The sequence below is a fragment of the Streptomyces sp. NPDC020192 genome (genome assembly GCF_044388685.1).
GTDB lineage: Bacteria > Actinomycetota > Actinomycetes > Streptomycetales > Streptomycetaceae > Streptomyces.
On the sequence record NZ_JBIRXG010000020.1, the window covers coordinates 110272 to 165405 of the forward strand.

A 55134-nucleotide genomic window follows, 5' to 3' on the forward strand; every position below is an offset into this window, starting at 1 on the left:
GACATCACGAACGGCTCCCGCCGGGCGATGCACCTGGACCACTGGACGCTGTCCGACGCCGAAGGCCGCACGTACACCTTCCGGCACGTGCGGCTCGACGGCCGCGCCACCGTCCGCGTCCACACCGGCGTCGGCCGCAACACCAAGACCGACCTGTACCAGGACCGCCGCACGCGCGTGTGGGACACCAACACCGACACCGCGACCCTGTGCGACGCCCGCGGTCGGGTGATCGACACCGTGTCCTGGGGGCACGATCAACGGCGTGACGCCGCCGGCCGCCGCCACCACGGCGACCACGCCGTCGGTCACCGTCACTGACCTTGGACGCCCCCTCTCACGACACCAGCCCCGGACGGCGTTCTCGCCGACCGGGGCTGTCTCTTCGGCCGATCGCCGTGTCGGCACTTCCCGCCGAGTAGTACGCGGTGAGTAATACGTGATGTGTACCATCCCTGGGAGTTGTCACCTTCGGTATGTCGCCGCATCGCCGACGAAAGGACTGAACAGTGCCACTCACCGGACCCCTCTACGCCCTCTACGCCCGCCGCCTGCGCCGCCAGGTCAAGGGCGGGCCGCTGCCCGAGCACGTGGGGCTGATCATGGACGGCAACCGCCGTTGGGCCCGCCAGATGGGCATGACCAACCCGAGCCTCGGCCACAAGTTCGGCGCCGAGCGGGTGGACGACGTGCTGTCCTGGTGCGAGACGCTGGGCATCCGGCACGTCACGGTCTTCGTCTGCTCCACCGAGAACCTGGCCCGCCGTGACGACGGCGAAGTCGCCTTCCTCATGGAGCTGATCGAGCGGGTCGTGACGACCAAGCTCGCACGGCCGGAAGCCCGCTGGCAGGTACACATCGCCGGCACCGTCGACGGCCTCCCCACCTCCACCGCCCACGCCCTGAAGAACGCGGTGGAAGCGACGCGGGGCTGTACCACCGGAGCACATGTCACCCTCGCCATCGGCTACGGCGGCCGGCAGGAGGTCATCGACGCCATGCGCGAGCTGTTGACCGAACGCGCGGAGGCGGGGCAGTCGCTGGCCGACCTGGCGGAGAGCCTGACGGTGGACGACATCGCCCGGCACCTGTACACGGCGGGCCGGCCGGACCCCGACCTGCTCATCCGCACCAGCGGAGAACAGCGGCTGTCGAACTTCCTGCTCTGGCAGAGCGCCTACGCCGAGCTCTACTTCTGCGAGGCCTACTGGCCCGCCTTCCGCGAGGTCGACTTCCTGCGGGCCCTGCGCAGCTACGGCGCCCGGGAGCGCCGGTACGGGAAGTGACAATCCTCCTCCGCCACGGCTCCAGCGGCTCGTAGCAGATTGGCCTGTGCCCCAGCGAGCGGGGAGAAGCGGGTGACCCGGTCCGCGAGCGGTCCGCGGCGCGGGCTCACACGCGCCTCCCCGCCCCTGTGCGGCGGGCGTAACCCCTGATGATCAGGTGCGGAGACACCGGCGTAATGAGCGGTTCGTACCGTCACGAAGGGTGGGAACAGGTCGAGCAGTGGACAAGGAGGCGCCCGTGGCCGCGCCGGGCTCGCGGAGCGAGGGCACGACGAAGGTGCGGACGGTCTGCTCGTACTGCGGGGTGGGCTGCGGCCTGGTCCTCGACATCGGGAGGGGACCGGACGGACGTCGTACGGTGCTGAAGGCGAGCGGGGACAAGGAGCACCCGGCGAACTTCGGCCGGCTGTGCACCAAGGGCGCGACCACCGCGGACATGCTCGCCGCCCCGGGGCGGCTGACCACCGCCCTCGTCCGGACGGACCGCGGCGAGGAGCCGCAGCCCGCGCCCGTGGCGGCCGCCGTGGCCGAGACCGCCCGCCGGCTGCGCGCGATCATCGACGAGCACGGCCCCGACGCGGTCGCCCTCTACGTCTCCGGACAGATGAGCCTGGAGGCGCAGTACCTGGCGAACAAGCTGGCCAAGGGTTTCCTGCGGACCAACCAGATCGAGTCGAACTCCCGGCTGTGCATGGCCAGCGCGGGAACCGGTTACAAGCTGTCGCTGGGCGCGGACGGGCCGCCCGGGTCGTACCAGGACCTCGACAAGGCCGACGTCTTCTTCGTCATCGGTTCCAACATGGCCGACTGCCATCCCATCCTCTTCCTGCGGATGATGGACCGGGTGAAGTCGGCGGGGGCCAAGCTCATCGTCGTGGACCCGCGGCGCACCGCCACCGCCGCCAAGGCCGACCTGTTCCTGCAGATCAAGCCGGGCACGGACCTCGCGCTGCTCAACGGGCTGCTGCACCTGCTGCACGCGAACGGCCACACCGACCCCGACTTCATCGCCGCGCACACCGAGGGCTGGGAGGCGATGCCCGGCTTCCTCGCCGACTACCCGCCCGCCGCCGTGGCCGAGATCACCGGCATACCCGAGGACGACATCCGCGAGGCCGCCCGGCTGATCGGTGAGGCGGGGGAGTGGACGAGCTGCTGGACGATGGGCCTGAACCAGTCCACGCACGGCACCTGGAACACCAACGCCCTGGTCAACCTGCACCTCGCCACCGGCGCCGTCTGCCGGCCCGGCAGCGGCCCCTTCTCCCTCACCGGCCAGCCCAACGCCATGGGCGGCCGGGAGATGGGCTACATGGGCCCGGGGCTGCCCGGCCAGCGGTCCGTGCTCGCCGACGCCGACCGGGCCTTCGTCGAGGAGCTGTGGGAGCTGGATCCGGGCACCCTGCGCGCCGACGGGGTCGGCAAGGGCACCATCGAGATGTTCCGGAAGATGGCCGACGGGGACATCAAGGCGTGCTGGATCATCTGCACCAACCCGGTCGCCTCCGTCGCGAACCGCAGGACGGTCATCGAGGGCCTGGAGGCCGCCGAGTTCGTGGTCACCCAGGACGTGTTCGCCGAGACGGAGACCAACGCCTACGCCGACGTCGTCCTGCCCGGCGCGCTGTGGACCGAGACCGAGGGCGTCCTGATCAACAGCGAACGCAACCTCACCCTCGCCCGGCCCGCCGCCGACCCGCCAGGCGAGGCGACCGCGGACTGGCGCATCATCGCCGCCGTGGCCCGTGAGATGGGCTACGAGAAGGCCTTCGCGTACGACAGCGCCGAGGAGGTCTTCGAGGAGATCAAGCGCGCCTGGAACCCGGTGACCGGCTGGGACCTGCGCGGGGTGAGCTACGAGCGGCTGCGCACCACCCCGGTGCAGTGGCCAGCGGCGAGCGCCGACGGTCCCGACCGCAATCCGATCCGGTACGTCGGAGAGGACGGAACAGCCAGCGCGCCGAGGTTCCCGACCGCGAGCGGCCGCGCCGTCTTCCATGCCCGTCCGCACATCCCCGCGGCGGAGATGCCCGACGACGACTACCCGTTCGTGCTCAACACCGGCCGGGTCCAGCACCAGTGGCACACGCTGACCAAGACGGCCAAGGTGGCCAAGCTGAACAAGCTCGACCCCGGCCCCTTCGTGGAGGTGCACCCGCAGGACGCGGCCCGACTCGGCCTCACAGACGGGGATTCGGTGGAGGTCGCCTCGCGGCGCGGGCGGGCCGTGCTGCCCGCGGTCGTCACCGACCGGGTGCGGCCGGGCTGCTGTTTCGCGCCGTTCCACTGGAACGACCTGTTCGGCGAGTACCTGAGCGTCAACGCCGTGACCAGCGACGCCGTCGACCCGCTGTCGTTCCAGCCCGAGTTCAAGGTCGCCGCGGTGTCGCTGACCAAGGTGGCCACCCCGGTGACCGTGCGGCCTCCGGTGCCGGCGGCCCCGCAGGCCGCGACCCCGGTACCCGTCGCGGCTGTCCCGGCGCTCGCCGCGCTTCCTCCGGCGTCCGTGCCCGACCCGTTCGGACTGGAACCCGGGCCGCCGCCCGTCCTCGCCGAACACGAACGCCGCTATCTGGCGGGCTTCCTGGCCGGTATCCCGCTGGGCACGCCGGGCGTACCGGTCCTGCCGTCGAACGCCCCGTTCACCCCGGAGCACGCCCTGTGGATCAACGGCGTACTCGCCGGAATGTACTCCCGGTCCGAGGCGGCGCCCGCGCACCGGACCGGCGGCTCCGCACAGCCGCCCGCCCCGGCCTCCGGCACCCTCCGCCGCCAGGTCGTGATCCTGTGGGCCTCGCAGACCGGCAACGCCGAGGAGTTCGCGACCGCCACGGCCGAGCGGCTCACCGCCGACGGCCACGCCGCCTCCCTCGTGCCCATGGCGGACGCGGACCCCACCGCGCTGCCGTCCGACGCCGACCTGCTGCTGATCACGAGCACCTTCGGTGACGGCGACGCCCCGGACAACGGCGCCAGCTTCTGGGACGCCCTCGCCGCGCCCGACGCCCCGCGCCTGATAGGCAGGCGTTACGCCGTCCTGGCCTTCGGCGACTCCTCCTACGACGACTTCTGCGGTCACGGCCGCCGCATCGACCGGCGCCTGGCGGAGCTGGACGCGACACCGCTGGCCCCGCGCACCGACTGCGAACCGGACTACGAGACCGCGGCCGGAGCCTGGCTCGACCAGGTGCGCTCCGTACTGAAGCCCGCCGAGCAGCAGGCCGTCACCGCCCCGGCGCCCCCGCGACCGACCCGGCCCACCCCCGTCACCGCCCGCCTCACCGGCAACCGCCTGCTCAGTCTGCCCGGCGCGGGCAAGGAGGTCCGGCGGTTCACCTTCGACACCCGGGACAACGACACCCCGCTCGGCTACGAGGCCGGGGACGCCCTGTCCGTACATCCCGTCAACCGGCCCGAGCTGGTGACGGAATGGCTCGCCGTCACCGGACTCGACGCCGACGCGGCCGTAGCACTCAGGACCGCCGGAGAGGTGCCGTTCGGCGAAGCCCTGCTGCGGCACCTGGACATCACCCGCGTCACCCCCGACCTGCTGCGCTTCGCCGCCGACCGCGCCCGGGACCCGCGCGAGCTGCGCAAGCTGCTCCGGCCCGACAACAAGGGCGAGCTGGCGCAGTGGTCCTGGGGGCGGCAGGCCGTCGACGTCGTCGCCGAGTTCGGCATCCGGGCCGGGGCGCAGGAGTGGGCCGACGCGCTGGGGCGGCTGCAACCCCGGCTGTACTCCATATCGTCCAGCCCACTGACCGACCCCCACCTGGTGTCGCTGACCGTCTCCGTCGTCCGCTACGAGAACCTGGGCGGCCGCCTCCGCCAGGGCGTGTGCTCCCCGTTCCTCGCCGACGCCGAGCCCGGCACCCCGGTGCCGGTCCGTGTCCAGCGGGCGCCGCACTTCCGGCCGCCCGCCGACCCCGCCACCCCGGCGGTGATGGTGGGCCCCGGCACGGGCGTCGCACCCTTCATCGGCTTCCTGGAGGAACGCCGGGCCCGCGGCCACCGCGCCCCGAACTGGCTGTTCTTCGGCGAACAGCACCGGGCGACGGACTTCTACTACGAGGAGGAGCTGACCGGGTTCCTCGCCGACGGCACGCTCACCCGCCTGGACACCGCCTTCTCCCGCGACCAGCGCGCCAAGGTCTACGTCCAGGACCGCATGCGCGAACACGGCCCGCTGCTGTGGTCCTGGCTCCAGGACGGCGCCCACTTCTACGTCTGCGGCGACGCCTCCCGCATGGCCAAGGACGTCGACCGGGCCCTGCGGCAGATCGCCGTCGTGCACGGCGGCCTGGACGAGACGGAGGCGGCGGTCTACGTCAAGCAACTCGGCGCCGACAAGCGCTATGTGCGGGACGTGTACTGACGGGAGCGCCGGTTACGGCTTGCGCGCGAGGCCGCCGTGCTCGGCGACGACCTGCGGGGCGGGCGAACCGGGTTCCGGACGCCACTCGGTGACCGGCACGACGCCGGGCTCGATGAGCTCCAGGCCGTCGATATAGGCGGTCGCGCCCTCGGGGGAGGAGCAGAGCAGCGCGCGGGCATGGGCCAGGACCATCGGGTCGTTGTCGACGTAGACGATCCGCGTCTCGGGAGCGATGCCCTGGGCGACCTCATGAGTGTTCTGCGCGGTCGGCAGACCCGTGCCGACGTCCAGGAACTGCCGGATGCCCGCCTCGGCCACCAGATACGTGATGGTACGGCGCAGGAAGGCGCGGCTGCTGCGGGCGATGGTGACGATGCCCGGGAAGACGGCGGTGTACGCGTCGCCCGCCTGCTCGTCGACCGGGTAGTTGTCCTTGCCGCCGAGCCAGTAGTTCCAGATACGGGCGGAGTGCGGCACCGACGTGTCGATCTTCTGACGGAGCGCTGCTTCGGACGTCGACGCGGAGTCGGTCATGAGTCGAATCCGTCTTTCGGCCAAGGCGTGGATCGGTCACGGCACAACCTACGTCCGAACACCCGTGTCCCACCAAGCAGTTCGCGTCTCCGGCCGGTCGGATGACGTCGGGGAGAGAGGCCGCACGGGGAGCCGGATCCCTGTCCTGGCTCGGTCTCCGTTCCGTAGTGCGCAGGTCAAGGGCCGGTCATGGGTGCGAAAGGCGGGTTGCGGCGGGCGTATCGTTGACGCGGTTTCATTGCCACAGGACCGCGACACTCTCTGCGCGGCCGTGACCGGGAGGAGGCGACATGGACAGTAGTCCGGGCCATAGTCGGCCCCTCTTCGCGTTGTCCGCGCCGTCCTTCCGCGGCCCGGAGCAGCCTCTTCTTCCCTGATTCCCATCCGGCCCACCAGCTGGCAGGCCGGTTGGCGCCGTGCGCTCGTGCGTCCGGGCCCGGGGAGGTGGTGCGCTGCCGTGGGCCGCCCGCCGCCCCGTCATACCGGGGCAAGGGGGTGTTCACCTTGGCTACCCATACTCTGCTCATGTCCACTTCGGCGCGTCTGCGCGACCGCCGGGTCCATCTGGAGCGCCGTGCCACCGCGTCCAAGGCGGTCCGCATGTCGCTGGTCTCTCTCGCGGGACTGATCGGCGGGCCGGCCACCAACCAGTCCGGCGACGAGGTCGGCCGCGTCGTCGACGTCGTCGCACGGCTCTACGGCACCGACTCCTACCCGCCGGTCACCGGTCTCATCCTGCGCATCGGCCGGCGCCGCACCTTCCTGCCGGCCGACGCCCTCGGCAAGGTGCACGCCGGACACGTCCGGCTGCGCACCGCCCGCGTCGACCTGCGGGACTTCGTGCGCCGCCCCGGTGAGGTGCTGCTGGCCAAGGACGTCCTCGACCACCAGCTGGTCGACGTCGACGGCGTTCAGGTCACCCGGGCCGCCGACCTGTATCTGGCACCCCTGGTGGACCAGGTCGTGCTGGTCGGCGTCGACGTCTCCCTGCCCACCCTGCTGCGCCGGCTCGGCCCGCGCCGCTGGCAGGCCCGCCCCACCCCGGAGCGGGTCCTGGACTGGCAGGCCGTCGCCCCGTTCGCCGAGCAGGCCACCGAGGGCCCGCCCGAGGTACGGCTGCGCGCCTCCCGCACGGCGCTGCACCGGCTGCGCCCGGCCGACCTCGCCGACATCCTCGAGGACCTCGGCCGCGCCGAACGCCAGCAGCTGCTCGACTGGCTGGAACCGGAGCAGGCCGCCGACGCGCTGGAGGAGATGGAACCGGCCGAGCTGCAGAACCTGCTGCGCGAGGCCCAGCCGGAACACGCCGCCCGCCTGGTCGACGAGATGGAGCCCGACGAGGCCACCGACGCCCTGCGCGACCTCACCCGCGAGGAGCGCGAGGCCCTGCTGACCCGGATGCCGAAGGACGAGGCGGCGGAACTGCGCCGGCTGCTGACCCACCGGGAGGGCACGGCGGGCGGTGCCATGACCACGCTGTTGATCACCGCCCGGCAGGACGAGACCGTCGCCGAGGTGCGGGGCCGGCTCGCCGAGCAGCACGAGCACCGCACCGAGATCGACGCGGTCGCCGTCGTCGACGGCACGGACCGGCTGCTGTCGGACATCCCGCTGTTCGACCTGGCGGTGGCCGAGGACACGACCCCGATCGCCGACCTGGTCACCTGGCGGACCCAGTTCGGCCCGCCGGACACCGTCCACGCCGACACCTCCCTGGCCGAGGCCGCCGACCAGCTCGTCGCGGCCCGTGCCTCCTCACTCCTGGTGGTCGACGACTCCGGCCGCCCGCTCGGCCGGATCCTGGCCGACGACCTGCTCGACGCCCTGCTGCCCGAACGCGGCCGGCTGCACTTCCGGAGGTTCCTCCAGTGACCCGCGACCTCGACACCGCCACCGCGGCACCGCAGGCCCCCACGCCCGCGCGCCGGACCGGCTGGCGGCGCCTCACCATGATCGCGGCCGTCGCCGGACCCGGACTGGTCGCCGCGAACGCCGGCAACGACGCCGCCGGCATCGCCACGTACGCCTCGGCGGGCTCCCAGTTCACCTACGGCACCCTGTTCTTCATGGTGCTCGTCACCATCGCCCTGGTCATGGTGCAGGAGATGGCCGTACGCCTCGGCGCCCACACCGGCAAGGGCCTGGGTGCCCTGATCCGTGAACAGTTCAGCCTGCGCCTGACCGCGCTCGCCGTCTCCTGCCTGCTGCTCGCCAACACGGGCCTGGTCGTGTCCGAGTTCGCCGGCATCGGCGCCGCGTTCGAACTGCTCGGCGTACCGAAGTGGGCGGTGATCCCGCCGGCGGCGGTCCTGCTGTGGGCGCTGGTGCTGTTCGGCTCCTACCACTGGGCCGAGCGCATCTTCCTGATCATGTCGCTGGCCTTCTTCGCGTACCCGATCGCGATGATCCTCGGCCACCCCGACTGGGGCGCGGTCGGCCACCACCTGGTCGTCCCGCACATGGAGCCGAGCAAGAGCTTCATCCTGCTGGCGGTCGCGCTGATCGGTACGACCGTCAGCCCGTACATGCAGTTCTACGCGGCCGCCGGCGTCGTGGACCGGGGCGCCAAGCCCGCCGACTACCCGCTGATCCGCGCCGACGCCATCCTCGGTGCCGTCTTCGCCTGCGTCATCAGCCTGACCATCATCATCGCCACGGCGTCCGCCATCGGCGGCACCGGCCCGCTGGACTCCGCCGCCCAGGCCGCCGAGGCACTGAAGCCGGTCGCGGGCCGCAACGCGGAGCTGCTGTTCGCGCTCGGCCTGCTCGGCGCCTCCGCTCTGGCCGGCGCCGTCGTCCCGCTCTCGGCGAGCTACGCCATAGGAGAGGCGGCCGGGGTAGAGCGCTCCGTCTCCCGCAGCTTCCGCGACGCCCCGCTCTTCCTCGGCCTGTTCACCGCCCAGATCGTGCTCGGCGCCACGGTGGCCATGACCCCGGTCGACGTCATCCAGCTGCTGATCGGCACCCAGGTCCTCCAGGGCCTGATCAGCCCCGTCGTCCTGGTCTACCTCCTGGTCCTGACCAACCGCCGCTCGGTCCTCGGCCCGGCCGCCAACGGCCCGCGCTACCGCATCGCCGCCACCACGGTCGTCGTGGGCGTCGCCGCCATGTCGACGATCCTCCTCGTCCAGACGGTCCTGGGCTGGTTCGGTCTTGCCTGATCCCCGCTTTTCACCCCGGCGTGCGGCACCCCGATGCCGGGCCTCGGCCCGCCGGGGACTACCGTCCCGTGGTGGACCCGAGCCGGACTCTTCCGTGCCGAGCCCCCCGAACCGAGCCAAAGGAGGACGATCCGCATGGATGGTCACGCGATGACCGCGCTGTCGGCCGGTCAGCTCCCCGAGCTGACCACGGGACGACTGCTGTCCACATGGCAGCTCGACATCCCCGCGCTGCTGCTGGTCATCGTCCTGGGCGCGCTCTACGGCCGGGGCGTCGCCCGGCTGCGCGAGCGGGGCGAGCCCTGGCCGCCGGGCCGCGTGGCCGCCTTCGTGCTGCTCGGCCTGGGCACGCTGGTCGTGGCCACGATGTCCGCGCTCGCCGTCTACGACCATGTGCTGTTCTGGCCGGCCGCCGTGCAGAACATCCTCCTGGACCTCGTCGCCCCCCTGGGCCTGGCCCTCGGCGACCCGCTCCGGCTCGCCGCCCGGGCCCTGCCGGAGAACGCCGCCGGGCGCGTACGCCGGGTGATGTCCGGCCGCCTGGTACGAGTCCTGACGTTCCCCCTGGTCAGCACGGCCCTGGTGCTGGCCACGGAACTCACGGTGTACTTCACGCCGTACTTCGAGACAGCCCTGCGCGTGGGCTGGCTGCACGAGCTGATGTATCTGCACCTGCTCGTGGCCGGCTCCCTGTTCGTCGTGCCGGTGCTGACCCACGAGGAGACACTGCCCAGCTGGTGCACCCACCCGGTACGGGCGGGACTGGTCTTCCTGGACGGCGTCGTCGACGCGGTCCCCGGCGTGGTGGTGATGACGCACAGCACCCTCATCGCGGGCGCCTGGTACCTGCACCACGCGCCGACCTGGTCCCCGGACGTCCAACACGACCAGCAGATCGGCGGCGGCGCGATGCTCAGCATCGCCGAACTGGTCGCGCTGCCCTTCCTGCTGGCCCTGCTGTACCAGTGGGCCCGCGCGGAACGGGTCCAGAACGCCGCCCTGGACCGCCGCCTGGACGCGGAACTCGCGCCCGCCGTCGTAGCCGCGCCCGCCGCGGACCCCGACGCCTCGGGACACGGCCAGGAGGCCCCGTCCCGGGCTGAGGAGCGGGTACGCCCCTGGTGGGAGACCGAACAGAACGAGGTGGCCGCGCGGATCCGGGGCCAGCACCGGGAGAGGTGACGGCGACCGAGCTGATCACTGGACTACCGTGACGTGGCATGAACACGAGCAACTGGGTGGCCGACACCCGGACCTCCTACGACACGGTGGCGGTCAGCTACGCCGGTCACATGCGCGAGGTGCTGGCCGGGGCGCCGTATCTCCGAGCCGCCCTGGCGCTGTTCACCGATCTGGTGCACTCCGCCGGCGGCGGGCCGGTGGCCGACGTGGGCTGCGGACCGGGGCATGTCACCGCGCATCTCCGCGAGCTGGGTGTGGACGCCTTCGGCATCGACCTTTCACCGGCGATGATCGACGTGGCCCGGCGTGACCACCCCGGCCTCCGGTTCGAGGTGGGGTCGATGGCGGACCTCGACCTCGCCGACGCCTCGGTCGTCGGCCTCCTCGCCTTCTGGTCGCTGATCCACGTTCCCGACGACGCCGTCCCCACGGTCCTCGGCCACTTCCGGCGCGTGCTGCGCCCCGGCGGCCCCCTCCTGCTCGGCTTCCACGTCGGCGACGAGTCGGTGCTGAAGACCCAGGGCTACGGCGGTCACCCGATGAACGTCCACGTCCACCGCCGCCGGCCCGACCGCGTGGCGGACTGGCTGCGCGATGCCGGCTTCACCGTCGAGGCTCATCTGGCGCTCGACCTCGACAAGAGCACTCCGGGCGCGGTCCTCTTCGCGCGCCGTCAGAGTTAGTCCGGTGTCCGGCCCGCGCGAGGCGGGCCGGACGGGTGGGATCAGCCGCCGAGCGCGTCGAGTACGGCGTTCGCCATGACGCGTTCACCCATGGCGTTCGGATGGAGCGGCAGGGCGGGCGAGGCGGGGAGCAGTCCCTCGATCCAGGGCGACGAGGAGCAGCTGTCATGGCCCAGGGTGGGGGTGAGCGTGTCCACGTAGGTGGCGTCCTCGGCTCGGGCGGTGGTGGCGACCGTGTCGTTGAGCTCGCCCAGCACGGAACGCAGGAACGCGATGTCCCCCGGCGTGACCGGCATCTTGCCCAGGCACTGCTCGGGGCTGTCGGGCAGCACCGCCGGATAGCCGACGACGAGCACCCTGGCCTGCGGGGCATGCGCATGGATCAGCCGGAGGGCGCTGTCGAGCTGTGCCGCGGCGGAGTCGAGCCGCTCGGTGAGGGTGTTCTTGTAGGAGTCACGGCAGGGCGTACCGAGGGGATCGGTCACGGAGAGGGCGGAGCAGGTGGCGGCGACGTCGCCGAACCCGAAGTCGGACGTGCCGAGGTTGTCGCCCGCGACGGTGAGCGTGACCAGAGTGGTGTCCGGTGTGACGGCGTCGAGCTGAGGGCCGTTCACGACGGCTCCGGCGTCCGTCTGGGCCGTGGTGAGCGCGCTGACCTTCGCACCGGCGCAGGTCACGTCCCGGTACGTGCCCGGGGCCAGGGACTCGGCGACGAGGTGGCCGTAGTCATGGTCGGAGCGCATGCACAGGCCCGCGGACTGGGCGGGGATGCCGGCCCCGGCGGCGTACGAGTCCCCGAGCGCCACGTAGGCGCCGCTCCCGCTGGAGCCCGAGGCCGTCGCGTGGGCGGTGGTGGAGGCGGTCGCCAGCAGCATGCTGCCGGCGAGAACGGATGACCATGTACCGAGTCGGTGGCTGCGGTGCGTGCTCGTGGATGCGGCTCTGGGCACGGTTGCTCCTGGGGAGGTGCGACGACGGAAGACGAACTCCGGTACCGGCCGGTAACGTTGCCGTCATCGTCGTAGCCGCCCGCGCGACGGGCCATGTACCCGCACACAGCAGAGCACCGGCCTCCTTGTCCCCGTGCACAAGCGACTCGTGCGCCGGGCGCCTCTTTGTAGCCTGCCGGTCATGAGCCGCACACCGCCGCCGCCCGCCGCGATCGCCCCCATCGCGGCCGTACTGCTCGGCCGCGCCCACGAGTTGGGCACCCGGATGGCCCGCCGCATCCGCGCCGAGGTCACCTACTACGGCGGCGAAGGGCCCGTCACGCTCGAGGAGCTGACCGCCAGCTGCCGGCGCAACACCGAGCTGGTCTTCGGGCAGTTGGCCGACGGCTGTACGGCCGGCATGGAACCGGCCGAGGAGACGGGCCGCAGAGCGGCACGCGAGGGGGCGCCGCTGGGGGAGCTGCTGCACGCCTATCGCGTCGGCTCGGAGTTCCTGTGGTCCGAGCTGGCGGCCGCGGCCCGTGCCGCCGACGCCGTCACCGCCGACACCATCGTGGCCCTGGCGGCGTGGTGGGTGAACGAGGGCCTCGCGGCGGCGGCCAGCGACGCCTACCGCGCAACCGCTTCGGAACTGCTGCTCCAACGCGACCGTGAACGGTCCGTACTGGTCGAGGCCCTGTTCACGGGCGTGCTCACCGACCGCACCACCCTCTGGGAAGCCGCCGACGCGCTCGGGCTGCCGGCCGAGGGGCCCTTCGTGGTGGTGGCCGCCGGTGTCCCCGCACCGGGGCGGGAGGCGCTGCCCGGCATCGAGCCCCGGCTGCTGGCCGACCGGATCCGCTCGGCCTGGCGGCTGCTGCCCGACCTTCAGGTCGGCGTCATCGCGGCCCGCGGCCCGGACAGCGAGGCCGCCGCCCTGCGCGTCCTCGGCGGTTTCGCCGAGGCCCGGGTGGGGGTCAGCCCCGCGTATCCGGCCCTGCGGGACACCCCGAGAGCCCTGCGGCTGGCCCGCCTCGCGCTGGACCGGGTGCCGACGGAGGCGACAGGCATCGTACGGTTCGACGACGGTCCGGTCGCCGCACTGGTGGCCGCGTCCGTGGACGAGGCCGGCAGAATCGCGCGCACCGTCTTCGCGCGCGTACTGGAACTGCCCCGCGAGGAACGAGCCCGGCTGCTGGAGACCTTGGAGCAGTGGTACGCGGCCGGGGGCGCGGCGGCCGAAGCGGCGCGGCGGCTGTACTGCCATCGCAACACCGTCCGCTACCGCCTGCGCCGGCTCGAGGAACTGACCGGCCGCTCCCTCCAGGACCCCCGCGCCGTCGCCGATCTCTCGGTGGCCCTGCACGCACTACGGCTGCTTCCGCCCGGAGGGGCGTGAACCACCGCTGACCGCCTGACGCGTCGCCAGTTTCGCGTGGTCGGTGTCGGGGAGCCAGTCGCGCTGCGGGGAGTACTCGAGCCAGCGGCGGGCGCGGCCGGTTGCGGAGAAGCCGCGCAGCAGGGTGTCGAGCAGCGGGTGACGGTAGGACTCGCACCAGGCCAGCGACCACGCGTACAGCGGGGTGGGGTCGGCCAACGGGATCCCGCGCAAGCCCGCGTGGTCCGGCAGCGGCGCGTCGGCGGGGAAGAGGGTGAAGCCTTCGCGGTCGGCGCCGACGTGCTGGAGGAGGTGGTCCAGGCCCAGGTTGGGACCGTCGTGCCGCCGGGTGATGCGGAACTCGTCGGCGAAGCGGCGCAGGAAGTCCAGGCGGCTCAGTTCGGCAGGGCTCCACAGGACGCTGTCGCGCAGGTCGGCGGGCCGGAGCACGTCCGCGCCGGCCAGCGGGTGGGACGGGCCGAGCACCACGTCGACGGGTTCCAGTCGTACCAGCCGCTGGGTCAGCCCCGCATCCCGTCCGTCGGGCAGCGGATGCACCCGCCCGAACCCCAGGTCCGTGTCACCGCGCAACAGGGCTTGGGCGACTGACGGCCAGTCACGTCCCGGCCCCGGCTCCCACCGTACCGGCTCGGACGCCTCGACAGCGGCGGCGACGGTACGCATCGGCGCGTACAGATGCCCCCACGTGTCGATCCGTACGGCCGCTCCGGCGCCCGTCACCGCCGCGACCGCGCGCTCTCCGGCCGCGAGCGCCTCACGCGCGGCCGGTACGAACCGTTCGCCCGCCTCGCTCAGCCGGACGCCGCCCTGGCGCTCGAAGAGCCGGACGCCGAGCAGCTCCTCCAGCCTGGCGATGCGCTTGGACAGCGCCTGCTGGCTGGTGTTCAGCTCCTCGGCGGCCCGCCCGAAGTGCAGTGTGCCGGCGGTGGTGACGAAGGCGCGGACCAGGGCGAGGTCGAGATCCATGCCGCTGACCTTATGCGACAACCCGGCGTTGTCGGCCGGGCGGCCCGGTTGTTGGCCGGGCCGCCGCCCGGGCCGGTCAGATGGTGCCCTCGACGCCACACCGACCGACGGCCGACAGGCCGGCGAGGAGGACGACACCGATGAAAGCCTTCGTACCCACCGGAGATCCAGCCGAGCCGGTCGTGCTCGCCGACGTCGCCGAGCCGACGCCCCGCCCCGACGAAGCCCTGGTGAAGGTCGAGGCGTTCTCCGTCAACCGGGGTGAGACCTTCAAGCTGGAGAAGCCCGTCCCCGGTGAACGCCCCGGCAAGGACATCGCGGGCCTGGTGGTGCAGCCGGCCGCCGACGGAAGCGGACCGTCGGGCGTCACCCGCGTGGTCGGACACCCCATGTCCGGCGGCTGGGCCGAGTACGTGTCGGTGCCCACCGGTGCGCTCGCCGAACTGCCCGACGGCGTCAGCACACTCCAGGGCGCGGCCCTGCCCCTGGCCGGCCTCACCGCGCTGCGGCTGCTGCGCACGGCCGGGCCCGTCCTGGGCCGGCGGATCCTGCTGACCGGCGCGTCCGGGGGAGTCGGCCACTACGTCACCGAGCTGGCGGCGGCCGCCGGGGCCCAGGTCACCGCCGTGACCCGGGACGCCGAACGCGGCGCCCGGCTCGCCGAACTCGGCGCCGCCGACATCGTCCACGACGTGGCCGACGCCCGAGGCCCGTACGACATCGTGCTGGAGTCCACCGGCGGCCAGGCCCTCGCCACCGCTCTGGCCCGGCTCACCAGGCGCGGCACCCTCATCTGGTTCGGACAGGCCGGCCGCACACCAGCGACGCTCGACTTCTTCGACTTCTTCACCGGTCCCGAATCGGCCGTCATCCGCCACTTCCACTACCTCGACGCCGACACCCGCCTCGACGACGACCTGGCCGCACTGGTCCGGCTGACCGCCGAGGGCCGACTGCATCCGGAGATCGGCCGGGTCATGGACTGGGCGGACACCGCGACCGCACTCACCGACCTGCGCGACCGCCGCATCCGCGGCAAGGCCGTCCTGACGCTGTCCTGAACCACGCCACGACCCACAGACCTCACCACAACCGAAGGAGTACGACCATGACCATCACCGCCCCCCGGGCCGTCGTCATCCGCTATGTCGAGGCCGTCCGTGACGGCGCCGCGGACGTCATCCGCGACAGCTTCGCCGAGGACGCCACCTGGCACTACCCGGGCGACCTGCCCATCTCCAAGGTGTGGCACGGCCGGGACCGCATCATCGACGAGTTCCTCGGCAGCATGGGACCGGTCCTCGTACCGGGCACCCTCGAGATCGAACTGATCAGCACGCTCGCCGAGGACGACCGCGTGGTGGCCGAGTGGACCTCCAAGGCCAGGACCGTGTACGGCGGCACCTACGACAACCGCTGCATCGGCATCTACACCGTCCATGACGGCAAGATCACCTCCGTCGTGGAATACGCCGACACCCGCCATGTGGCCGCCGCCCTGTTCCCGGACCACGGCGCGCTCGATCAGGGCCTCAAAGATCCCTGCGCATGAGCACGCACATGGTCTCGTACCGACGGATCGCCCCGTCCGGGCCTTCCTCGTCCCAGGCATCCGGTTCGCGGCCGTACGCGACGTACCCCAGTCGCTCGTACAGGGCGCGAGCCCGGGGATTGTCCTCTTCCACGGCGAGTTCGGCCCTGCGCAGCCCACGGGCCATGATGCGCTGCTCGGCGGCACGGATCAGCAGTGTGCCCAGGCCGCAGGACTGCAGCGCCGGGAGCACGGCGAGCTGCCAGATGGTCCCGGCGTCTTTGTGGGCCTGATAGTCGACACCACCGATCGCCACCGGCAGGTCCACCGGGGTGCACACAGCCAGATAGTCCACCTCGCCCGCCGCAGCGCGCCCCAACTCCCGCTCCACCTGCCGCAGATGAGTGGCCGAGCCGGACCAGCCGCACGCGGGCAGATCCCTCGGCAACAGGTCGCGCACGCTCACGGACGTGACGAGGGTGGCCCGGGCGGACTCGTCTTCACTGATCACGCCCGCGAGCATGCCGCCCGGGAGACGGCAGGGCAACGCATTTCCCCGACAGGACCCCGAAATTCCCAGGTGGTCGTGGTGACGGGTCCTCTAAGGTGCCGAGATGGTGACTGTACGAAAGATGACGGAGGCCGACATCGCGGCCGTATCGGCGATACGCGTGACCGGCTGGAAGGCCGCGTATGCCGGGATCCTGCCTCGGTCCTACCTCGAGGGCATGACGGTCGAAGCAGACACGCGGCGGCGTCGACAGCACTTCGAGCGACCGAAGAACGGCACGACCGACCTGGTGACGGTCGACGCCGGGGGAGGAGTCGTGGGCTGGGCCTGCCTCGGCCCCTGTCGTGGTGCCCGACCCAGTACCACCACAGGTGAGCTGTACGCCCTCTACGTCCAGCCCTCGCTCATCGGTTCCGGTATCGGTCGCACGCTGCTCGATGCCGTGCACGCACGCGCCCTCGGCCATCCCTTCGACGACATGATGCTGTGGGTCCTCACCGACAACACCCCCGCACGTCGCTTCTACGAACGAGCCGGCTATCTCGCCGACGGCGCTGTCCAGGCCGACGAGTACGACGGGGTGTCGGTGCCCGAACTCCGTTACCGTCGCGCCCTGTAGGGGGCGACCCTCTCGACCGGCCTTGCGGTGTTCCGTGATCCAGTGGACCGCCAGGAGGCCGGCCGCCCTGTAGGCGCGCAACGGGGTGCCGCTGGAGCCGGGCGTCCACGGCGGCTGCCAGGAACACGGCCTGCGCGCCGGCACCGAGAACGTCGCCCTGGGTACCGCGGCCCGGTTCGCCGGCGCCTGACCGAGAGCCTGCCCGGCCGCGTTCACCTCAACGGCCCGCCCGATAACCGCCTGCTGAACACCCTGAACGTCAGCATCGACGGCAGGTGCCCCACACCATCGTCTTCAGCGCGTCGCTGCCCCGCACCTCCACCGGAGAGCTCCAGCGTGGCCGATTGCGCGGAACGTGGGCGGTGGCGGTTACTGTGCTGGCAGGCGCGCAGCAGCGCGGCCGGCACCGCGACGAGGAGCAGCGATGGTTTCCACTGAGCCCACCTACGCCGTCACCGGTGCCACCGGGCGCCTGGGCGGACGGATCGCCCGCCGGCTGGCCGCCGCGGGTACCCCGCAGACCCTGCTGTGCCGCACCCCGGCCCGCGCACCCGAGCTGCCCGGCGCCACCGCCGTACCCGGTGCGTACGGCGACCACGACGCCCTCGTACGATCCCTGCGCGGCACCGACCGCGTCCTGATGGTCTCCGCCTCGGAGTCACCCGACCGCCTCGACCAGCACCGCACCTTCATCGACGCCGCGACCGAGGCGGGTGTCGCGCACCTGGTGTACATCTCCTTCTACGGCGCCGCGCCCGACGCCACCTTCACCCTGGCCCGCGACCACTGGCACACCGAGCAGCACATCCGCGCCAGCGGCCTGCCGTTCACCTTCCTGCGCGACAACCTCTATGCCGACTTCATGCCCGGCCTGGTGGGCGACGACGGCGCGATCCGCGGCCCCGCCGGCGACGGCCGGGCCGCCGTGGTCGCGCAGGACGACATCGCGGACGCCGCGGTCGCGATCCTGCACGAACCGGGCCCGCACACCGGCCGCGCCTACGACCTGACCGGTCCCGAGGCGCTCACCCTCGCCGAGGTCGCGGCCACGATCACCGACGCCACCGGGCGCCCGGTCGCGTACGTTCCCGAGACCGTCGAGGAGGCCTACGCCTCCCGTGCGGGCTACGGCGTGCCCGACTGGCAGCTCGACGCCTGGGTCTCCACGTACACGGCGATCGCCGACGGCTCCCTCGCCGGAGTGACCACCGCCATCGAGGACCTGACCGGCCACCCCGCCACCGCACTGGAGCAGGTGCTGCGGCCAAAAGGTGCCGATCTCTAGTCCGCTTCCCGTGCCAGCACACGGCGGGCCGCCTCGGACTCCGCCGCCGGCGGGGACAGCTCGTCCAGGGTGTCGAGCTCGTCATCGGCTTCCAGTTCCCGTTCCCAGGCCGCCGCCAGCTGCTCCTGCTCCTGACGCGGCCTCGCGCCGACAGCATCGCGGTGTTCCGGGCCCAGGGCCGCCAGGAATCGTTCGACCGAGTCCGAGGCCATACCGTGCTCCTTGTCGCAGCGAAGGATGAGTGTCACTCCTGGCCCAGCATGGTCAAACGGGCCCGCCCCGGCCGGCCGACACCCCCTGAAAACACCCTGATGGCCCCGCCGCTCAGCCCGGAGCCGGGCGGCCGCCGACCGAGCGAGTCGTACGAGCCGCCGCTCGCACTGAGCAAGGTCAACAGCCGTATGTACAGGGCCGTTTCGGCACCGGGGTCACCGTGAGGCCGGTCGAACCGTCGAGGTGGCGCGGGCCTGGCGTGCCGCAACGGCCATGACGGCGACGGAGGCCAGCGTGATGCCGGCGCCGACGTAGAGCGGTGCGGTGTAGCCGAGGCCCGCGGTGATGGCCAGGCCGCCGAGCCAGGCGCCGAGGGCGTTGCCGATGTTGGACGCGGAGACGTGGGCGCTGGCGGCGAGGGCCGCGCCGTGGGCGAAGTCGGTGACGCGGGTGATCAGGCCGGGGACGCTCGCGAATCCGGACACTCCCATCAGGAACACCAGGATCACCGACGCCGTGGCGCTGCCGGCCAGCAGGCCGAACACGGCCAGGGTGACGGTGAGTCCGAGGAGGGCGAGGAGGAGGGCGCGGTCGCGGTCGTGGTCGGCGGCCCGCCCGCCCGCCGATCAGGTTGCCCACGACCAGACCGGTGCCGTACACCATCAGCAGCCAGGCGACATCGGCGGGGGAGAAGCCGCTGACCTCGGTGAGGGTGGAGGCGATAGAGCTGAACGCGCCGAACATCCCGCCGTAGCCGAGGGCGGTGGCCGCCAGGGTCAGCCAGACCTGCCAGGACCGCAAGGCACGGAACTGGGCCCGCAGGGCGGCGGGCGGCAGCGGGTCCGAGTCGTCCGTGACTGCCGGCTCCGGAGCCCGGCCCGGTCGGCCGGGGACGAGGGTCGCGATCCCCACAAGGGCCAGTACGCCGATCGCGGTGACCGCCCAGAAGGCCGCCCGCCAGCCCCAGCGCTCGCCGATCAACGCGCCGAACGGCACGCCCAGGACGTTCGCGACGGTCAGCCCGGCGAACATGACCGCCACCGCGCGGGACTTCCTCTCCGGCGCGACCAGGCTGCGCGCGACCAGTGAGCCGATGCCGAAGAACGAGCCGTGGCACAACGCCGCGACGATCCGCCCGAGCATCATCACCGGATAACCGGGCGCGACGACGGACAACAGGTTGCCGATCACGAACAGCGCCAGCAGACCGACCAGCACGCTCTTGCGGGGCAGGCGTGCCGTCGCCGCGGTCAGCGCGATCGCGCCGATCGCGACACTGAGCGCGTACCCGGAGATCAGCCGGCCCGCCGCCTCGAACACCGCGAAACTCGCCGCCACCTGCGGCAGCAGTCCGGCGATCAGGAACTCGGTGTTCGATCGCCAGGCCGGCTTCGCTCATGGCACGAGCCTCACCCCCTCCAGCTTCGCGATCAGGTCGTCGCGGCTGGCGAAGTCGCCATGCCGCACGACCCGGCGGGTCAGGGCGGAGAAGAAGAGCACGACCTGGTTGAGCCAGGAGGCGTGCGGCGGGGTCCAGCGGACGTGCCGGCGCGGGTGCGCGGCCAGCCACGCCTTGGTGTGCTTGGCGGTGCGGGAGGAGCCGTTGTCGAGCACGACGTGGATCTCCTTGCCAGGAGCGATCGCCCGGTCGACCTGGTCCAGGAAGGCGGTGAAGGTCGCCGCGTTGTTGCGGGCGATGACCTCAGTGAGGACCTCACCGGTACGGACGTCGAGAGCGGCGACGAGGGAGGGGGTGCCGTGACGCCGGTACTCGAACTCCTGCCGGGCGGGCGGGTTCACCGGGGCGTGCGGGACGTCCGGGATGGCGGCGTGAACGGGCGGGTGAGCCGGCCACGGACCTTGTGCGGCTTCAGGTCCAGGCCGGCCAGGATCCGGCCGACCTGGGAGGCGGAGAGGGACACCAAGCAGGCACCGGCCATGCGCTGGGCGACGGCCCGGTGCGACCAGGTCACCTCCGGATGCGGCGGCATGGTGGTTGCTGTGGCCACGATCGCCACGCGGACCTCGGGCCGTGGATCTTCGGCCGCCCCGACCGTCGCCCACCCTCCACGGCAAACGATCAGGACGGGCCGCCGCCGAAACCGGCAGGATGGGCCCGTGCCGAAGAACCCCCCGGAATCGATGCAGCACCACCTGCGCCGGCGTCTGAACCGCCACGCCCGCGCATGCTGGCCCCACGTGGACGCCATCACGGTCCGCTTCCGCACAGGATTCGCCTACGTGGCAGCCGAGTTGCCCGACGGAATGAGCCTGCCGCTGTGCCGACTGCGCTTCACCGGCGTGCTGCACACCTGGGGCTTCGCCCTCTACCTGGCCGGCGACGACAGCTACCGGGACACCATCCTGCCCAGCGGACTGCTGGCCGGCTCCCCGGAGGAAGCCCTCGACTGCGCAGGCGACCTCTACCTCAACGCTCTCGCGCCGGCCATCCGGGTGCCGGCAGGACTCGTCGTCCTCGTCGGCCCACCAGCCTCGGGCAAGACCAGTTTCGTTCGGGCACTGATCGCGCGCCGGCAGATCGACGCGGAAGCCGTGGTGTCCAGCGACGAGATCCGCGCGGAGCTCTTCGGCACCTCACACGCGGAAGCGGAATCCGACGCGGCGGACGCACAGATCTTCGAGGAACGCGACCGCAGGATCGTCGCCAGGCTCGCCACCGGACACAGCGCAGTCGCCGAGTCGACAAACGTCACGCCGCAGGCACGCGCACGACTCATCGCCATCGCCAGGCGCTTCAACGCCCCGGTGACCATGCTGCGATTCAACCCGGACGTCACCGACCTCCTCCAGCAGTACACGGAGCGAGGCCGCACGGACCTCACCGCCGCGGACGTCCGTGCCTACGCCGCCACCATGACCCGGGACGCCGGTGCCGACCAACTCCGCTCCGAGGGCGCAACCACCGTCCACGACGTCCCCGGACGTCGCCAAGCGACCACGCCCGCCCAAGCCGCTGCGCACTTCTCCTTCGCCTGACACATCCGACGTGTCCAGACCTGCCTTCCGACACCCCATGCCGTGCCGGGCCGTCGCAGCGATCTCCACGTCCCGCCGGTCCCCGTCTTCCTCGTACGCCATGGATCACCTCGCCGCCGATGGCGATCCGCCATCATGACGGGCGCCTACGACCGTGCTGCCCGTGGGCTTCGTGCCGGGAACGTCGTCCTGGTGTTGCGGAGGGCCGCGCCGTGTCGGCATATGGGGGGTGTGGCGGGGGCGGTCGTCGTCGCGTCGGCGGGAGGTGGCATGTCCGTGGAGAGCCGGGGGCGGATGCGCTCCGCGTCGCGGTGGGTGGCGTGGTTGCGTGACCGCGATCCGGATCTGGCGGCGACGCGGCGGGCCGGGCGGACCGCGCTGGTGATGCCGGCCCTGTTCGCGCTGTGCGGTCAGGTGGTGCACTCGCCGACGATGGCGAGCTTCGCCGCGTTCGGGTCCTTCTCGATGCTGCTGCTGGTCGACTTCAGCGGTCCGATGGTGCAGCGGCTGCGGGCGCAGGCCGGGCTCGCGGTGGGCTGGGCGGTGCTGATCTGTCTGGGGACGCTGGTGGCGCGCGTGACCTGGCTGGCCGTCGTGACGACACTGCTGGTCGGCTTCGTGGTCCTGTTCTCCGGCGTCGTCAGCTCGGTACTGGCCGGCAGTGCGACCGCGCTGCTGCTCGCCTTCGTCCTGCCAGTCACCACACCGGTGCCGCTGTCCCGGCTGCCCGAGCGGCTCGCCGGCGCCGGTCTCGCGGCGGCGGCGGCACTCCTGGCCGTCTGCCTGCTGTGGCCACGCCCCGTCGCCGATCCGCTCAGCGCACCGGCGGCCCGGGTGTGCCGTGCCGCCGCCGGACACCTGCGTACGGACGCCTCCGGTCTCGGCGGACACGGCCCGGCGCCCGACGCCGGGCGGCGGCGGGCGGCGGCGGAACGCACCGTCGGCGCGAGCGCGGAGCTGCGGGCCGCCTTCGACGCAACCCCGTACCGCCCCACCGGCCTGTCCACCTCCTCGCGTGCCCTGGTCCGTCTGGTGGACGAGCTGACCTGGCTGAGCGGCATCCTGCTGGACCGGCCCGCCTACACCGACGAGCCGCCGCCCTGCGACCCGGCCGCGCGCACCGTACGCCTCGCCGCCGCCGACGTCCTCGACCACGCCGCCGAACTCCTCACGGACCCGTACCGGGACGTCGGCCCGCTGCGGGCCGCCGCGAACGACCTGCGGGCGACCATGAGCGGGATGGAGCAGAGCTCGACGGTACGCCTGCCCGCCGACCGGCACCCGACCGGCGACCGTACGGCGGAGACCTACGGGTTCATCGCCACGCTCGACCTCTCCTTCCGCGCGCAGGAGCTGGGGTTCGCGGTCCTGCAGATCGCCGGCAACGTCGAACTGGCCGCCACGGCATGGCAACGGCCCTGGCACGAGCGGCTCCTCGGCGGCGAACCCGGTGCGGTGACCGAACCGCTGGCCTCGGCCTGTGAACGGGCCGCGGCGCATCTCGGACGGCGCTCGGTGTGGCTGCACAACAGCCTGCGCGGCGCCGTGGGACTCGGCATCGCGGTGCTGCTGGCCGACCTCACCGGTGTGCAGCACTCCTTCTGGGTGCTGCTCGGCACCCTCTCCGTGCTGCGCTCCAACGCGCTCAACACGGGCCAGAACGCCCTGCGCGCCGTCCTCGGCACGGTGCTGGGCTCCTTCATCGGCGCCGGGCTGCTGCAGCTGATCGGTCACCACGGCACCGTTCTGTGGTTGCTGCTCCCGCTCGCCATCCTGGTGGCCGGTATCGCGCCCGCCGCCGTCTCCTTCACCGCCGGGCAGGCCGCCTTCACCGTCACGCTCGTCGTGCTGTTCAACATCGGCCAGAACCCCGACTGGCACATCGCCCTGCTCCGCGTCCAGGACATCGCCCTCGGCTGCGCGGTCAGCGTCGTCGTCGCGCTGTTCTTCTGGCCCCGAGGCGCCTCGGCCGCCGTACACAGGGCGCTCGCCGAGGCGTACGACGACAGCGCCCGCTATCTCTCCGGCGCCGTGAACTACGCCGTCGGCTGCTGCACCGCCGCCGCGCTCGCCGCGGAACCCGAGCAGCAGAACCGCGAGGCCGCGGCCGCCGCCCGCCGGCTCGACGACGCCTTCCGGACCTATCTGGCCGAGAGCGGCGCCAAGCCCGTCCGGCTGGCCGACATGACCACGCTCGTCACCGGCGTGGCCGCGCTGCGCCTGGCCGCCGACGCCGTCGTCTCCCTGTGGCGGGCCGCCGGACCGTCGCGTACGGCCGCCGAGCAGACCGATGCCCACCGCGCCATCCTCGGCGCCGCGTCCCGGGTCACGGAGTGGTACCGCGGCCTCGCCACGAGCCTCGACGGCAGCGCGCCCGTCCCCGATCCCGTCCGGCGCCATCCCGAGTCCGCGGCCCGGCTCGTGGAGTCCGTCCGCAGCGACCTGGTCGACGGCCACGGCCAGGCCACCGCCACCGCCGTCCGTGTCATCTGGACCGGCGACCACGTCGACGTCGCCCGCCGCCTCCAGCCCGGCCTCGCCAAGGCCGTGAAGGGCAGCGCTACCCGCTGACCCGCGGGCGCCGCTCTTCGCGTGACGTACGGGCGGGCTGGTCGAGGGGCCCCGCCACACCCCGGAACAGCACTCCCCGGCACAGCCCGTCCTGCCACCTCGTGCGCGCCGACCGCAGGCTGGAGCCCGGCCGCCGGGACCGCTCGGCGGCCGCCCCGACCCTCACGGATTCCCCGCAGGAGCCTGTCGTGCCGTCATCCCCGGTCCTCGCCCGGCGAACCCGCACCGGAACCGTGCCCAAGGGCGCCGGTCTCGCGCCGGCGGGCGTCGCGCCGAACCTCGGCGTCCTCGTCGCCGCGCGGCTGGTGCAGGGTGCGGGCGCGGCGGTCATCGTGCCCGCCTCGCTGGCGCTGATCCGTGAGGCGTACCCGGATCCGGCCCGCCGCGCCCGGGCCATGGCGATCTGGGCGATGGGCGGCTCCGCGGGCGCCGCGGCGGGACCGGTGGCGGGCGGTGTCCTCAGCCTGATCAGCTGGGGGATGATCTTCTTCGTGAACCTCCCCGTCGGACTGCTGGCCCTCTGCCTCCTGTCCCGCACCGCGCGTTCACCACGCCGGGCCGACGCTCCCTTCGACTGGGCCGGGCAGATGACGGCGGTGGCGGCGATGGGCGGCCTGACGTACGCGGCGATCGAGGCCGGCGCGGAGGGCTTCGGCGCCCCGAAGGTGGTGCTCGCGTTCTGTGTGGCGGTGCTCGCCGGTGTCCTCTTCCTCGTCGCGCAGGCCCGGGGACGGAACCCCATGGTTCCCCTGTCGCTGCTGCGAACCCGCACGATGCTGGTCTCCTCTGCCGTGGGCTTCGCCCTCAACACCGGCTTCTACGGCATGGTGTTCCAGTTGGTGATGGCGGGCGGTCTGGTGGCCCTCGGCCTTGCTCCGCGAACCGCGCCCACCTGGCTGGTGGTCGTCGTGTCCTCAACGCTACCCGCCAGGTCGGCGGCGCCCTGGCCGTGGCCGTCTTCGGCACCCTCGTCTCCCGCCACGGGACCTTCTTCCACGGCATGCGCACCAGCCTGTGCGTCGCCACGGCACTGGTCCTGGCCACCACGGTCACGAGCCTGCTGCTGAGGTCCGCCCCGGCAACGAGGGGGGGACGGGCTCAGAGGTGCTCGATCAGCCTCTCGGTGAACTCGGCCGTGGTCGCGGTGCCGCCCAGGTCACGGGTGCGGACGTCGGTCGTCGCCAGGACCGAGGCGATCGCGTCCGTGATGTCCTCGGCCGCCGCGGGGTGGCCCAGATGGCCGAGCATCAGGGCCGCCGACCAGATCGCGCCCAGCGGATTGGCGATGCCCTGGCCCGCTATGTCGGGGGCCGAGCCGTGCACCGGCTCGAACATCGAGGGGAACTCCCGCTCGGGGTTGAGGTTGGCCGACGGAGCGATGCCGATGGATCCGGCGACGGCGGCCGCGAGATCGCTGAGAATGTCGCCGAAGAGGTTGGAGGCGACCACGACGTCGAAGCGGGCCGGTTCGAGGACGAACTTGGCCGCGAGCGCGTCGATGTGCTCCTGGTCCCATGCCACCCGCGGGAACCGGGCGGCCCGCTCGGCGACCAGGTCGTCCCAGAACGGCATGGGGTGCACGATGCCGTTCGACTTGGTGGCCGAGGTCAGCCGCCCGCCGCGCCGTGCGGCCAGCGTCAGGGCGTAGTCCAGGACACGAGTGACGCCGGCCCGGGTGAACACGGCTTCCTGTACGGCCATTTCCTCGGGGAATCCGAGGTTGAGGCGGCCCCCGGCCTCGCTGTACTCCCCTTCCACGTTCTCGCGTACGACCACGAGATCGACCTCGCCCGCCCGCGCGCCCCGCACCGGGCTGTCGACGCCCTCGAAGACGCGGATGGGCCGGAGGCTGACGTACTGCCGGAAGCTGCGCCGGATCGGGATCAGCAGGCCCCAGAGCGAGACGTGGTCGGGCACCCACGGGTGTCCCACCGCGCCCAGCAGGATCGCGTCCTTGTCGCGGAGCCGGTCGATGCCGTCGGCGGGCATCACGGCGCCCTCGCGCAGGTAGCGCTCGCAGGACCAGTCGTCGTACGACGTGTACGACAGGCCGAAGCCGTGACGGCGGGCGAGGACGTCGAGGACCTGCCGCGCGGGCGGCAGCACCTCGGGGCCGATTCCGTCGCCGGGGATCAGGGCGATGCGGTGGTTCGTCATGGCGTCGATTGCAGCAAGGCGGTGCGGCGGGCGTCCAAGACGCAGAGCGGATCTGCCTGATAAGCCGTACCTATCAGCGGTCGGCGGCCGCGGTGGCCATCGTGACGAACGCGGCGGCCGCGGGGGAGAGGCTGCCCCGGCGGCTGACGAGGGTGACGTCGAGGGTGGTCCGCGGTTCGATGTCCAGGACACGGGCGCCCAGGCGCCGGGCGACGTCCCGCCACGCATCCGTCACCACCGCGATCCCGACGCCGGCCAGCACCAGGGGCAGGAGCGCCACCCGGTGCTCGGTCTCGGCGGCGACGGTGAAGCCGACGCCCTGCTCCCGCAGTGCGTCGACGTAGGCGCGCATCCCGGTCCCCGGCTGCCCGACGATCAGCCGCTGTCCCGCGAGCTCGTGACACTCCACCGACGTCCGGCCCGCGAACGGCCCGTCGGCCGGCACCACCAGCACGAAACGCTGGCTCCCCAGCGCGTGCGAGGCGACCTCTTTCTCGGAGACCGGCCCGGCGGACGCCAGCAGACCCAGCTCCACGGCGCCGGTGCGCACCATGCCGATCACCTCACGCGCGGTGAAAGCCGCCTTGACGGCCACCGACACGCCGGGTACCGGTCGCCGAACGCCCGGACCAGCGTGGTGAGCGGCTCCACCGCCTGGGACGGCATCGAGGCCACGTCCAGGCGTCCCGCACGCAGTTCGTGCACAGCCGCGACGCTCGCCCGCGCCGTCTCCAGACTCCGCACGGCCTCCCGGGCGGGCTCGATCAGCGCCTTGCCCGCCTCGGTCAGCACCGGCCGACGCCCGACGCGATGGAAGAGCTGGGAACCGAGATCACGCTCCAGCGCCCGGACCGCCTGGGACAGCGACGGCTGCGACACGTACAGAGCGGAGGCCGCACGGTTGAATCCCCCGCGATCGACGATCGCCAGGAAGTACTCCAACTGCCGGATGTCCATACGGGCAGCTTGCCAGCAGCCCCTGGATGCTTTGGAATTCCAAGTTTCTACTTGGAAAAACCAATCGACCCCGCTACGCTGCCTCAACATGATCACAAGCAGGGAAGGCGGTTACGAGCTGTCCGTCGACGCGGACCGCCTCGATGTGGGGCTGGTCCACCAGTGGCTCTCGACCGATGCGTTCTGGGCGCTGGGCCGCAGCCGGGACGTCGTCGAGGAGTCGGTGCGCCGCTCTCTCAACTTCGCCGTCCACGACGCCGCAGGCGCCCAGGTCGCGTACGCGCGTGTCGTCACCGACCGGGCGACCTTCGCCTGGCTGTGCGACGTCTATGTCGCGCCGGCGCACCGCGGCAAGGGCCTCGGCACCTGGCTGGCCGGCGCCGTCCGTGACCACCTGGCTCCCTACCGGCTCAAGCGCGTCCTGCTCGCCACCCGCGACGCCCATGAGGTGTACGCCAGGGCCGGGTTCGTGCCCGTTCCGAACCCCGGCAGCCTGATGATCCTGAACTCGGAGGGGTGATCGGCGCAATGACATGGAGTCACGGCACGCTGAGTACGGCACGCTGAGTACGGCACAGGTGGTCGTTCAGGGCGCCGGCGACCGGCTGCCGAGAGCGGCGGCCAGCAGCAGCGCGGCCAGCGCGGTGAGGGCGATGCCCGGCCAGCCGAGGGCGTCGAGCAGCGGTGCGGCCACGGCGGTGCCGACGGCGCCGCTGGTGAAGTACAGCACGAGGTAGACGCTGCTGAGGCTGCCGGACCGTTCGGGGGCGAGGGCGATGATCCGGCTCTGGTTGGCGGCCTGGGCAGTGAAGCAGCCGGCGTCGAACACGGCGAGCCCGAGTGCGGTGACGAGCGGGCTGCCGAGGCCGGTCGCGAGCAGCGCGGTCCCGGCCGTGGCGGCCAGTATGCAGGCGATGATCACCGTGGCCGGGGCGTACCGGTCGGCGAGGCGCCCGGTCAGTGGGAGCGCCGCGAAACCGAGGAGCCCGGCCAGGCTGTACAGGCCGATGGCGCTCGGGCCGAGGGCGTGGGGCGGCTGGGCGAGCGCGAGGGCGAGGGTGACCCAGATCAGATTGAAGGCGAAGTACCACAGCCCGCCCGTGGCAACCGCACGGCGCAGGTCCGGGAACCGGCGCAGCAGCGGAGGGAGCGAGGCCAGCGCGGCACGGTAGCCGCGTGCGGAGTGCGGCCGCTGCCGGGGCAGGAGCGTGGCGGCGGCGATCGCGCCGAGCAGGGCCAGGGCGGCGAAGACGAGGAGCATGCGCCGCCAGCCGAGGACGTCGGTGAGCGCCCCTCCCGCCAGCCGGCTGAGCAGGATGCCCGCCGACATGCCGGCGGCCACCGTGGCAACTCCTGTTCCCCGGCGCCCGGTTGGGGCGTGGCGGCCCGCGATGCTGCTCGCCTGGGCCGCGACACTCGCGGTCGCGCCGATGAAGAGGTAGGCGGCCAGCAGCACGCCCGCGCCGGGTGCTGCCGCGGCGAGGCCGAGGGCGGCGGCCAGTGCGGTGAGCTGCGCGCCGACCAGGCGGTTGGGGGCGAGGCGGTCGGTGAGGGGCAGCAGGAGGGCGAAGCCGGTCATGCAGCCGGCGAGCGCGGCGGTCGGCACGAGTCCGATGACGGCGAGCGGGACGCCCAGGTCGGCGGCGACCGTGGTGAGTTCGGGCTGGATGGCGTAGTTGTTCGCGGTCGCCGTCCCGGCTATGGAGGCCAGCAGGAGCGTGCCGCCGCGGGGGAGCGGGCGGGTCACGGGGTGGTGCCGCGGGTGAGGACGACGACGTAACGGCACTCGCTGTCCGTGGTGTTGGCGAACACGCGCTCGGCGGGCTCGCCCAGCTCGATGGTGTCACCCGCGTCGAGTTCATGGACCGTGCCGCCGTCATGGAAGGTCAGCCGGCCGTCGAGGACCCAGACGACCTGTCGTACGAAGGCGAAGGCGGCGGCCGGATACGGCACACGAGCCCCGGCGGGCAGATGGATCTCGGCGATCTCCGCGGGGAAGCGCGGGCCGGTGATCTGGCGGCGCCGGTAACCGGTCGCGGGGTCGCGCCACTCGGCCGTGTCCGTCAGGCGGCGTACGCCCGCCGCGCCCTCGGTGTCGTCCGGCGCCCCTTCGGCCAGGGCGAGCAAGGAGGCGACGCTGAGCTGGAAGGCCGCGGACAGCTTGCCCAGGACGACGGCGGTGGGGCTGCTCTCCGCGCGCTCGATCCGGCTGATCATCGCCTGGGACACGCCGGAGGCGTCGGCGAGCTGGGCCAGAGTCCAGCGGCGGCGTTCCCGCTCGGTGCGGACACGCGCCGCGATCCGCTCCACCAGGGGATCTACTATGTTGGACATGGCTTCAATATACGCAAGAAACCCGGCGGCCGTGACGGTGCGTCCCGCCCGGCCCGACGACGTGGAGGCCATCCGCGCCATCCGCAACCACGCCATCGAGCATTCGACCGCCCTGTGGACCCAGACCCCGCAGACCTCCGCCCAGGCAGTCGCCTGGCTGGCCGCCCACCTGGAACGCGGCTCGGCGTTCGTCGCCGAGGCCGACGGCGAGGTGGCCGGCTTCGCGGTCTACGGCCCCTGGCGGGAGCTGGACGGGTACCGGCACACCGTGGAGAACTCTGTCTACGTCCGCGAGGGCCGGCACGGATTCGGCATCGGATCCGCCCTGCTCGCCGCCCTCGTCGCCGCCGCACGCGAGGCCGGGCACCACGTCATGATCGCCGGAATCGAGGCCGGGAACACCCCCTCGATCCGCCTGCACGAACGCTTCGGCTTCCAGCACGCCGGCACCCTGCCGGAGGTCGGCACCAAGTTCGGCCGCTGGCTCGACCTGACGCTCATGCGGCTGCCCCTGAGCTGAGACGCGTCCCGGAGATCACCTGGGGAAGGCCGTGGGATCGTCCCGCACGGTGGCAGGTGAGGACGGCTGGGAGCCGAGCATGTCGAGGAGGACGAGGGCGTCGTACTCGGGTGTGTCCGGTTCGGCGCAGTACGCGACCAGGCGGTGGCCGGGCGTGCCCTCCAGCGCCATGGACTGGAAGCCGAGGGTCAGGTCGCCGACCTCGGGGTGGAGAAAGACGTAGCGGGCGATGTTGCGCTCCTTGGCCGGCCACTCCTCCATCCCGGGCAGCAGACGCAGCCCGCCCGGGTTGGACGCGAGCAGGTCGGTGGTACGGCTGAGCACGCGCGCGGGGTAGGGGCGCAGGCTTTCCAGCAGCAGCGTGACGCCCGGCCGTACCGTCCGGGACGGGGCCGCCCGCGGCTCGCGGGTGCCGCGGGCCGTACGCGCCGCGAGGCTGCGCAGGTGCTGGTGCTCGTCCTCCTCCAATTGCACGGCCCGCGCGAGGGAGTCGACGACGGACGGGCTCGGGCGGGTCTCCTTGCCGCGCTCCAGGCGGGTGCAGTAGTCGATGCTCACACCGGCCAGCGTGGCCAGCTCCTCCCGGCGCAGGCCTGGAGTGCGGCGCAGCCGGCCCCCTCGGGGAGGCCCACGTCCGCCGGGGTGACCCGGGCGCGGCGGGCCCGCAGGGAGTCGCCCAGCTCGCTGCCGGAGTTCGTGCCCTTGTGCTGCTCACGTGCCGTACGACTCAGTCTGGCAGCCGTGTGACCAGGGTGACAGCCGCGTGGGGGGTCGTGTCACACCCTGGCAGATGTGGCGTCACTCCGGCTGTGCCGGGATCCGGAGGCTGACCTCGTAGCCCCCGTCGGAGGTCAGGCCGGAGGCGAACGTGCCGTGCAGGATCTCGGCACGCTCCCTGAGACCGACCAGGCCCTGCCGCGAGCCGGGCAGGGGCAGGGAGGGTCGGGTGGGGCGGCTGTTCGTGATCGTCACGCCGACGTGCTCGCCGTCCCGCCACAGCTCCACCGTCGCCCCGGCACCCGGAGCGTGCTTGCGCACGTTCGTCAGGGCTTCCTGCACCGTGCGGTAGATCGCCCGCTGGGCGGGAGTGCTGATCGAGTCGGGCAGGCGGCCGGTCAGCTCCGCGTCGATGCCGCTCGTGGCGACCAGCCGTCGTACGTCGGCCAGCGTCGGCTGCGGGGTCAGCTCGGTGGCGCGGCCGCCGGATGCGCGCAGCAGGGTGACCATGTTCCTCAGTTCGTCGAGCGTGGAGACGCTCAGCGAACGGATGGTCCGCGCCGCCTCCCGGGAGTCCGTGTCCTTGGCCGCGACCTGCAGGGCACCGGCCTGCACGGCGATCAGGCTGACCTGGTGCGAGACGACGTCGTGCATCTCCCGGGCCAGCTGCGCGCGTTCGCGGGCGAGCACGGCCTGGGCGTGCAGCGCCCGTTCGTGTTCCCTCGCCTCCTCGATCTCGGCCAGGCGCTGCGACAAGTCCCGCCGCGCCTGCACCAGTTGGCCGAGCAGCACGGGAGCGGCGGTGCCCGCCAGGGTGTAGACGAACTGGATCAGCGTCCAGGTACGGTCGCGTGAGTCGGGGTCGTGCCACGGCCAGGGCGCGGCGGAGGCGGCCGCCATCAGTACGGCGCACCCGGCCAGCAGACGGCGGTCGCGGGACCGCTCGGCCAGGGCGAACAGGGCCGCCAGCGGGGCGACGACGAGGTCCGCGACGACAGTGGCCGGCAGTGTGAGCACGACGACGGAGAGGGGGAGGAAGCGGCGCAGTGCGAGAGCGGCACAGGCCACCGAGGCGAGGGCCACGGCCGACCACGAGGTGTGCCACACCGCGAGCCAGGCGTCCCCGGCCGCCACGGCGACGAGCCCGGCGTCGACCAAGGGTGCCGGAACACGCGCCCAGCCCGCCCGCCGGCCGCTCATCGGCCCGCCTTCGGCCGGCCCTGCTCGTCCAGGAGCCGGGCCCGCTGGGCGAGGAGCGCGGCCTGGATACGGCTGGTCACCCGCAGCTTGGCGAAGATCGCGCTGACATGATCCTTCACCGTGCCGGCGCTGAGGTGGAGGCGCGTTCCTATGTCGATGTTCGACAGCCCCTCCGCGACCAGCATGAGCACCTCGCGCTCCCGTGCCGTCAGCCGCTCCACACGGGCCGCCTCCTCGGCGTCCACCGCCTCCGTGCCGGGATGGCCGAGCAGCAGCGTCCGGGACGCCTTGGGGGACATGACGACACCGCCGGCGGCGAGCGTGCGGACCATCTGGGCCAACTGCTCCGGCTCGGTGTCCTTGAGCAGGAAGCCGGCCGCCCCGTGGCGCAGCGCCGCCAGGACGTACTCGTCGGTGTCGAACGTCGTCAGCATCGCCACGACGGGCACGTCCGGCAGCGTACGCACCTCGCGCAGCACGGTGAGCCCGTCGACGTCCGGCATGCGGATGTCCAGCAGGACGACGTCCGGACGCTCCTCGCGGACGCGGGCCACGGCGTCGGCTCCGCTCACCGTGGCGACCACCTCGATGTCGTCGGCGGCGTTCAGGATGAGCTGGAAACCGGAGCGGACGAGCGCCTCGTCGTCCACCACCACCACCCGGATCACGTGCATTGCGTCCCGCTCTTGTCCGTCCCGTGCCTGTCGCCTACGACCTTAAGAGGGATCGGCCGCCGGCACGGTTGCCCGGACGAGTGATCCAGCCAGGTGGGGGGTGACCTCCCGCCGACCGGCGGGGGCGCTCCGGCCGGTCGTCGGATACCGCGCGCGCCGGGCCCGGTCCCAGGCTGGACGCATGACCCACAGCACAGACGCGGACGCCCGGTGAACGGACAGCTCGGTGGCGGCAGGGAGGCCGCCCTCCTGATCATCATGGCGTCGGCCGCGGTCCTGGCCGTCCTGCGGCCCGACGTGTACGCCGCCCTCGCCCACCGCGCCGCCTCGGCGCTCGCCGGACTGTTCGGCTGAGCGAGGCGCGAAGAGACCCGATGAAGATCGCCTTTCTGCTCTACAACGCCTACGGCATCGGCGGCACGGTCCGGGCCACGGTCAGTCTCGCGGGCGCACTCGCCGACCACCACGACGTGGAGATCGTCTCCTGCCACCGCACCGCCGACCGGATGTGCCTGACGCCGCCGGGCGTGAAGGTGCGCGCCCTGGTGGACCTGCGGCCCGCCTCCCGGCACTACGCGGGACACACCGCCGATCTGCGGAGGCCCGGCACCGTGTGCCCTCACGACACGGTGCACCACGGCCCGACCCCGCCCAGCGCACTCGGCGAGGAACGACTCGCGGGCTTCCTCCGGGACACCGACGCCGACGTGGTGATCGCGACACGGCCGTACCTGGCCTGCTTCCTGGCCGAGCACGGCCGCCCGGACCACCTGCGCATCGGCCAGGAGCACGCCACCCGCGACCTGCACCCGGTCGCGCTCCGGAACGACCTCGACGCGGCCGTGTCCCTCCTCGACGCCTACGTGACCATGTCCGCGGCGGACGCACGCGCCTACCGCCGGGTCCTCCACTCCGCGCCGACGCGCCTCACCAGCATCCCCGTCTGCAGCCCCGCGCCCTGCGCGGAACCCTCGTCCGGGCAGTCGCGGACCGTGGTGACGGCGGGGCGCCTGACGGCGGCCCATCGGTACGACCGGCTCGTCGACGCCTTCGCCAAGGTCGTCGCGGTGCACCCGGACTGGACGCTGCGCGTCTACGGCCGCGGCCGCGAGCGCCGCCCGCTGCGCCGCCGTATCGACGAACTCGGCCTGCACGACAACGTCCTGCTGCTGGGGGCGCGTACGCCCATGGAACCCGAGTGGGCCAAGGGCGCCGTCGCCGTCGTGGCGAGCGGCACCGAAGCCTCGGGCCTGACCCTCGTGGAGGCCATGAGCTGCGGAGTGCCCGTGGTCAGCACCGACTGCGGCCACGCCCCCCGCGAGATCGTCACGCACGGCGAGGACGGCCTGCTCGTCCCGGAGGAGGGAGCCGTCGAGGACGCGCTCGCCGACGCGCTGTGCCGGCTGATCGAGAACGACGCCGAGCGCCGCCGTATGGCCGCCGCGGCCCGCCGTACGTCCGTACGCTTCCGCCCCCAGCACATCGCCGCGCAGTACCACGCCCTGTTCACCGACCTCAGGCCGGAACTCGGCACCCGAAGCCGGGGCCCACGGCCGCGCGCAGTGCGCCCGGACGCCGACGGCGGCCTTCCGCTGTGGCGTCGCGCGCTGGAACGCGTCGGCCTGGCCGGACTCGGATCTCCGGTCGTGGTCGGCTGCCGTGTGCTGCCCGACGGCTCGATCGTCTTCCACATCGACCGGCCCACCCTCACACCCGACGCCTGGAACCTCGTGCTCCGCCCCCGGGACAGAGCGGCGGACGACGTCGTCACACTGCGGCTCCGACAGCGGACCGCGGGCGACGGGCGGGGCCTTCAAACGGCGCTGGACAAGGCGTCGTGGTCCCTCGCCGAAGGACACTGGGACGCCTTCGTCCAGCACGTCAGCGGCAGCAGGTCCCGCCCGGTCCTCGCGGGCCCGGTCGAAACGGCCCGGCTCCTGGACCCCGCCGCGCGCCGGCCCTCCGACGCGGGCTGCACCGCCTGGATCCCCTACCCGGCGCAGGACGGCGGCCTCGCCCTGCGCACCTGGCGCCGACCGGCCCACGCGGAGGTGACGTCGATCGCCATCGGCGACACGGTGATCCAGCTGACCGGCTCGCTCCACGGGAGCGCCGCCCGCTCCCACCACTACCGCTTCCGCGCCCGGCTCCAGGGACACCAGGACCGGGCCTTCGACGCGCCCTGTTACGTCGATCCGTACGGCGACTTCGACGTCGGCATCCCCCTCGCGACCGCGGCCGAGCATCACCCCGGCGGAGAGGCACTGTGGGACCTGCGCCTGAGCGCGTACGGCGGACCCGAACTCCGCCTGGGCATGCTGACCGGCGACATCGCGGACCGCCGGGACGTCCACACGTTCCCGGCGGCCCACTGGTCAGATTCTGAAGGCCGGCTGACGCTGCGGACGTATCTGACGCCTGACCACGACCTCGCGCTGAGCACCACAGATGCCGTGCTCAGCCCGCGATCGTGATAGACAGGATCGCCCCGATGAACCCTCCGGTGCCCACCTGGGCGCCGTGCCAGGTCTCGCCCGACTCCGGCCTGGTGCCGTACATCCTGAAGAAGAACAGGGGGTCGCCGCCGGAGGCTGTGGCGTTGCCGACGCCGGGGTCGCGCCGGGCGTAGTTCTCCATGGTCACGTAGTCGTTGCCGCTCGTCGCCACGGTGGCGCCGAAGTGGTACTCGAACGTGTTGTCCCTGTCGCGGTCGGCCTCCTGCTGCGCGTCACCGTAGCCGACCGTGACCAGGGCGGAACCGGGAGGCGGGGGCGGCAGGAACTCGTTCAGCCCCAACTGCCTGAGGGCATCGTCCAGTTGGGGCGAGTCGGCCGCCTTCAGATCCTGGAAGGTACGGCTCATCCCCTGGGAGTAGGCGAGATAGGCCTGCTGATCGCCGTTGACACCCTTCTGGAAGGCCTCCTTGACCCCGTCGAGGTGCTCGCTTCCGCTGTCCTCGACGACGTCGAGCACCCTGGCGAGGAAGTTCTCCCAGGAGCCGATGCCCTGGGCCGACAGGCCCTTCCTGCCGGTGACGAACTCCGCCATCTCGTTGCAGCGTTGCGGGGTGAGGACCGACAGACCGGTCGCCTTTTGCGTCATGCCCAGCTTCCCGGCCAGACCGGTCCGCTTGGTCTCCACGACCGGCTTGACCTGGTACAGCCGCAACTCCCCGGACTCACCCTGCACGCGCAGATAGCGGCTGCCCCGGTGGAGCCGTACGCGTCCGGCCAGCGCGTCGTTGGCCCGGTCGATGTGCGGCTGGGTGGCGAAGAAGACCTTGGACTCGCCCGGCCCCTGCTCGATCGCCAGGTCGAAACCGTCCGACAGACGCAGCCGGACACCGCCGTTGAACACGATGTTGGCCGTCCTCGCCTGCGCGTCCGAGAAGTAACTGCCCTCTGCCTCCTGCTGACTGGGGAAGAAGCGGTCGTCGCTCTCGGCGCTCCTGGTCGAGGCGATGGACGCGCGCCGGTGCTTGGTGGGGTAGTTGTCGGCGCCGGGTTCGATCTCGACGTACCGCTGTACGGCGCCCCGCTCGCCGCCTCCGGCGCCCGCGGCACGCCGCAGGTCCGGGACGGGAGTGCCGCCCGCCATGACGCGGTGCGCGGTGGCCTCGGCCTCCCGCTCGAACCGGTCGGAGGGGTCGCTCAGACGCAGGCCCTGACCGGTGTCGGTGCCGGAGACGGGACCCGAACGCTGCTGGACGACATGGGTGAGTTCATGCGCGAGGGTGTGCTTGTCCGCGCCGTTCTCACCGATGACGATGTGGTTGCCGGAGGTGTACGCGCGGGCGCCGATCCCGCTCGCGGAACGCTGGGCGGCGGCATCCGCGTGCACACGTACGGCACCGAAGTCCGCACCGCCGAAACGGCTCTCCATCTCGGCGCGGACCCCGGGCTCCAACGGCCGGCCGGGGGAGCGCAGCACGTCGTGCACGCTGGAGCCCTGCCGGCCGTCGGTGCGCCGCCCGGGCTCCGCCCCTGACAGCAAGCGGGCCACCACCCCGTTCCCCACGCTGCGTTGCAGTGCCCGGACCGTGGCCGGGGACAGCCGTCCGGCCGGGGCGGGCGCCGGCACCGGCGAGCGAGAGCCGACGCCGAGGGCCGGCCGGAGGGGCCGGACCGGTGCCTTGTCCTTGCCGGTGCCCGATTGCTCGTGCTGGCGCATGCTGCCCCTTCGCTGGAGGCCGGTGACGGGATCCTCACCGGGAGTCTCGGCCGCACCCCGGCGGAGGGAAAGAGCCGAAAGGGCAGCCCTTCGGGCAGTGCTCGCCCGTCCTCAGGTCACGCCGTCGACCGGCGCGCGGAGAACGACGTCCTGTTGACGCTCACGGGAGCCGCCCCAGGTCCAGGAAAGCGACGGCGATGATCCGAAGACGCGTCCAGCGCAGACTCGAGCGGCCGGTCAAGCCGGTCGACATCAGGCGCAGTTGCCGAACCCGGAGCCCCAACGCGCCGGGCAGCGAGTGCGGTACGGCCGCGAACATCTCCACGTCCTCCCGACGCCGCAACCGCGCCAGAGCCTTCGACCTGGGCCAGCAGACCGGCACGGTCCATTTTCCAGACGGAGCAGCGCTCATCCAGCCGCACCGCGAACGCCTCGTCGCTCAACCGGCCCTCGGTGATCCGCCGGGCGAGTCGCGCACTGGCCGCTGTCACGTCGTCCATGGTCCCTCCGCCGTCCGTCACGCCTGCCTGTCGTCAGATCGGGTGCGTTCTGGCCGCGCGCCCGCCCCGGAAGCGGCTGATCGTGGGGCGGTCACACTTCTCCGTCGCGATCCGTCAGCGCTCCACGATCAGCCTGGTCCAGCTGCGGGCCGGCCAGATCGTCGGCAGCACGTACCTGACCGTGCTGCACACGGGTTTCCTGCGCAAGGCCGGGGAGTCGGAGGAACGGATCACGTCGGTGGCGTCCTGGCAGGACTCGCCGTACTTCACCGGTGCCGAGCGCGCCGCACTGGCCCTGGTGGAAACCGTGCTTCAGCCGTCCGCAGACGGCGAGCGGGTGTCCGGCGTGCTGTATGCGCAGGCGGCCGAGCACTATGAGCCCAAGGCGCTCGCCACGCTGATGTTCGTGATCGGCCAGGTGAACTTCTTCGTCCCCGTGGCGCTGATCGCCAAGCCGGTGCCCGGCCGGTCGTTCACGGCCCCGTGGAAGTGAGGCCGCCCGGACAGGTCTCAACGGTCGGGTCCCGAGGGGGGACCCGACCGGGGCCGCTCCGCCGGTGCGACACCGCCAACTCGAAGAGATGGCGCTTGGTGACCAGGCCGCCGTACCGCCTGTCGATCAGGGCCGCGATACAGTCCAGCAGGCCGTTCCTGGCCGTCTCCGGCAGGGCTCGGTGGCCGGAGTAGGTGCGCAGCACGTCCAGGTACTGGGCTGTGGTGTACGTGAGTTCGCGCTCGTGGCGGCGGAAGACCGTGGGCCCGAACCGACCGCTCCGGGCCACCTCCTCCGCATGGTCCGAGCCGTCGATGTCGGTGGCCGCGGGAGGCCGCAGCCCGGGTGGTGTGTTCGGGTCGAACCGCTCGTAGCAGCCCTGGACCTCGATGAAGAACTCCTCGGTGCCGCCCCTCACATGCTGGGTGCGCACCACGGCGAGCGCCCCGCCGGGACGAAGCGCGTCCGCCGCCTTGACCATGCGGACCGCCGGGTCGATCCAGTGGAACGCCGTCGCCGAGACCACCACGTCGAACGGCTCCCGAGGCAGCGGCCAGCTCTCGAACTCCGCCGTCACCACCTCCACCCCCGCGGTCCCGGCCAGATTGCGGCGGGCGACCGCGGCCATGCTCGGTCCCGCCTCGACGGCCGTGATCCGACAGCCCCGTTCGGCCAGCGGCACCGTCGCCTGGCCGGTCCCGCAGCCCACCTCCAGTACCCGGCTGCCGCGGGTGGCCCCCGCGAGTTCCGCGAGGTCGTCGTACAGCTCCGGCGGATATCCGGGCCTGGCCCGGTCGTACAGCTCCGCGTCCTCGTCGAACGTCCGGCTCAGGCGCTCCCGCCGGGACTCGTCGGGCACGTCATCGCGAGGTGCGTGGGTGATGTCGTCGGGCATGCGGAGCAGGCTAGCGATCTCCGCCCGCGTCGGCCTCTCCATAATGCGGTCGTCGGGCGTGACGCCGAGGTGGGCGCCCAGAAGGTGCGGTCGCTGCCGCTCGGGGGCGTTCCTGCGCACCAGCTCCAGCATGAGCAGGGCCGGCAGTGGGCCGTGCACGACGAGGCCGGGGTAGCCCTCCACGTCACGGCAGTACGGGGTGTCGTAGTGGATGCGGTGGGCGTTGGCCCTACGGTTCCAGTACGGCGGTGACGTCGAGCGACGTCGGGTGCCGTGGTGCGGAGCCTTCGCCGGACCGGGAGACGATGTCCTGTTCCTCGACCAGGCAGGTGCGGCCGCGCTGCCGGAACTCCTGGCGCTCTGTGACGAACAGCAGTTCGCCGTTGCGGCCCTGCTTGGGCGTGACGGCGGCCGGACTGCTGACACGCTCGGCGGGTTCGCCCAGGCGCAGGGGCTCGGTGATCTCGCAGCGTCCGTCGGCGAACATCCGCCGCCGCTCGGGAGCATGCTGGGGCGCCCAGTGCAGGAAGTACAGCCACTGCCACAGCGGCGGCAGCGGGGCGCCGGACCCGGCGGCGGTGGCGGGCAGGTCCGGCAGCGCCGACAAGGCCGCTGCCGGACCCGGCGGGAGGGTGTCGTCGTCGGTGACCGGCGTGGGGTGCCAGGACTCCACGTAGGAGGCGAGCGAGGCGGGCATGGGCGTCGTTTCCCTGTGCGGTGGGGGTAGCGGGCGGGTGTCGTGTCGGTCGGGCCGGCCTCCAGCGGATCCGGCCGAGGTCGGTGCCCAGCGAGGGCCAGGCCGAGGACGACGGGTGCGGGGGACTCATGCGATCACGCCCCGGCGACCACATCGACGGCCTCCTGTCAGGACGGTGGCGCGGGAGTGGCTGTCTCGTTCACGGGCGGCACTCCTCGACACCCTCGATGGCCGCCGTACCGTCCGTCGGCGAGCACACGGATACCCTCCTTGCCGAACTGGGCTACGACCAGTCCGCGATCGAGGCCTTCCGATCCGACCGAGTCCTCTGACACCCCACACGACGGACCGCTTTCTGGAGCGGCATTCATGAGCACTCTCGACATCCTGTCCGAGGACGAGCAGTTCATCGTGCGCACGGTGCGTGACTTCGTCGACAAAGACGTCAAGCCGGTCGTGCGGGAACTGGAACACGCGGACACCTAAGCAGCAGAAGCGGCGGTACCTGCCGAGGTTGGCCACCGGCGAGATGCGCGCGACCATGGCCCTGACCGAACCGGGCGGCGGCTCGGATCTGCAGGCGATCCGCACGGTCGCCCGCAGGGACTCGGGCGGCGGATACGTGGTGAACGGCGCGAAGACCTGGATCACCAACTCGCGGCGCTCCGGCCTGATCGCGCTGCTGTGCACGACGGACCCGGACGCGAGCCCGGCCCACCAGGGCATCTCCATCCTCCTCGCGGAGCACGGCCCCGGCCTGACGGTCTCCCGCGATCTGCCCAAGCTCGGCTACAAGGGCGTGGAGAGCTGCGAGTTGTCCTTCGAGGACTACCGGGCCCCGGCGGACGCCCTCCTCGGCGGCACGGAGGGCAAGGGCTTCGCGCAGATGATGAAGGGCCTGGAGACCGGGCGGTTGCAGGTCGCCGCCCGCGCCCTCGGCGTCGGCCGGGCCGCCCTGGAGGACGCCCTCGCCTACGCCCAGGAGCGTGAGTCGTTCGGCAGACCGATCTGGCAGCACCAGTCGATCGGCAACTACCTGGCCGACATGGCGACTTCACTGACCGCCGCCCGCCAACTCACCCTGTACACGGCCCGGGAGGCCGACGCCGGCCGCCGGGTGGCCATGGAAGCCGGCATGGCCAAGCTCTTCGCCTCCGAGACGGCCATGCAGAGCCAGTTGGTGAAGCGAGGAGGACTTGACACGTGAAGCCCCCATCCTGTAGTCCCGCAATCATGCCTGTGACGGCGCGGATGTGCTCGTCGTCCCACTGTCAAGAGTGCCCAACCCTTTCCTCAGCCGTCGATGTCGAGTGCCGTGCCGTACAACCGGTCCACCTTCAACCGGATGACCACCCGCCGTTCGTCGACCAGCTGCTCCAGGAACGCGGCTTCGTCCTCCGGCCTCGCCGCCTCCGGAATCATGCCGAGCAGTTCGCGCCCGACCGCGTCGCCGGGAACCGTCGTGATCTCGGAGACCTCGGCCTCGCCCTCGGCGACGGCGAAGGACCACACGTCGCCACCCTGCACATGCAGCGCGGCCCGCGGGTTGTGCCGCAGGTGCCTGACCTTGACGCGGTCGGCCGTCGTGGAGAACCGGGCGATGCGGGCCTGCGGGTCCCAGTGGTAGAGCATCGTGGTCAGGTGGGGATGCCCGCTGCGCTTGATACTGGCGAGCGTCCCGAACCGCTGCTTGCCGAGCAGGTCGGAGAGGGCTTCGTCGGACAGGGAGCGGGGTGCTGGGCCTTGGGTCATGGTGCGATCAACGTCCTTGTCCGCTCCGGCAATTCCCGGGCACGGCCCTCCGCGCAGAATGCGGGCGGGCGGCGGGGTGCGGTGCTATCCGACCGGGGCGGCCGCCGACGCCGTACCCGTCCGGAACACCGGCCAGCAGACCTCGGTCCGCCACCGCGAGCTGTCCGCGGTCTCGCGGTGGCCGACGAGGTAGTACTCGCGGATCGGCCCGCTGACAGCCAGTGCGTGGCGGGCCACGTACGCGGCCAGCGTGCCGTAGGCGCGGTCGACCTCGGACGGCGGGCCGCAGTGTTCGATCACGGCGAGTTCCACGGCCGGGACCACCAGCGGCCGGACCCGGCCGACGGGCCGGACCGGGCCGTCGCAGGGTACGAAGACGGTCACCTGCCCCCGATGCCTGGTGAACAACTCGTCCGCGAACACACCGCCGGGGTGGCCGGTCTCCCGAAGCCCCTGCCCGGCCACGGTCGCGGCAAGCTCGCCCAGCGCACCTTGGCACCAGGCCGCGCAGTCCTCGGCGTCGACGGTTTCGCTGACACCCGCGGCCCGGACGGCGCCGACGCCGCGCACCCCGATCGCGGCGGCAGCGGCGGACGGTGGCGGCGCCAGCAGGTCGCGCAGGGTCGCGATGGCACGCCGGGTACGGCCGAGCTGCTCCTCCAGACGGCTCAGGTGCGCGGTGATCTGCCGGTTGCGGGACTCCATGTCGGGCGCGGTCAGAACTGCCCGGATCTCTTCGAGCGGCATCCCGAGATCGCGGAAGCGGCGGACCACCTGCGCCGTGGGGATCTGGTCGGCCGCGTATCGCCGGTACCCGGTCCGAGGGTCGACGTCCGCGGGTTCCAGCAGGCCGATCTCGTGGTAGTGGCGCAGCGTCTTGACGGTCATATGGGTGGCGCGCGAGAAGTCGCCGATGGACAGGTAACTCGACACGGATCGATTGTGCGCCTTCCTGTAGGGGGAGAGTCCGGCGGGGCGAACTCCCTTGACCCTCCCGCTGCGGAGCCCGGGAGGGTGATGACCACGGCCGGGAAAACGGCCGCCAACCATCCGAGCACGGGAGTTGACACACCATGTCGCAGACCGACACCGCCGCCATCGTCCTGGATGTGGATCTGATCGTGGAGCGGTACGTCGCCGTCTGGAGCGAGGCCGACGCCGCGGCACGGGCCCGCTCGGTCGCCGCGTTGTGGCCCGAGGAGGGTGTCGAGTACGTCGAGGGCACTCGCTTCCGGGGCCGGGGCGCGCTCGTGGAACGGGTCACGGAGGCACACACGCTCTTCGTGGCCTCCGGCCAGTACGAGGTGACGCACGACGGGCACATCGCCGTCCACGACCACGTCGTGGTCCTCACGATTCAGTTGGTGCATGCCCGTGGCGAGCAGGCCGGGGACGTGGCCTGGGCGGCGCGCGTCTTTCTCGTCCTGGACGACGACGGCCGGATCCTCGAGGACTACCACCTGACCGTTCAACCGCTCCCCGCCGCCTGATTCCTCTGGGCTTTGCACCACGCCGCATGTGTGGCCGACCGGGCGCCGGCGGCGATGCCACCGGCTACATCGAGCAATTTCTCACGGCCTTTCAGCCACGCGACTGCGAGCCCAGTGTCGTGCCGCTGTTCCGGCGGGAACTCGACGACGATGCCCTGCGGTCGTTCCTGCCCGCTCAGGACGTCGTGTACGTGGGTGGCGGCCACACCGCGAACCTGCTCGCCGTGTGGCGTGTGCACGGTGTGGATCGGCTTCGTCGTACCGAGCAGCCGAACCGGCTCGCTCCCGGCCGGCTGCGCGGTGGAGGACGGTGTCGGTGCGCTCTTCGGGGATGGTCTGCTGGTGGACGCGGTGAGTCGCACGTCGCACGCTCGTCCGTATCGGGTGGAGCCGGAGGGGGACGGCGGTGCCGGGGAGCGGGCCCTGGCGTGCCGCTTGCTCGCGACGCGGTGATGAGCGGCTAGGACTTGTCCCGAGTGCCGGCCAAGAGCGCTTGCAGCGCCTTCACCAGCCGCGCCGCGTCCTTCTCTCCCAGCGGGGCGAGAAACTCCCGCTCCGCCGCCTCGCGGGCCTCCTCCGCTTCGGCCCGCACCAGTTTGCCCCGCTGCGTCAGCTCAACGACGTTGCGTCGGCGATCCTCCGCACTGCGGCGCCGTTCCACCAGGCCCTTGTCCTCCAGCGCGTCGATGAGTGCGACCATCGTCGTACGATCCACGCCCAGCCGCCGCGCCGCCTCCGACTGCGACAGCGGGCGACCCGCCGCCAGCACCACGAGTACGGCCAACTCCCGTGCGTCCAGTCCGAATCGGGCCAGTGCGGGTCCGGCGTGTTCGGCCAGTCGTAGCTGCGCGTGCTTGAGCAGGTAGCCCAGCCTCGCACCGAGCAGCTCCTCGACCGCGGCCCCGCCGTCGTCCTTCTCCACCATCCCGGCATGTTAACTCCCAACTGATCGTCAGCATGGCTGACGATCTATTATCCTGACGTTCATGCCGACCGACACAGACCACCGCACCCTCCGTTTCGGCGTCAAGACGACGCCCATGCACCTGACCTACGACGAGATCCTGCGCGTCTGGGAAGAGGCCGACGAACTGCCCGAACTCGACGACGCCTGGCTGTGGGACCACCTGATGCCGCTGGCCGGGCCGCCCGGCGGCGCCGTCCTGGAGGGCTGGACCCTGCTCGCCGCGCTGGCCGCCCGCACCACCCGGCTCCGCCTCGGGCTGCTCGTCACCAGCAACGGGCTGCGCGCTCCCGCCCACCTCGGCAAGATCGCCACCACCGTGGACGTGATCTCCCAGGGGCGCCTGATCATGGGCCTGGGCGTCGGCGGCACCCGCCAGCCGGACGGCCCCAACCCGGCCGTGGCCGAGTACGCCGCCTACGGCCTCCCGCTCCCGAGTCCCGGCGAGGGCCTGGCCCGGCTCACCGAGACGATCAGCATCCTGCGGCGCATGTGGACCGAGGAAGTCTTCGACCACGACGGCCCGTTCACCCGTCTGCGCGCCACGCGCAACGGCCCCGGCCCGATCCGCCCCGGCGGCCCGCCGCTGCTGCTCGGCGGCTGGGGCGACCGCACGCTGCGCATCATCGCCGAGCACGCCGACATCTGGAACGTCCCCGGCCCGCCCCACAACACCACCGACCGGATCGCCGAGCGCGCCCGCGTCCTCGACGCGCACTGCGCGGCGATCGGCCGCGACCCCGCCGAGATCACCCGCTCCGCACAGATCATCGTCGACTACACCGACGTCGCCACCACCCGCGCCCACGTCCACGCCCTCGCCGCCACCGGCATCCAGCACGTGGCGCTCGCACTGCCGCGCCCCTATCCGGCCAAGGCCGCCCGCTGGCTGGTGGACGAGATCGTCACCCCCGTGCGGGAGGCGGGCGCCTGACGGCGCCTGCCTTCCGCGTGCGCCTTCGACATTCGTGTCGGCGAGCCGGTCTCCATCCCCGGGGCCGGCCTCGTACATCGCCAGGATGAGCAGCGCCCTGGGTTACCTCCGGGGGGTGACGACCGGGTGGGCCGAGGCCGCTTACCGTCTCTGCCATGAGCACCGAAGAGATCAGCGGCGCGGCGGCAGGGGCCGGCATGGCCGCCGGGCGGGAGCAGGCGGTCGTCCGGGTGAGCGGCCTGCGCAAGGAGTACGGCGACACCGTTGCCCTGAACGGGGTGTCGCTGGAGATCGGCGCCGGAGAAGCGGTGGCGGTCATGGGGCCGTCCGGCTGCGGCAAGTCCACCCTGCTCAACATGATCGCCGGGCTGGACCGGCCGAGCGGCGGCTCCGTGTGCGTGCACGGCGAGGACCTGGGCCGGATCAACGAGACCGGGCTGGCGCTGTTCCGGCGCCGGCGGATCGGCATGATCTTCCAGTTCTTCAACCTCATCGACGACCTGCCCGCGATCGACAACGTCGCCCTGGCCGCCCAGCTCACCGGTACGCCTGCCCGCCAGGCCCGGCGCCGGGCGCTGGAGCTGCTGGACGAACTCGGCATCGCCGACCGCCGGAACGTCTACCCGGCCGCGCTGAGCGGCGGCGAGCGTCAGCGGGTGGCGGTGGCCCGCGCGCTGATGAACCGCCCCGCGCTGCTGCTGGCGGACGAGCCGACCGGCGCCCTGGACAGCCACGCGGGGGAGCAGGTGATGGACCTGCTCATCGACCTCAACGAACTGGGTCAGACCCTGTTGTTGGTGACGCATGACGAGCGGCTGGCGACCCGGTGCGCCAGCCGGCTGGTGACGATGGCCGACGGCCGGGTCACCGGAGAGCGGACCCTGGAGCGGACGGCATGAGCGCGGTGTGGCGGGCCTCGCGCGCGGCCGTGCGCCGCCGGCGGCTCCAGACCACCGTGATCGGGGTGGTGGTCCTCGTCTCCAGCATGGCCCTGGTGGTGGCCCTCGGTCTGCTGGACGTCGTCTCCGGGCCCTTCGACCGGCTCTTCGGCCAGGCACACGGCGCGCATGTCATCGCGACCTTCGACGCGGCCAAGGTCTCCGAGGCGGAGCTGGGCCGGACCGCGCACCGTGCGGGCGTACGGGCCTCGGCCGGGCCGTTCCCGGAAACCGTGGTCGAGTTGCCGGAGGACGCGACGTCACAGATGCCGGGGATGGGGCCCGGTCCCCTGACGGTGGTGGGGCGGGCGGACCCCGGTGGCTCGGTCGACCGGCTGGACCTGTTCGCCGGACACTGGGCCACCGGGCCCGGCCAGCTCGTCCTGGCGTTGCCGGACGCGCCCGGTATGGCCAACGGGCCGCACTCGCCGCTCGGCAAGCGGATCCAACTGCCCGGACAGCAGCGGCCCCTGACCGTGGTGGGCCTCGCGTCCAGCGTCAGCGGAACCGCGCAGGCATGGGTCTCCCCGCAGCAGATCACGACCCTGCACCCCACGACGTACCAGATGCTGTACCGGTTCGACCGGGCCGCGACAGCCCGCCAGATCACCGCGGACACCGCGGTGGTGAGCGCCGGCCTGCCGTCCGGATCGCTGGTCGCCCAGCAGTCGTACCTGACGCTGAAGGCGCAGGTCGCGGCCGAGCCCAACGCCTTCGTGCCGTTCCTCATGGCCTTCGGCATCCTCGGCCTGCTGGTGGCGGTCCTCATCGTGGGCAATGTGGTGAGCGGTGCCGTCGTCTCCGGCTTCCGGCACATCGGGGTGCTCAAGTCCCTGGGATTCACGCCCAACCAGGTCGTCTCGGTCTACCTGGTGATGGTCTGCGTCCCCGCCACGGCGGGCGCGGCGGTCGGCACGGCCCTGGGCGCGGTGGTGGCGCGGCCGCTGCTGCACCAGGTCTTCCAGGGCGCGAACCTCGGCACGGTGAACGTCGTACCCACCATCAGCTCCTGGGTGTACGCGACCACGGTGCTCGGCATGCCCGTACTGGTCGTGCTGGCCGCACTGATCCCGGCGCTGCGCGCCCACGGTCTCTCCGCGGCACGGGCCATCAGCGCGGGCAGCGCGCCCCGTGCCGGACGGGGACCGGCGGTGCAGCGCTGGCTGACCGGGGTGCGGCTGCCGCGCCCGGTGTCCCTGGGCCTGGGGATGCCCCTCGCCCGGCCCGGACGGGCGCTGCTCACGGTCGCCTCGGTGCTGCTCGGGGTGGCGACGGTGACTTTCGCCACCGGCCTGTCGGCCACCATGGTCTCCTACGGCGATGCGGTCGAGGGCGTCGGCAACGTGCAGTCCATCGTGTGGCGGGGGCAGGCCAGGTTCGACGAGACCGTCCCGCACCACGGTGACGTCGCGGCGCAGACGCTGCTGCGCTCCTTGCCGCACGCGGCGGACGTGGCCGGCGTGGGCTTCGCGAACGTGCGGATGCTCGGGCAGAGCGAGGACGTGACCATCATGGGGCTGCGCGGCGGGCGTTCGACCGGCCAGGACGACCTGGCCAGAGGCCGCTGGATGCGGGGGCCCGGCGAGGTCGTGGCCTCCGGCAGGTTTCTGGCCAAGCAGGGGCTGTGGCTCGGCGACTCGTTCACGCTGAGTGCGGCTGGCCGGCAGGAGCGGGTGACGCTGGTCGGGGAGGTCATGTCGGGACCGGCGGACTGGATGCGCGCGGACTGGGCGACGATGACCGCCCTGGCGCCGGACGCGCAGGCCAACCAGTACTGGGTGCGGCTCACCCCCGGTGCCGATGTCGGCGCCTATATGAAAGCCGTGCGGGCCGCCGATCCCGGGCTCCACCCGACCGAGAAGACATCGGTGAACGCCGGGGCGGTGACCGTGATCAGCTCCGCGTCCGTGCTGACCCTGATGCTGACGGCGGTCGCCGCGATGGGGGTGTTCAACACGGTCGTACTGAGCGCCCGGGAGCGCCGGCGCGACCTCGGGATGCTGAAATCGATCGGTATGACGCCACGGCAGGTCACGGTGATGATGGTGGTGTCCATGGCCGGCCTGGGACTGATCGGCGGAATCCTCGGGCTGCCGCTCGGAGTCGCGGCGTACCACGTGGTGATCCCGATGACCGAGCACGCCGCCCAACTCACCTTCCCGGACCGGATGCTGGACGTATGGCACCCCGGGCCGATGACGCTGCTGGTGCTGGCCGGGGTGGCGATCGCCGCACTGGGCGCGGTGATTCCGGCGCGGGCGGCGGCCCGGCAGACCATCGCCCGGGTCCTGCGCACCGAGTGACGGCCACGTCCGTATCGGATGCGGGTGTCCGCCGGGTCCTCAGCGACCCGGCGGACACCCAAGCCGTGGTCATGCCGACGTCGATGCCCCACCGGCCCACTGACTGTTCGTCACCTTTCCTGCCACGCACCGCCATTGCTCCTCCCCACCAGGTAGGGGCCAGGCCCAGCTGGGCTGTTGGGCCGTGTGCAGTTCCCGGAGGCGGCGGGCCAGGACCGGTCCCGCGATGGCGGCACCGTCGGGGACGGCGGTGCCGTAGGCGGCGCGGAGTTCGGCGTAACGGGTCATCTCGGCCTCGTAACGGCGCACCGCCTGCTCGGTGCCCGAGGCCACCCCGTCGCTCGGGGTGGTGCGGTGCAGATGCAGCAGCGGGGGTGCGGCCGACTCAGCGATCGCCGCGGCGAGCCGCGCGTGGCCGTCCAGGACCAGATGACAGTCCAGGCCGCTGACCCACCACACCAGCACGGGCGGCAGCGTGCCGTCGCGGACCTGCTTGCGGTACGCCTTGACCCGGCCGTCGTCGGCATCGGGCAACGGACGCAGCGGGAGGATCTCCCACGAACCGTTGTGGACGAACCAGTCGATGTAACCGTCCGGATGGCCCTCGACGAGCATCGACTTCCAGTACTCGGCCTCCGGTCGCCGACCGTGGTTCCAGCGCAGGAGCGGGCTCTCGGGCGAGAGCAGCCATCGACCGTCGTGCAGCGGGCTGCCCGGTGAATCGAGCAGGTGCTGTACGAAGCGGTGCGCCCAGCGATCCGGCCTGCCGGCCAGATCCCGCCCCGTCTCGGCACGCAACGGCGGGAGGGGTGACCGGTAGCCGTCGGTACGCCAGAACTCCACTCCGCAGAAGTCCTCGTCTACGACGGTGAGCAGCACAGGCCGCGACTGCTGGGCGAGCAACAGCCGCCGCCCGGCGCTGAACGGACACAGACCTGGTCGGCGGCGTGCTTCCACCTCCAGGGACAAGCCCGTCCATGTGCCGTCGTCGTGAGTGATGTCCGTGCGCCGCATGCCCAGACGATAAACGCTGCCCGCCGCGCCCGAGCAGCCCGCCGTGTCGGACCCGCGCGCTGGAGTGCCGTTCTGGTGTGCTCTGCTCGGCTATCAGGTCCGGGCCTCCAGCGAGGAGGATCTGATCGACCCGTCCGGATTACCGCGGCGCTCGCCGCCGGTGGACGTCTGGTGAACGATGCCGACGCCCGGTCGAACCGGGTGCCGGCCGACCCGGAGGGGAACGAGGCGTGAGTCGGCGTGGTGGGCTCGATCAAGCGTCAACGGGCATTGAGGCGCATGCGAACGTAGCGTGCGCCACCCGGACCCGGCCGGTGGTGCCCGTCAGGCTTCCATCCGCGCCCAGCGTAGAAGGCTTGGGCTCGGCTGTTGCGTTCCCATGCCTCCAGTACGCCCTCCCGCAGCGATGCATCGCGGAGGAACTGCACGAAGGCCGCGTGCAGCCGGTCGCCGATCCCTTGCCCCCACAGGCCGGGGCAGACGTGAATCTGGTGGAGCTGCCCCACGGAGGTGACATCGACATCGGCGTCGTGGGGTGGGCCCATCGCCAAGACCCCTACGATCTCGTCCCCTCGGTGCGCGCATAGCACGGTCCTGTCGTCGGCCTGAACAGCGCGTGTCCAGGGCTCCCGTCGGCTGTCGCGTGCGTCGAGCGAGGTGAGTTCCACCTCCGACACCCCGCCGGCCCGGTAGTACGCCGTGCGAGCCAGAGTGTGCAGATCAGTGATGCTGTCGACGTCATCGAGACGCGCGGCACGCAGGAACACCTGAGAATTCGTCATGCTCAGGGCGACAATACCGCTTCTCACGCCCCCAGTTGAACCCGAGTCGTACAGGCCGTCGCCGAGGAACTGCTGACGGAGGCCCGCGCCCTTCTCGACCGGGCCGAGCAGGTACGCGTACGCGTGGCCGCGGCGGCCGGCGCCACGAGCATCACCGTCGGCATGGCCCCGCTCGGACACGACCGTACTCGAGGAACTGGCCGTGGTACCCCTGACCGACCTGGCACCGAGCCCGAGGGCCCGGCGACCGCCTGATCCGGAGCCAGGGGCATGGGTTGACCTTGACCTTGGGGGAGGCCGCAGCATCGGTGGGGTCGGGCGATGTGCCCGGTATGAGGAGGGGCGAGTATGGGGTTGCTGACCATCGGGGCGTTCGCGAAGGCGTCCCGGCTGTCGCCGAAGGCGTTGCGTCTCTACGACGAGCTCGGCCTGCTGGCTCCCGCTCGCGTCGACCCGGTCACCGGCTACCGCCTGTACGCACCGGAACAACTGGACCAGGCCCGACTGGTGGCCTGGCTCCGACGTCTCGGGATGCCCCTGGCCCGCATCCAGCACGTCTGCACGCTGGATGCGGGCCAGGCGGCCCAGGAGATCCGCGCGTATTGGGCCCAGGTGGAGGCCGACACCACCGCACGGCGGGATCTGGCGACCTTCCTCATCGACCACCTGTCCTGGAAGGACCCCGCCATGGCCCCGCCCGTCAAGCCCCTGGACATCCGGTACGCCGCTCTGTCCGACACGGGCCTCGTCCGGGAGAGCAACCAGGACACCGTCTACGCGGGGTCCGGTCTGCTCGCCGTCGCCGACGGCTTCGGCAGCACCGGCGCCACCGCGAGCGCGGCCGCCGTCGACGCGCTCAGGCGCCTGGAGGCCGACGGGATTCCGGCGGGCAACCTCCTCAACGTCCTCGAAGACGCCGTCGACCAGGCCCGGCAGGCCGTACAGGGCGTCGACGTCGTCGGAATCGGATCCTTCCCCGAAGGGGCCGGTACGACCCTCACCGCGATGCTCTGGACCGGCTCACAGATGGCCCTCGTCCACATCGGCGACTCCCGGGTCCACCTCCTGCGCGACGGGCGGCTGTTCCAGATCACCCACGACCACACCGTGGTGCAGTCGTTGATCGACGAAGGACGCCTCAGCCCGGAGGAAGCCGTCACCCACCCCCAGCGGTCCCTCCTGGTACGCGCACTGGGCCACCACGCCGATGACACCCCCGACATGCGCCTGCACGACGCCGAGCCGAACGACCGGTACCTGCTCTGCTCCGACGGCCTGTCCACCGTCGTACCGACCGAAGCGATCCGCCAGGTGCTCGCCGAGACGAGCGAGCCCGCGCAGGCCGCCCGTGAACTCATCGGCCTCGCCAACGGATCCGGCGGTCCCGACAACGTCAGCTGCGTGGTGGCCGACGTTGTCGGGTGACTCGCCGGCACCGGTGTGACGCACCGTGGGGCACGGCGCGGTGCGTCCTCCCCGCTACTCGACGGCTGGATCCTCCTGACTGCACCGACAGGCCTTCTTCACGGCCTCCTCCACCTCGCGGCGGTCGGCTCCGGTGTCCGCCGCGTACGCGGTGACGGCCGCCTGGACAGCCTCGGACGCCTCGCGCCAGCGCCGCAACTGCGCGTCGTACTCGTCACCGGAGAGGCCCGCGAGCTTCGCGCGCTCTTCCTCGGCGGATCGTTCCAGCCTGATCAACTCATCGGGTACCTGTGCCACGGGCACGGATCGTAAACGGCGAGCACGCCGCGCCGACCGTCGGACTCACCGGCCGATCGGGTGGAGAACCTGAAGGGCGCTCACGAAGCTCCGGTCAGACGTGGGTGGCGATACCGAGGGCACTCTCCAGTCGAGGCTCTCCACAAAGCCGGCCCCGGAAAGGTCCGCCATGACAGCGGGTCATCACTCTCCTTCGTTGCCGACCCGTTCGCCCTTCGCCGGCCGTTCCGCGACGATCAGGTAGTAGTCCAGGATCCGCTGCTCGTAGGCACGCAGGAAGTTCCGCGGCCAGGTGCCTTCGGCCCATTGCCGGCTCAGCCACAGGTCCCAGCCGGGCCAGACGTACCGCCCGATCGACTCGGCGCGCACGGCGGTCAGTCCCGCCGCCTCGAAGGTCTCGGTGAGCGCGGTCACCGGCCGCGCGATGTCCAGGCCGTTGGCAAACGTGTCCAGCAGCCCGGCCAGTTGGCTGGTGCGGTCGCCTGCGTCATCGACCGTGAAGAAGCTCGCCACGACCACGCGGCCACCCGGTCGCACCACTCGTGCGGTCTCGGCCGCGAAGGCCGTGAGATCCGGGAAGTGCTGAGCCGCCTCCACGCTGACGAGGACATCGAACTCACCGGAGGCGAAAGGCATGTGCTCTGCGGCACCCTGGGCGAACCGCAGCCGCTCCGGTTCCCGGCGCAGCACTTCGGCGTGCGCGTCGCGTGCCCGCCGCACCTGCTGCGGGTGGATGTCCATCCCGACCACCTGCTCGGGGTCGTACTCCCGCAGCGCCAGCGCACACCCCATGCCCAGTCCGCACCCCACCTCCAGGACCCCGAGGTCCTTCAACGGACCCACGCTGCCCAGGACATGCCGATAGAGGTCTTCCTGGCTGCGGATGCGCTCCTCCTGGCCGAGCGGCTGTGACAGGTCGATCCCGTGCCAGTACCCGAAGTTGATGAACCCTCCGGCGAAGATCGAATGTGCGCTCAGGTCCGCGGGACCGTACGTCTCCTGTACGGCCGGCCGCATGACGGGACAAGCCCGTTGAGCGTCGTCCACCATCGTGCCCCACCTCCACAAGAGTCCTGCTGTTCGTACCGTTACCATGCCTCGGCGCTTCGGTGGTGTGGCGACGTACGGCTCAGGTTCACTCGCGAGGCGCGATCTCCCGTCCGGCCGCGTCCCGGACCGTGATGGCCAGCATGGGGCAGATGTCGGCGGCCTCCAGGGCGCGGTCGTCGCTCTCCGCGATGTGCTCGCTGACGGGGCGGGCGTGATCGTCGTCGAGGGTGAACAGATCCGGTGCGGCCCCGGCACACATCCCGGAGCCGATACAGCGGTCGGAGGAGACGTGCAGCTGCCAGCTCATGGGCCGCCTCACCACCCCACCGGCATGACGCGGGGGCCGCGGACCAGCATCTCGGTCTTCCAGGTGATGTCACCGGCGACATGCAGCCGGGGGAACCGGGCCACCAACGCGCCGATGGCCTCCTGGAGTTCGAGGCGGGCCAGGGGAGCCCCGAGGCAGTGGTGGACGCCGTGGCCGAAGCCCAGGTGGGCGTTGCCGCTCCGCGCGATGTCGAGGGTGCCGGCCGCGGTGAAGCGCAGCGCGTCACGGTTGGCCGCGCCGACGGCGACCAGCACCGGTTCACCGGCCCGCACCAGGGTGCCCCCGACTTCGATGTCCTCCCTGGCGTAGCGAGGCTGACCGGCCCCGCTGCCCAGGGGCACGAAGCGCAGCAGCTCCTCGATCGCGCCGGTGATGAGAGTGGGCTCGGCACGCAGCCGAGCAAGCGCCCACGGGTGGTCGAGGAGGGTGAGCACGAAGTTGGGGATCTGGGTGGCGGTGGTCTCGTGGCCGGCGACGAGGATGCCGACGCACAGGTCGACGAGCTCCAGCTCCGACAGCCGGTCATCGTGGTCACGCGCCTCGATCAGGGCCGTCATCAGGTCCTCGCGGGGCCGCTCACGGTGCGCGGTGATCAGCCGGCCCATGTACGCGCGCAGCTCTTCGCGATTGCGGTCGAACTCCTCGGCCGTCAGCGAGCTGGTGGACAGCGCCGCGTCGCTCCACGTACGGAAGCGCGGGCGGTCCTCCTCCGGGACCCCGAGGAGCCGGCAGATCACCGCGACCGGGATGGCCAGGGCGTAGCGGTCGACCAGGTCGACCGGCGGCCCCACCGCCTCCATCTCGTCCAGCAGTACGGACGTCAACTCCCGGATGCCCGGGCGGAGTTTCTCAACCTGGCGGACCGTGAATGCCTTGGCGACCAGGGAGCGCAGCCGGGTGTGGTCCGGCGGATCCATGCTGAGGATCCCGCTGTCCCGCCTGCCCTCGGAGGCGCGCGGCTCGTCGTGTTCGAGAGCCAGGGCCCGGCTGAAGCGCTGGTCGCCGAGGACCAGCCGGGCGTCCGCGTAGCGGGTGGCGAGCCAGGCCGCCTCCCCGTACGGCAGCTGGACGCGTAACAGCCCCGGGGTGTCCCGGGCTCGTTCGTACGCGTCGGACAGGGCCAGATCCTGGCTGGAGTTGAAGGGATAGGCGAGGGGTGCGTGGTCCGTTTCCGTCACTGCTGCCTCCCTTGTGTAAGCATGCGCTTACGACGCTAGGAGGTACTCACCGAGCGGTCAACGACGCTAATCGGCCGTTACTCTGACGGCCCCTCCGCACGCGCGAGCGGCGCTCACGGCGGCACAAAGGAGCAGAGGTGGACACCAGCGAGTTGGATCCCGGCGAGCATCAGCGACGGCAGGACCGGCCCGGCGGCGGCCCACTGAGCGAGGACACAAGACCGGGCGAGGACATCCCGCACCGCCCGCGTGACGCCCGGGGAACCCGCGCGCGCATCCTCCACGCGGCCGGTGCGGTCTTCGCCGAGCGCGGATACGAGGCGGCCACCGTCCGGGACATCGCCGGCCGCGCCGGAGTGAACCAGGCGCTCATATTCCGCTACTTCGGCTCCAAGAAGGCCCTGCTCACCGAGGTCATGGCGCAGGGAGGCAAGCAGCAGCTGGGCAGCACGCCGCCGGACCGGCTGTTCGAGACCGCGCTGCGCGGTGTCCTCGCGGACGGCGGCAAACCCGGCTGGGACCGGATGCTGGCGGTCTACCTGCGCTCCATCGGCAGCGCCGACGCCGCCCCGGACACCGTCCGCGCACTGGGGGAGGAGTACGCCGCCGCGCTCGCCGCCCTCTCCTCTGCCGACGACAGCAAACTGCGCGCCCAGCTCGCCATGGCCTGGTTGCTCGGCATCGGCCTGATGCGGGTCGTGGTCGGCCAGGAGCCGCTGGCGAGCGCGGAACCGGACGAGATCTGCGGCCACGTACTCACAGCCCTCGACAGTCTCCTGCGCGACGGGGAGGTTCCCGGGGACCGAGCAGGGGAGCAACGCCCCGACGAGCGGCCGTAGGTCGGCGCCTGGGCGAGCAGATCGTAGAACCCGGGCGTAGGGTGAGCTTCCTGCCCTGGCCCAAAGGCTTCCCTGTGGCGCCAGATGTTGTCATGATCCAGCCATGGCTGAAAGAGGCTCACTCGCGTACGAGGCGCGGTACGGCTGGAACGGGAAGACCATCAGGGGTGTGGTGATCAGTGCCGTCTTCACCGGACTGCTGCTGCTCCCCGGCATGCCGCTGTACGCACGCATCCTGGGTCTGCCGCTGTTCGGCGGGGGAGCGCTGTTCATGACGTATGTGG

Annotated in this window: 51 protein-coding genes and 6 pseudogenes (2 of these 57 cut by a window edge); 29 read left to right on the plus strand and 28 right to left on the minus strand. The window is 72.1% G+C overall.

Features of this window, described 5'->3' with window-relative positions; genetic code table 11:
• From ACH47Z_RS32675 to ACH47Z_RS32685, 3 genes are all read left to right on the plus strand, one after another.
• A protein-coding gene (locus tag ACH47Z_RS32675) for a lamin tail domain-containing protein (RefSeq protein ID WP_399080184.1) crosses the window boundary here: on the plus strand, positions 1 to 321 show its 3' portion. It extends 114 nt beyond the left edge of the window; the window shows 321 of its 435 coding nt (coding positions 115-435); its start codon lies beyond the left edge, outside the window; the stop codon is at positions 319 to 321.
• A gap of 188 nt (positions 322 to 509) precedes the next feature.
• Complete coding sequence (gene uppS / locus ACH47Z_RS32680; RefSeq protein ID WP_399080186.1) at positions 510 to 1286, plus strand: polyprenyl diphosphate synthase; 777 nt, start codon at positions 510 to 512, stop codon at positions 1284 to 1286.
• Between the two features lie 238 nt (positions 1287 to 1524).
• Complete coding sequence (locus tag ACH47Z_RS32685; RefSeq protein ID WP_399080189.1) at positions 1525 to 5661, plus strand: molybdopterin-dependent oxidoreductase; 4137 nt, start codon at positions 1525 to 1527, stop codon at positions 5659 to 5661.
• Positions 5662 to 5673: 12 nt separating this feature from the next.
• Here ACH47Z_RS32685 and ACH47Z_RS32690 read toward each other — a convergent pair whose 3' ends face one another.
• Entirely contained in the window at positions 5674 to 6195 is a 522-nt protein-coding gene (locus ACH47Z_RS32690; protein ID WP_399080191.1) for an SAM-dependent methyltransferase, read from the minus strand.
• A 525-nt stretch (positions 6196 to 6720) separates the two neighbouring features.
• On the opposite strand from ACH47Z_RS32690, the gene ACH47Z_RS32695 reads away from it, so the two are divergent.
• The 4 genes from ACH47Z_RS32695 (at position 6721) to ACH47Z_RS32710 (ending at position 11221) form a co-directional block, all read left to right on the plus strand.
• A complete protein-coding gene (locus tag ACH47Z_RS32695; protein ID WP_399080193.1) occupies positions 6721 to 8067 on the plus strand; it encodes a magnesium transporter MgtE N-terminal domain-containing protein in 1347 nt (448 codons plus the stop codon).
• Positions 8064 to 9356 (plus strand): NRAMP family divalent metal transporter, encoded by a 1293-nt coding sequence (locus ACH47Z_RS32700; protein WP_399080195.1) that lies wholly within the window; start codon positions 8064 to 8066, stop codon positions 9354 to 9356. The genes ACH47Z_RS32695 and ACH47Z_RS32700 overlap by 4 nt, the downstream gene beginning before the upstream one ends.
• 135 nt (positions 9357 to 9491) lie before the next feature.
• Positions 9492 to 10538: a cytochrome c oxidase assembly protein gene (locus tag ACH47Z_RS32705; protein WP_399080197.1), complete on the plus strand. Its 1047-nt coding sequence runs from the start codon at positions 9492 to 9494 to the stop codon at positions 10536 to 10538.
• A 38-nt stretch (positions 10539 to 10576) separates the two neighbouring features.
• Positions 10577 to 11221 (plus strand): class I SAM-dependent DNA methyltransferase, encoded by a 645-nt coding sequence (locus ACH47Z_RS32710; protein WP_399080199.1) that lies wholly within the window; start codon positions 10577 to 10579, stop codon positions 11219 to 11221.
• A 41-nt stretch (positions 11222 to 11262) separates the two neighbouring features.
• Here ACH47Z_RS32710 and ACH47Z_RS32715 read toward each other — a convergent pair whose 3' ends face one another.
• A complete protein-coding gene (locus ACH47Z_RS32715) occupies positions 11263 to 12096 on the minus strand; it encodes an SGNH/GDSL hydrolase family protein (RefSeq protein ID WP_399080201.1) in 834 nt (277 codons plus the stop codon).
• A 256-nt stretch (positions 12097 to 12352) separates the two neighbouring features.
• On the opposite strand from ACH47Z_RS32715, the gene ACH47Z_RS32720 reads away from it, so the two are divergent.
• Positions 12353 to 13549: a PucR family transcriptional regulator gene (locus tag ACH47Z_RS32720; RefSeq protein ID WP_399080203.1), complete on the plus strand. Its 1197-nt coding sequence runs from the start codon at positions 12353 to 12355 to the stop codon at positions 13547 to 13549.
• Here ACH47Z_RS32720 and ACH47Z_RS32725 read toward each other — a convergent pair.
• Positions 13520 to 14515 carry a LysR family transcriptional regulator gene (locus ACH47Z_RS32725; RefSeq protein ID WP_399080206.1) on the minus strand — a complete coding sequence of 332 codons (996 nt, stop codon included), beginning with the start codon at positions 14513 to 14515 and terminating at the stop codon, positions 13520 to 13522. The genes ACH47Z_RS32720 and ACH47Z_RS32725 overlap by 30 nt on opposite strands.
• Positions 14516 to 14655: 140 nt before the next feature.
• Between ACH47Z_RS32725 and ACH47Z_RS32730 the strand changes: the two genes are divergently transcribed.
• Both ACH47Z_RS32730 and ACH47Z_RS32735 read left to right on the plus strand, forming a co-directional pair.
• Positions 14656 to 15576, plus strand: a complete 921-nt coding sequence (locus ACH47Z_RS32730; protein WP_399080208.1) for a zinc-binding dehydrogenase — start codon at positions 14656 to 14658, stop codon at positions 15574 to 15576.
• 47 nt (positions 15577 to 15623) lie between these two features.
• On the plus strand, positions 15624 to 16067 hold the full coding sequence (locus ACH47Z_RS32735) for a nuclear transport factor 2 family protein (protein ID WP_399080210.1): 444 nt from the start codon (positions 15624 to 15626) through the stop codon (positions 16065 to 16067).
• Here ACH47Z_RS32735 and ACH47Z_RS32740 read toward each other — a convergent pair.
• Positions 16048 to 16569: a GNAT family N-acetyltransferase gene (locus ACH47Z_RS32740; protein WP_399080336.1), complete on the minus strand. Its 522-nt coding sequence runs from the start codon at positions 16567 to 16569 to the stop codon at positions 16048 to 16050. The two genes, ACH47Z_RS32735 and ACH47Z_RS32740, sit on opposite strands and share 20 nt — an antisense overlap.
• Positions 16570 to 16660: 91 nt before the next feature.
• On the opposite strand from ACH47Z_RS32740, the gene ACH47Z_RS32745 reads away from it, so the two are divergent.
• Positions 16661 to 17176 carry a GNAT family N-acetyltransferase gene (locus ACH47Z_RS32745; RefSeq protein WP_399080212.1) on the plus strand — a complete coding sequence of 172 codons (516 nt, stop codon included), beginning with the start codon at positions 16661 to 16663 and terminating at the stop codon, positions 17174 to 17176.
• 424 nt (positions 17177 to 17600) lie between these two features.
• Complete coding sequence (locus ACH47Z_RS32750) at positions 17601 to 18461, plus strand: SDR family oxidoreductase (RefSeq protein WP_399080214.1); 861 nt, start codon at positions 17601 to 17603, stop codon at positions 18459 to 18461.
• Here the strand turns inward: ACH47Z_RS32750 and ACH47Z_RS32755 are convergent.
• The 4 genes and pseudogenes from ACH47Z_RS32755 to ACH47Z_RS32770 form a co-directional block, all read right to left on the minus strand.
• Positions 18458 to 18673, minus strand: a complete 216-nt coding sequence (locus tag ACH47Z_RS32755) for a hypothetical protein (RefSeq protein WP_399080216.1) — start codon at positions 18671 to 18673, stop codon at positions 18458 to 18460. The two genes, ACH47Z_RS32750 and ACH47Z_RS32755, sit on opposite strands and share 4 nt — an antisense overlap.
• Positions 18674 to 18889: 216 nt before the next feature.
• Positions 18890 to 20036, minus strand: a pseudogene (locus ACH47Z_RS32760) (MFS transporter).
• Between the two features lie 33 nt (positions 20037 to 20069).
• Positions 20070 to 20474, minus strand: a complete 405-nt coding sequence (locus tag ACH47Z_RS32765) for a transposase (RefSeq protein WP_399080218.1) — start codon at positions 20472 to 20474, stop codon at positions 20070 to 20072.
• Positions 20471 to 20683, minus strand: a complete 213-nt coding sequence (locus tag ACH47Z_RS32770) for a hypothetical protein (RefSeq protein ID WP_399080220.1) — start codon at positions 20681 to 20683, stop codon at positions 20471 to 20473. Before ACH47Z_RS32770 ends, ACH47Z_RS32765 begins: the two co-directional genes overlap by 4 nt.
• A gap of 109 nt (positions 20684 to 20792) precedes the next feature.
• Here ACH47Z_RS32770 and ACH47Z_RS32775 point away from each other — a divergent pair, with 109 nt between their 5' ends.
• The 3 genes from ACH47Z_RS32775 to ACH47Z_RS32785 all read left to right on the plus strand — a co-directional run bounded on the left by ACH47Z_RS32775 (position 20793) and on the right by ACH47Z_RS32785 (position 25309).
• A complete protein-coding gene (locus ACH47Z_RS32775) occupies positions 20793 to 21671 on the plus strand; it encodes an AAA family ATPase (protein ID WP_399080222.1) in 879 nt (292 codons plus the stop codon).
• 270 nt (positions 21672 to 21941) lie between these two features.
• Entirely contained in the window at positions 21942 to 24242 is a 2301-nt protein-coding gene (locus ACH47Z_RS32780; RefSeq protein WP_399080224.1) for an FUSC family protein, read from the plus strand.
• 188 nt (positions 24243 to 24430) lie between these two features.
• Positions 24431 to 25309, plus strand: coding sequence for an MFS transporter (locus ACH47Z_RS32785; RefSeq protein WP_399080226.1), 879 nt, complete (start codon positions 24431 to 24433; stop codon positions 25307 to 25309).
• Between the two features lie 31 nt (positions 25310 to 25340).
• On the opposite strand, the gene ACH47Z_RS32790 is transcribed toward ACH47Z_RS32785, so the two are convergent.
• The gene (locus ACH47Z_RS32790; RefSeq protein ID WP_399080229.1) at positions 25341 to 26399 is read right to left on the minus strand and encodes a tartrate dehydrogenase; all 1059 of its coding nucleotides are present in this window, start codon (positions 26397 to 26399) and stop codon (positions 25341 to 25343) included.
• Positions 26400 to 26472: 73 nt separating this feature from the next.
• A pseudogene (locus ACH47Z_RS32795) lies at positions 26473 to 27356 on the minus strand (LysR family transcriptional regulator).
• An 88-nt stretch (positions 27357 to 27444) separates the two neighbouring features.
• On the opposite strand from ACH47Z_RS32795, the gene ACH47Z_RS32800 reads away from it, so the two are divergent.
• A complete protein-coding gene (locus ACH47Z_RS32800; RefSeq protein WP_399080231.1) occupies positions 27445 to 27876 on the plus strand; it encodes a GNAT family N-acetyltransferase in 432 nt (143 codons plus the stop codon).
• A gap of 66 nt (positions 27877 to 27942) precedes the next feature.
• Here the strand turns inward: ACH47Z_RS32800 and ACH47Z_RS32805 are convergent, their stop codons facing one another.
• A complete protein-coding gene (locus tag ACH47Z_RS32805; RefSeq protein WP_399080233.1) occupies positions 27943 to 29103 on the minus strand; it encodes an MFS transporter in 1161 nt (386 codons plus the stop codon).
• Positions 29100 to 29690: a helix-turn-helix domain-containing protein gene (locus ACH47Z_RS32810; protein WP_399080235.1), complete on the minus strand. Its 591-nt coding sequence runs from the start codon at positions 29688 to 29690 to the stop codon at positions 29100 to 29102. Before ACH47Z_RS32810 ends, ACH47Z_RS32805 begins: the two co-directional genes overlap by 4 nt.
• On the opposite strand from ACH47Z_RS32810, the gene ACH47Z_RS32815 reads away from it, so the two are divergent.
• The gene (locus tag ACH47Z_RS32815) at positions 29689 to 30210 is read left to right on the plus strand and encodes a GNAT family N-acetyltransferase (RefSeq protein WP_399080237.1); all 522 of its coding nucleotides are present in this window, start codon (positions 29689 to 29691) and stop codon (positions 30208 to 30210) included. The genes ACH47Z_RS32810 and ACH47Z_RS32815 overlap by 2 nt on opposite strands.
• A gap of 15 nt (positions 30211 to 30225) precedes the next feature.
• Here ACH47Z_RS32815 and ACH47Z_RS32820 read toward each other — a convergent pair.
• The 3 genes and pseudogenes from ACH47Z_RS32820 to ACH47Z_RS32830 form a co-directional block, all read right to left on the minus strand.
• Positions 30226 to 30941 (minus strand): annotated as a pseudogene (locus tag ACH47Z_RS32820) (helix-turn-helix transcriptional regulator).
• Positions 30942 to 31008: 67 nt separating this feature from the next.
• Positions 31009 to 32127 carry a sensor histidine kinase gene (locus ACH47Z_RS32825; protein WP_399080239.1) on the minus strand — a complete coding sequence of 373 codons (1119 nt, stop codon included), beginning with the start codon at positions 32125 to 32127 and terminating at the stop codon, positions 31009 to 31011.
• Positions 32124 to 32801, minus strand: a complete 678-nt coding sequence (locus ACH47Z_RS32830; RefSeq protein WP_399080241.1) for a response regulator — start codon at positions 32799 to 32801, stop codon at positions 32124 to 32126. The genes ACH47Z_RS32825 and ACH47Z_RS32830 overlap by 4 nt, the downstream gene beginning before the upstream one ends.
• 210 nt (positions 32802 to 33011) lie before the next feature.
• Between ACH47Z_RS32830 and ACH47Z_RS32835 the strand changes: the two genes are divergently transcribed.
• Both ACH47Z_RS32835 and ACH47Z_RS32840 read left to right on the plus strand, forming a co-directional pair.
• Positions 33012 to 33155 (plus strand): hypothetical protein, encoded by a 144-nt coding sequence (locus ACH47Z_RS32835; protein ID WP_399080243.1) that lies wholly within the window; start codon positions 33012 to 33014, stop codon positions 33153 to 33155.
• A 20-nt stretch (positions 33156 to 33175) separates the two neighbouring features.
• Positions 33176 to 35275 carry a glycosyltransferase gene (locus tag ACH47Z_RS32840; protein ID WP_399080245.1) on the plus strand — a complete coding sequence of 700 codons (2100 nt, stop codon included), beginning with the start codon at positions 33176 to 33178 and terminating at the stop codon, positions 35273 to 35275.
• Here the strand turns inward: ACH47Z_RS32840 and ACH47Z_RS32845 are convergent.
• Both ACH47Z_RS32845 and ACH47Z_RS32850 read right to left on the minus strand, forming a co-directional pair.
• Positions 35259 to 36971, minus strand: coding sequence for a DUF4157 domain-containing protein (locus ACH47Z_RS32845; RefSeq protein ID WP_399080247.1), 1713 nt, complete (start codon positions 36969 to 36971; stop codon positions 35259 to 35261). The two genes, ACH47Z_RS32840 and ACH47Z_RS32845, sit on opposite strands and share 17 nt — an antisense overlap.
• Positions 36972 to 37131: 160 nt before the next feature.
• Positions 37132 to 37383, minus strand: coding sequence for a hypothetical protein (locus ACH47Z_RS32850; RefSeq protein WP_399080250.1), 252 nt, complete (start codon positions 37381 to 37383; stop codon positions 37132 to 37134).
• A gap of 170 nt (positions 37384 to 37553) precedes the next feature.
• Here ACH47Z_RS32850 and ACH47Z_RS32855 point away from each other — a divergent pair, with 170 nt between their 5' ends.
• A complete protein-coding gene (locus ACH47Z_RS32855; protein ID WP_399080252.1) occupies positions 37554 to 37964 on the plus strand; it encodes a carboxymuconolactone decarboxylase family protein in 411 nt (136 codons plus the stop codon).
• 58 nt (positions 37965 to 38022) lie between these two features.
• Here the strand turns inward: ACH47Z_RS32855 and ACH47Z_RS32860 are convergent.
• Together ACH47Z_RS32860 and ACH47Z_RS32865 are read right to left on the minus strand one after the other, a co-directional pair.
• A pseudogene (locus ACH47Z_RS32860) lies at positions 38023 to 38859 on the minus strand (class I SAM-dependent methyltransferase); the annotation flags it as partial.
• A 229-nt stretch (positions 38860 to 39088) separates the two neighbouring features.
• Positions 39089 to 39556: a hypothetical protein gene (locus ACH47Z_RS32865; protein ID WP_399080255.1), complete on the minus strand. Its 468-nt coding sequence runs from the start codon at positions 39554 to 39556 to the stop codon at positions 39089 to 39091.
• A 369-nt stretch (positions 39557 to 39925) separates the two neighbouring features.
• Here ACH47Z_RS32865 and ACH47Z_RS32870 point away from each other — a divergent pair.
• Positions 39926 to 40736: pseudogene (locus tag ACH47Z_RS32870) on the plus strand (acyl-CoA dehydrogenase family protein); the annotation flags it as partial.
• A 113-nt stretch (positions 40737 to 40849) separates the two neighbouring features.
• On the opposite strand, the gene ACH47Z_RS32875 reads toward ACH47Z_RS32870, so the two are convergent.
• Together ACH47Z_RS32875 and ACH47Z_RS32880 are read right to left on the minus strand one after the other, a co-directional pair.
• Complete coding sequence (locus ACH47Z_RS32875; protein ID WP_399080257.1) at positions 40850 to 41308, minus strand: pyridoxamine 5'-phosphate oxidase family protein; 459 nt, start codon at positions 41306 to 41308, stop codon at positions 40850 to 40852.
• 84 nt (positions 41309 to 41392) lie between these two features.
• Positions 41393 to 42241 carry a MerR family transcriptional regulator gene (locus ACH47Z_RS32880; RefSeq protein WP_399080259.1) on the minus strand — a complete coding sequence of 283 codons (849 nt, stop codon included), beginning with the start codon at positions 42239 to 42241 and terminating at the stop codon, positions 41393 to 41395.
• A 140-nt stretch (positions 42242 to 42381) separates the two neighbouring features.
• Between ACH47Z_RS32880 and ACH47Z_RS32885 the strand changes: the two genes are divergently transcribed.
• Positions 42382 to 42798: a hypothetical protein gene (locus ACH47Z_RS32885; protein ID WP_399080346.1), complete on the plus strand. Its 417-nt coding sequence runs from the start codon at positions 42382 to 42384 to the stop codon at positions 42796 to 42798.
• A pseudogene (locus tag ACH47Z_RS32890) lies at positions 42795 to 43251 on the plus strand (Type 1 glutamine amidotransferase-like domain-containing protein). The gene ACH47Z_RS32885 and the pseudogene ACH47Z_RS32890 overlap by 4 nt, the downstream one beginning before the upstream one ends.
• 7 nt (positions 43252 to 43258) lie before the next feature.
• Here the strand turns inward: ACH47Z_RS32890 and ACH47Z_RS32895 are convergent.
• The gene (locus ACH47Z_RS32895) at positions 43259 to 43723 is read right to left on the minus strand and encodes a MarR family winged helix-turn-helix transcriptional regulator (RefSeq protein WP_399080261.1); all 465 of its coding nucleotides are present in this window, start codon (positions 43721 to 43723) and stop codon (positions 43259 to 43261) included.
• Positions 43724 to 43784: 61 nt separating this feature from the next.
• Here ACH47Z_RS32895 and ACH47Z_RS32900 point away from each other — a divergent pair, with 61 nt between their 5' ends.
• The 3 genes from ACH47Z_RS32900 (at position 43785) to ACH47Z_RS32910 (ending at position 47937) form a co-directional block, all read left to right on the plus strand.
• Positions 43785 to 44696, plus strand: a complete 912-nt coding sequence (locus ACH47Z_RS32900; protein WP_399080263.1) for an LLM class flavin-dependent oxidoreductase — start codon at positions 43785 to 43787, stop codon at positions 44694 to 44696.
• A 197-nt stretch (positions 44697 to 44893) separates the two neighbouring features.
• A complete protein-coding gene (locus ACH47Z_RS32905) occupies positions 44894 to 45595 on the plus strand; it encodes an ABC transporter ATP-binding protein (RefSeq protein ID WP_399080338.1) in 702 nt (233 codons plus the stop codon).
• Positions 45592 to 47937, plus strand: a complete 2346-nt coding sequence (locus tag ACH47Z_RS32910) for an FtsX-like permease family protein (RefSeq protein WP_399080265.1) — start codon at positions 45592 to 45594, stop codon at positions 47935 to 47937. The genes ACH47Z_RS32905 and ACH47Z_RS32910 overlap by 4 nt, the downstream gene beginning before the upstream one ends.
• Positions 47938 to 48006: 69 nt before the next feature.
• Here ACH47Z_RS32910 and ACH47Z_RS32915 read toward each other — a convergent pair whose 3' ends face one another.
• Together ACH47Z_RS32915 and ACH47Z_RS32920 are read right to left on the minus strand one after the other, a co-directional pair.
• Positions 48007 to 48951, minus strand: a complete 945-nt coding sequence (locus tag ACH47Z_RS32915) for a hypothetical protein (protein WP_399080267.1) — start codon at positions 48949 to 48951, stop codon at positions 48007 to 48009.
• Between the two features lie 260 nt (positions 48952 to 49211).
• Complete coding sequence (locus ACH47Z_RS32920; RefSeq protein WP_399080269.1) at positions 49212 to 49913, minus strand: GNAT family N-acetyltransferase; 702 nt, start codon at positions 49911 to 49913, stop codon at positions 49212 to 49214.
• A 168-nt stretch (positions 49914 to 50081) separates the two neighbouring features.
• Between ACH47Z_RS32920 and ACH47Z_RS32925 the strand changes: the two genes are divergently transcribed.
• Positions 50082 to 51158, plus strand: coding sequence for a MerR family transcriptional regulator (locus ACH47Z_RS32925; RefSeq protein WP_399080271.1), 1077 nt, complete (start codon positions 50082 to 50084; stop codon positions 51156 to 51158).
• Between the two features lie 54 nt (positions 51159 to 51212).
• Here the strand turns inward: ACH47Z_RS32925 and ACH47Z_RS32930 are convergent, their stop codons facing one another.
• The 4 genes from ACH47Z_RS32930 to ACH47Z_RS32945 all read right to left on the minus strand — a co-directional run bounded on the left by ACH47Z_RS32930 (position 51213) and on the right by ACH47Z_RS32945 (position 54011).
• The gene (locus ACH47Z_RS32930; protein ID WP_399080273.1) at positions 51213 to 51455 is read right to left on the minus strand and encodes a hypothetical protein; all 243 of its coding nucleotides are present in this window, start codon (positions 51453 to 51455) and stop codon (positions 51213 to 51215) included.
• 183 nt (positions 51456 to 51638) lie between these two features.
• Positions 51639 to 52505 (minus strand): class I SAM-dependent methyltransferase, encoded by an 867-nt coding sequence (locus ACH47Z_RS32935; RefSeq protein ID WP_399080275.1) that lies wholly within the window; start codon positions 52503 to 52505, stop codon positions 51639 to 51641.
• A gap of 85 nt (positions 52506 to 52590) precedes the next feature.
• On the minus strand, positions 52591 to 52812 hold the full coding sequence (locus ACH47Z_RS32940) for a ferredoxin (RefSeq protein WP_399080277.1): 222 nt from the start codon (positions 52810 to 52812) through the stop codon (positions 52591 to 52593).
• Between the two features lie 8 nt (positions 52813 to 52820).
• Positions 52821 to 54011: a cytochrome P450 gene (locus ACH47Z_RS32945; RefSeq protein ID WP_399080279.1), complete on the minus strand. Its 1191-nt coding sequence runs from the start codon at positions 54009 to 54011 to the stop codon at positions 52821 to 52823.
• 137 nt (positions 54012 to 54148) lie between these two features.
• Between ACH47Z_RS32945 and ACH47Z_RS32950 the strand changes: the two genes are divergently transcribed.
• Both ACH47Z_RS32950 and ACH47Z_RS32955 read left to right on the plus strand, forming a co-directional pair.
• Positions 54149 to 54850 carry a TetR/AcrR family transcriptional regulator gene (locus tag ACH47Z_RS32950; RefSeq protein WP_399080281.1) on the plus strand — a complete coding sequence of 234 codons (702 nt, stop codon included), beginning with the start codon at positions 54149 to 54151 and terminating at the stop codon, positions 54848 to 54850.
• 103 nt (positions 54851 to 54953) lie between these two features.
• A protein-coding gene (locus ACH47Z_RS32955; protein ID WP_399080283.1) for a hypothetical protein crosses the window boundary here: on the plus strand, positions 54954 to 55134 show its start. The gene runs 368 nt beyond the window's last position; 181 of the gene's 549 nt are visible here — the first part of the coding sequence; the start codon lies at positions 54954 to 54956; its stop codon lies beyond the right edge, outside the window.

What these genes read in the sequence shown, in the direction of transcription:
- ACH47Z_RS32690 (WP_399080191.1), bottom strand. Translation starts at nt 6,195, where the DNA reads ATGACCGACTCCGCGTCGACGTCCGAAGCAGCGCTCCGTCAGAAGATC.
- ACH47Z_RS32695 (WP_399080193.1), top strand. Translation starts at nt 6,721, where the DNA reads ATGTCCACTTCGGCGCGTCTGCGCGACCGCCGGGTCCATCTGGAGCGC.
- ACH47Z_RS32705 (WP_399080197.1), top strand. Translation starts at nt 9,492, where the DNA reads ATGGATGGTCACGCGATGACCGCGCTGTCGGCCGGTCAGCTCCCCGAG.
- ACH47Z_RS32710 (WP_399080199.1), top strand. Translation starts at nt 10,577, where the DNA reads ATGAACACGAGCAACTGGGTGGCCGACACCCGGACCTCCTACGACACG.
- ACH47Z_RS32715 (WP_399080201.1), bottom strand. Translation starts at nt 12,096, where the DNA reads ATGCTGCTGGCGACCGCCTCCACCACCGCCCACGCGACGGCCTCGGGC.
- ACH47Z_RS32720 (WP_399080203.1), top strand. Translation starts at nt 12,353, where the DNA reads ATGAGCCGCACACCGCCGCCGCCCGCCGCGATCGCCCCCATCGCGGCC.
- ACH47Z_RS32725 (WP_399080206.1), bottom strand. Translation starts at nt 14,515, where the DNA reads ATGGATCTCGACCTCGCCCTGGTCCGCGCCTTCGTCACCACCGCCGGC.
- ACH47Z_RS32730 (WP_399080208.1), top strand. Translation starts at nt 14,656, where the DNA reads ATGAAAGCCTTCGTACCCACCGGAGATCCAGCCGAGCCGGTCGTGCTC.
- ACH47Z_RS32735 (WP_399080210.1), top strand. Translation starts at nt 15,624, where the DNA reads ATGACCATCACCGCCCCCCGGGCCGTCGTCATCCGCTATGTCGAGGCC.
- ACH47Z_RS32740 (WP_399080336.1), bottom strand. Translation starts at nt 16,569, where the DNA reads ATGCTCGCGGGCGTGATCAGTGAAGACGAGTCCGCCCGGGCCACCCTC.
- ACH47Z_RS32745 (WP_399080212.1), top strand. Translation starts at nt 16,661, where the DNA reads ATGGTGACTGTACGAAAGATGACGGAGGCCGACATCGCGGCCGTATCG.
- ACH47Z_RS32750 (WP_399080214.1), top strand. Translation starts at nt 17,601, where the DNA reads ATGGTTTCCACTGAGCCCACCTACGCCGTCACCGGTGCCACCGGGCGC.
- ACH47Z_RS32755 (WP_399080216.1), bottom strand. Translation starts at nt 18,673, where the DNA reads ATGGCCTCGGACTCGGTCGAACGATTCCTGGCGGCCCTGGGCCCGGAA.
- ACH47Z_RS32780 (WP_399080224.1), top strand. Translation starts at nt 21,942, where the DNA reads ATGTCCGTGGAGAGCCGGGGGCGGATGCGCTCCGCGTCGCGGTGGGTG.
- ACH47Z_RS32790 (WP_399080229.1), bottom strand. Translation starts at nt 26,399, where the DNA reads ATGACGAACCACCGCATCGCCCTGATCCCCGGCGACGGAATCGGCCCC.
- ACH47Z_RS32800 (WP_399080231.1), top strand. Translation starts at nt 27,445, where the DNA reads ATGATCACAAGCAGGGAAGGCGGTTACGAGCTGTCCGTCGACGCGGAC.
- ACH47Z_RS32815 (WP_399080237.1), top strand. Translation starts at nt 29,689, where the DNA reads ATGGCTTCAATATACGCAAGAAACCCGGCGGCCGTGACGGTGCGTCCC.
- ACH47Z_RS32810 (WP_399080235.1), bottom strand. Translation starts at nt 29,690, where the DNA reads ATGTCCAACATAGTAGATCCCCTGGTGGAGCGGATCGCGGCGCGTGTC.
- ACH47Z_RS32825 (WP_399080239.1), bottom strand. Translation starts at nt 32,127, where the DNA reads ATGAGCGGCCGGCGGGCGGGCTGGGCGCGTGTTCCGGCACCCTTGGTC.
- ACH47Z_RS32830 (WP_399080241.1), bottom strand. Translation starts at nt 32,801, where the DNA reads ATGCACGTGATCCGGGTGGTGGTGGTGGACGACGAGGCGCTCGTCCGC.
- ACH47Z_RS32840 (WP_399080245.1), top strand. Translation starts at nt 33,176, where the DNA reads ATGAAGATCGCCTTTCTGCTCTACAACGCCTACGGCATCGGCGGCACG.
- ACH47Z_RS32845 (WP_399080247.1), bottom strand. Translation starts at nt 36,971, where the DNA reads ATGCGCCAGCACGAGCAATCGGGCACCGGCAAGGACAAGGCACCGGTC.
- ACH47Z_RS32850 (WP_399080250.1), bottom strand. Translation starts at nt 37,383, where the DNA reads ATGAGCGCTGCTCCGTCTGGAAAATGGACCGTGCCGGTCTGCTGGCCC.
- ACH47Z_RS32865 (WP_399080255.1), bottom strand. Translation starts at nt 39,556, where the DNA reads ATGCCCGCCTCGCTCGCCTCCTACGTGGAGTCCTGGCACCCCACGCCG.
- ACH47Z_RS32875 (WP_399080257.1), bottom strand. Translation starts at nt 41,308, where the DNA reads ATGACCCAAGGCCCAGCACCCCGCTCCCTGTCCGACGAAGCCCTCTCC.
- ACH47Z_RS32885 (WP_399080346.1), top strand. Translation starts at nt 42,382, where the DNA reads ATGTCGCAGACCGACACCGCCGCCATCGTCCTGGATGTGGATCTGATC.
- ACH47Z_RS32895 (WP_399080261.1), bottom strand. Translation starts at nt 43,723, where the DNA reads ATGGTGGAGAAGGACGACGGCGGGGCCGCGGTCGAGGAGCTGCTCGGT.
- ACH47Z_RS32900 (WP_399080263.1), top strand. Translation starts at nt 43,785, where the DNA reads ATGCCGACCGACACAGACCACCGCACCCTCCGTTTCGGCGTCAAGACG.
- ACH47Z_RS32905 (WP_399080338.1), top strand. Translation starts at nt 44,894, where the DNA reads ATGGCCGCCGGGCGGGAGCAGGCGGTCGTCCGGGTGAGCGGCCTGCGC.
- ACH47Z_RS32910 (WP_399080265.1), top strand. Translation starts at nt 45,592, where the DNA reads ATGAGCGCGGTGTGGCGGGCCTCGCGCGCGGCCGTGCGCCGCCGGCGG.
- ACH47Z_RS32915 (WP_399080267.1), bottom strand. Translation starts at nt 48,951, where the DNA reads ATGCGGCGCACGGACATCACTCACGACGACGGCACATGGACGGGCTTG.
- ACH47Z_RS32925 (WP_399080271.1), top strand. Translation starts at nt 50,082, where the DNA reads ATGGGGTTGCTGACCATCGGGGCGTTCGCGAAGGCGTCCCGGCTGTCG.
- ACH47Z_RS32935 (WP_399080275.1), bottom strand. Translation starts at nt 52,505, where the DNA reads ATGGTGGACGACGCTCAACGGGCTTGTCCCGTCATGCGGCCGGCCGTA.
- ACH47Z_RS32940 (WP_399080277.1), bottom strand. Translation starts at nt 52,812, where the DNA reads ATGAGCTGGCAGCTGCACGTCTCCTCCGACCGCTGTATCGGCTCCGGG.